The sequence below is a fragment of the Paenibacillus sp. 32O-W genome, assembly GCF_007679495.1.
In the GTDB taxonomy this organism is placed as follows: Bacteria; Bacillota; Bacilli; order Paenibacillales; family NBRC-103111; genus Paenibacillus_L; species Paenibacillus_L residui.
The window spans coordinates 1-57,671 of the sequence record NZ_VEGP01000006.1; the positions used below are offsets into that span (position 1 = coordinate 1).

At 50.4% G+C, this 57,671-nt stretch carries 54 protein-coding genes (1 of these 54 running past the window's edge); 10 read left to right on the forward strand and 44 right to left on the reverse strand.

Translation table 11 applies throughout. The annotated features are described in order from the left end of the window. Nucleotides 1–1,199 precede the first annotated feature (1,199 nt). Nucleotides 1,200–2,099 (forward strand): LysR family transcriptional regulator, encoded by a 900-nt coding sequence (locus FS806_RS03640; RefSeq protein ID WP_144933261.1) that lies wholly within the window; start codon nt 1,200–1,202, stop codon nt 2,097–2,099. A gap of 22 nt (nt 2,100–2,121) precedes the next feature. On the opposite strand, the gene FS806_RS03645 is transcribed toward FS806_RS03640, so the two are convergent. The 15 genes from FS806_RS03645 to FS806_RS03705 form a co-directional block, all read right to left on the reverse strand. Then, complete coding sequence (locus FS806_RS03645; protein WP_144933262.1) at nt 2,122–3,081, reverse strand: carbohydrate ABC transporter permease; 960 nt, start codon at nt 3,079–3,081, stop codon at nt 2,122–2,124. Between the two features lie 13 nt (nt 3,082–3,094). Next, complete coding sequence (locus tag FS806_RS03650) at nt 3,095–3,964, reverse strand: carbohydrate ABC transporter permease (RefSeq protein WP_144933263.1); 870 nt, start codon at nt 3,962–3,964, stop codon at nt 3,095–3,097. 1 nt (nt 3,965) lies between these two features. Further along, complete coding sequence (locus FS806_RS03655; RefSeq protein WP_225312665.1) at nt 3,966–6,362, reverse strand: DUF5696 domain-containing protein; 2,397 nt, start codon at nt 6,360–6,362, stop codon at nt 3,966–3,968. Continuing rightward, nucleotides 6,359–8,470: a YIP1 family protein gene (locus FS806_RS03660; RefSeq protein ID WP_144933264.1), complete on the reverse strand. Its 2,112-nt coding sequence runs from the start codon at nt 8,468–8,470 to the stop codon at nt 6,359–6,361. The genes FS806_RS03655 and FS806_RS03660 overlap by 4 nt, the downstream gene beginning before the upstream one ends. Before the next feature lie 13 nt (nt 8,471–8,483). Further along, complete coding sequence (locus tag FS806_RS03665; RefSeq protein WP_144933265.1) at nt 8,484–9,362, reverse strand: carbohydrate ABC transporter permease; 879 nt, start codon at nt 9,360–9,362, stop codon at nt 8,484–8,486. Next, nucleotides 9,359–10,255, reverse strand: coding sequence for a carbohydrate ABC transporter permease (locus FS806_RS03670; protein WP_144933388.1), 897 nt, complete (start codon nt 10,253–10,255; stop codon nt 9,359–9,361). Before FS806_RS03670 ends, FS806_RS03665 begins: the two co-directional genes overlap by 4 nt. Nucleotides 10,256–10,349: 94 nt before the next feature. Then, complete coding sequence (locus FS806_RS03675; protein WP_144933266.1) at nt 10,350–13,325, reverse strand: extracellular solute-binding protein; 2,976 nt, start codon at nt 13,323–13,325, stop codon at nt 10,350–10,352. A 75-nt stretch (nt 13,326–13,400) separates the two neighbouring features. Beyond that, nucleotides 13,401–14,519 (reverse strand): ABC transporter ATP-binding protein, encoded by a 1,119-nt coding sequence (locus tag FS806_RS03680; RefSeq protein ID WP_144933267.1) that lies wholly within the window; start codon nt 14,517–14,519, stop codon nt 13,401–13,403. A gap of 73 nt (nt 14,520–14,592) precedes the next feature. Continuing rightward, complete coding sequence (locus FS806_RS26535) at nt 14,593–14,913, reverse strand: hypothetical protein (RefSeq protein WP_260981965.1); 321 nt, start codon at nt 14,911–14,913, stop codon at nt 14,593–14,595. Nucleotides 14,914–14,947: 34 nt separating this feature from the next. Further along, on the reverse strand, nt 14,948–15,337 hold the full coding sequence (locus FS806_RS26540) for a hypothetical protein (RefSeq protein WP_260981966.1): 390 nt from the start codon (nt 15,335–15,337) through the stop codon (nt 14,948–14,950). Beyond that, nucleotides 15,334–15,912, reverse strand: a complete 579-nt coding sequence (locus FS806_RS26545; protein ID WP_260981967.1) for a type 2 periplasmic-binding domain-containing protein — start codon at nt 15,910–15,912, stop codon at nt 15,334–15,336. The genes FS806_RS26540 and FS806_RS26545 overlap by 4 nt, the downstream gene beginning before the upstream one ends. A 977-nt stretch (nt 15,913–16,889) precedes the next feature. Next, nucleotides 16,890–17,663 (reverse strand): hypothetical protein, encoded by a 774-nt coding sequence (locus FS806_RS03690; RefSeq protein ID WP_144933268.1) that lies wholly within the window; start codon nt 17,661–17,663, stop codon nt 16,890–16,892. A 39-nt stretch (nt 17,664–17,702) separates the two neighbouring features. Continuing rightward, nucleotides 17,703–19,079 carry a sensor histidine kinase gene (locus tag FS806_RS03695; RefSeq protein ID WP_144933269.1) on the reverse strand — a complete coding sequence of 459 codons (1,377 nt, stop codon included), beginning with the start codon at nt 19,077–19,079 and terminating at the stop codon, nt 17,703–17,705. Next, the gene (locus tag FS806_RS03700) at nt 19,076–19,780 is read right to left on the reverse strand and encodes a response regulator transcription factor (RefSeq protein WP_144933270.1); all 705 of its coding nucleotides are present in this window, start codon (nt 19,778–19,780) and stop codon (nt 19,076–19,078) included. The genes FS806_RS03695 and FS806_RS03700 overlap by 4 nt, the downstream gene beginning before the upstream one ends. A gap of 437 nt (nt 19,781–20,217) precedes the next feature. Further along, complete coding sequence (locus FS806_RS03705) at nt 20,218–21,009, reverse strand: carbon-nitrogen family hydrolase (protein ID WP_144933271.1); 792 nt, start codon at nt 21,007–21,009, stop codon at nt 20,218–20,220. 205 nt (nt 21,010–21,214) lie between these two features. On the opposite strand from FS806_RS03705, the gene FS806_RS03710 reads away from it, so the two are divergent. The 7 genes from FS806_RS03710 to mtnB all read left to right on the forward strand — a co-directional run bounded on the left by FS806_RS03710 (nt 21,215) and on the right by mtnB (nt 29,055). Beyond that, a complete protein-coding gene (locus tag FS806_RS03710; protein ID WP_144933389.1) occupies nt 21,215–22,360 on the forward strand; it encodes a pyridoxal phosphate-dependent aminotransferase in 1,146 nt (381 codons plus the stop codon). 762 nt (nt 22,361–23,122) lie between these two features. Beyond that, nucleotides 23,123–24,223: a glutamate 5-kinase gene (gene proB / locus FS806_RS03715; protein WP_144933272.1), complete on the forward strand. Its 1,101-nt coding sequence runs from the start codon at nt 23,123–23,125 to the stop codon at nt 24,221–24,223. A 61-nt stretch (nt 24,224–24,284) separates the two neighbouring features. After that, on the forward strand, nt 24,285–25,532 hold the full coding sequence (locus tag FS806_RS03720) for a glutamate-5-semialdehyde dehydrogenase (RefSeq protein ID WP_144933273.1): 1,248 nt from the start codon (nt 24,285–24,287) through the stop codon (nt 25,530–25,532). Nucleotides 25,533–25,577: 45 nt separating this feature from the next. Then, on the forward strand, nt 25,578–26,438 hold the full coding sequence (proC, locus tag FS806_RS03725) for a pyrroline-5-carboxylate reductase (protein ID WP_144933274.1): 861 nt from the start codon (nt 25,578–25,580) through the stop codon (nt 26,436–26,438). Nucleotides 26,439–26,457: 19 nt separating this feature from the next. Next, entirely contained in the window at nt 26,458–27,726 is a 1,269-nt protein-coding gene (locus FS806_RS03730) for a 2,3-diketo-5-methylthiopentyl-1-phosphate enolase (protein WP_144933275.1), read from the forward strand. Then, a complete protein-coding gene (locus tag FS806_RS03735) occupies nt 27,723–28,400 on the forward strand; it encodes a 2-hydroxy-3-keto-5-methylthiopentenyl-1-phosphate phosphatase (protein ID WP_144933276.1) in 678 nt (225 codons plus the stop codon). Before FS806_RS03730 ends, FS806_RS03735 begins: the two co-directional genes overlap by 4 nt. A 1-nt stretch (nt 28,401) precedes the next feature. Continuing rightward, a complete protein-coding gene (mtnB, locus tag FS806_RS03740; protein ID WP_144933277.1) occupies nt 28,402–29,055 on the forward strand; it encodes a methylthioribulose 1-phosphate dehydratase in 654 nt (217 codons plus the stop codon). A gap of 206 nt (nt 29,056–29,261) precedes the next feature. Here the strand turns inward: mtnB and FS806_RS03745 are convergent, their stop codons facing one another. The 5 genes from FS806_RS03745 to FS806_RS03765 form a co-directional block, all read right to left on the reverse strand. Continuing rightward, nucleotides 29,262–29,930 (reverse strand): DnaD domain protein, encoded by a 669-nt coding sequence (locus FS806_RS03745; protein ID WP_144933278.1) that lies wholly within the window; start codon nt 29,928–29,930, stop codon nt 29,262–29,264. A gap of 121 nt (nt 29,931–30,051) precedes the next feature. Next, entirely contained in the window at nt 30,052–31,551 is a 1,500-nt protein-coding gene (locus tag FS806_RS03750; RefSeq protein ID WP_144933279.1) for an AAA family ATPase, read from the reverse strand. After that, on the reverse strand, nt 31,535–32,077 hold the full coding sequence (locus FS806_RS03755) for a hypothetical protein (protein ID WP_144933280.1): 543 nt from the start codon (nt 32,075–32,077) through the stop codon (nt 31,535–31,537). Before FS806_RS03755 ends, FS806_RS03750 begins: the two co-directional genes overlap by 17 nt. A 188-nt stretch (nt 32,078–32,265) precedes the next feature. Beyond that, nucleotides 32,266–32,757: a cell wall elongation regulator TseB-like domain-containing protein gene (locus FS806_RS03760; protein WP_144933281.1), complete on the reverse strand. Its 492-nt coding sequence runs from the start codon at nt 32,755–32,757 to the stop codon at nt 32,266–32,268. Nucleotides 32,758–32,799: 42 nt separating this feature from the next. Continuing rightward, nucleotides 32,800–34,095, reverse strand: a complete 1,296-nt coding sequence (locus FS806_RS03765; RefSeq protein ID WP_144933390.1) for an amidohydrolase — start codon at nt 34,093–34,095, stop codon at nt 32,800–32,802. 279 nt (nt 34,096–34,374) lie between these two features. Between FS806_RS03765 and FS806_RS03770 the strand changes: the two genes are divergently transcribed. Continuing rightward, nucleotides 34,375–34,995, forward strand: coding sequence for a DUF47 domain-containing protein (locus FS806_RS03770; protein ID WP_144933282.1), 621 nt, complete (start codon nt 34,375–34,377; stop codon nt 34,993–34,995). A gap of 120 nt (nt 34,996–35,115) precedes the next feature. Here the strand turns inward: FS806_RS03770 and FS806_RS03775 are convergent, their stop codons facing one another. The 14 genes from FS806_RS03775 to FS806_RS03840 all read right to left on the reverse strand — a co-directional run bounded on the left by FS806_RS03775 (nt 35,116) and on the right by FS806_RS03840 (nt 48,736). Then, the gene (locus tag FS806_RS03775; protein WP_144933283.1) at nt 35,116–35,751 is read right to left on the reverse strand and encodes a redox-sensing transcriptional repressor Rex; all 636 of its coding nucleotides are present in this window, start codon (nt 35,749–35,751) and stop codon (nt 35,116–35,118) included. Next, nucleotides 35,748–38,603 (reverse strand): ATP-dependent DNA helicase DinG, encoded by a 2,856-nt coding sequence (dinG, locus tag FS806_RS03780; RefSeq protein WP_144933284.1) that lies wholly within the window; start codon nt 38,601–38,603, stop codon nt 35,748–35,750. Before dinG ends, FS806_RS03775 begins: the two co-directional genes overlap by 4 nt. Before the next feature lie 102 nt (nt 38,604–38,705). Further along, on the reverse strand, nt 38,706–39,329 hold the full coding sequence (locus FS806_RS03785) for a tetratricopeptide repeat protein (RefSeq protein WP_144933285.1): 624 nt from the start codon (nt 39,327–39,329) through the stop codon (nt 38,706–38,708). A gap of 275 nt (nt 39,330–39,604) precedes the next feature. Next, entirely contained in the window at nt 39,605–39,988 is a 384-nt protein-coding gene (gene panD, locus FS806_RS03790) for an aspartate 1-decarboxylase (protein WP_144933286.1), read from the reverse strand. Further along, nucleotides 39,981–40,904, reverse strand: coding sequence for a pantoate--beta-alanine ligase (gene panC, locus FS806_RS03795; RefSeq protein WP_144933287.1), 924 nt, complete (start codon nt 40,902–40,904; stop codon nt 39,981–39,983). Before panC ends, panD begins: the two co-directional genes overlap by 8 nt. Nucleotides 40,905–40,943: 39 nt before the next feature. Further along, nucleotides 40,944–41,798: a 3-methyl-2-oxobutanoate hydroxymethyltransferase gene (gene panB / locus FS806_RS03800; RefSeq protein WP_144933288.1), complete on the reverse strand. Its 855-nt coding sequence runs from the start codon at nt 41,796–41,798 to the stop codon at nt 40,944–40,946. 498 nt (nt 41,799–42,296) lie between these two features. After that, nucleotides 42,297–43,262, reverse strand: coding sequence for a biotin--[acetyl-CoA-carboxylase] ligase (locus FS806_RS03805; protein WP_144933289.1), 966 nt, complete (start codon nt 43,260–43,262; stop codon nt 42,297–42,299). Nucleotides 43,263–43,268: 6 nt separating this feature from the next. Further along, the gene (locus tag FS806_RS03810; RefSeq protein ID WP_186328186.1) at nt 43,269–44,558 is read right to left on the reverse strand and encodes a CCA tRNA nucleotidyltransferase; all 1,290 of its coding nucleotides are present in this window, start codon (nt 44,556–44,558) and stop codon (nt 43,269–43,271) included. A 5-nt stretch (nt 44,559–44,563) separates the two neighbouring features. Beyond that, on the reverse strand, nt 44,564–45,742 hold the full coding sequence (gene bshA / locus FS806_RS03815; protein ID WP_144933291.1) for an N-acetyl-alpha-D-glucosaminyl L-malate synthase BshA: 1,179 nt from the start codon (nt 45,740–45,742) through the stop codon (nt 44,564–44,566). Nucleotides 45,743–45,798: 56 nt separating this feature from the next. After that, nucleotides 45,799–46,497, reverse strand: coding sequence for a bacillithiol biosynthesis deacetylase BshB1 (bshB1, locus tag FS806_RS03820; protein ID WP_144933292.1), 699 nt, complete (start codon nt 46,495–46,497; stop codon nt 45,799–45,801). After that, nucleotides 46,494–46,919, reverse strand: coding sequence for a methylglyoxal synthase (mgsA, locus tag FS806_RS03825; protein ID WP_144933293.1), 426 nt, complete (start codon nt 46,917–46,919; stop codon nt 46,494–46,496). Before mgsA ends, bshB1 begins: the two co-directional genes overlap by 4 nt. A gap of 70 nt (nt 46,920–46,989) precedes the next feature. Beyond that, complete coding sequence (dapB, locus tag FS806_RS03830) at nt 46,990–47,793, reverse strand: 4-hydroxy-tetrahydrodipicolinate reductase (RefSeq protein ID WP_144933294.1); 804 nt, start codon at nt 47,791–47,793, stop codon at nt 46,990–46,992. A 1-nt stretch (nt 47,794) separates the two neighbouring features. Further along, the gene (locus tag FS806_RS03835) at nt 47,795–48,340 is read right to left on the reverse strand and encodes a tetratricopeptide repeat protein (protein ID WP_144933295.1); all 546 of its coding nucleotides are present in this window, start codon (nt 48,338–48,340) and stop codon (nt 47,795–47,797) included. Nucleotides 48,341–48,397: 57 nt separating this feature from the next. Beyond that, nucleotides 48,398–48,736, reverse strand: coding sequence for a nucleotide pyrophosphohydrolase (locus tag FS806_RS03840; protein ID WP_144933296.1), 339 nt, complete (start codon nt 48,734–48,736; stop codon nt 48,398–48,400). A 489-nt stretch (nt 48,737–49,225) separates the two neighbouring features. On the opposite strand from FS806_RS03840, the gene FS806_RS03845 reads away from it, so the two are divergent. Beyond that, nucleotides 49,226–50,089: a YitT family protein gene (locus FS806_RS03845; protein ID WP_144933297.1), complete on the forward strand. Its 864-nt coding sequence runs from the start codon at nt 49,226–49,228 to the stop codon at nt 50,087–50,089. Between the two features lie 57 nt (nt 50,090–50,146). Here FS806_RS03845 and FS806_RS03850 read toward each other — a convergent pair whose 3' ends face one another. The 10 genes from FS806_RS03850 to FS806_RS03895 form a co-directional block, all read right to left on the reverse strand. Next, on the reverse strand, nt 50,147–51,004 hold the full coding sequence (locus tag FS806_RS03850) for a sporulation protein YpjB (protein ID WP_186328187.1): 858 nt from the start codon (nt 51,002–51,004) through the stop codon (nt 50,147–50,149). Nucleotides 51,005–51,049: 45 nt separating this feature from the next. Then, nucleotides 51,050–51,703 carry a DUF1405 domain-containing protein gene (locus FS806_RS03855; RefSeq protein WP_186328188.1) on the reverse strand — a complete coding sequence of 218 codons (654 nt, stop codon included), beginning with the start codon at nt 51,701–51,703 and terminating at the stop codon, nt 51,050–51,052. Between the two features lie 211 nt (nt 51,704–51,914). Then, on the reverse strand, nt 51,915–52,793 hold the full coding sequence (locus FS806_RS03860) for a menaquinol-cytochrome c reductase cytochrome b/c subunit (protein ID WP_144933299.1): 879 nt from the start codon (nt 52,791–52,793) through the stop codon (nt 51,915–51,917). A gap of 75 nt (nt 52,794–52,868) precedes the next feature. Further along, nucleotides 52,869–53,540: a menaquinol-cytochrome c reductase cytochrome b subunit gene (gene qcrB / locus FS806_RS03865; RefSeq protein WP_144933300.1), complete on the reverse strand. Its 672-nt coding sequence runs from the start codon at nt 53,538–53,540 to the stop codon at nt 52,869–52,871. A gap of 16 nt (nt 53,541–53,556) precedes the next feature. Then, nucleotides 53,557–54,102 (reverse strand): Rieske (2Fe-2S) protein, encoded by a 546-nt coding sequence (locus FS806_RS03870; protein WP_144933301.1) that lies wholly within the window; start codon nt 54,100–54,102, stop codon nt 53,557–53,559. A gap of 416 nt (nt 54,103–54,518) precedes the next feature. After that, nucleotides 54,519–54,947, reverse strand: coding sequence for a DUF2487 family protein (locus tag FS806_RS03875; protein WP_144933302.1), 429 nt, complete (start codon nt 54,945–54,947; stop codon nt 54,519–54,521). After that, complete coding sequence (locus tag FS806_RS03880; protein ID WP_144933303.1) at nt 54,937–55,461, reverse strand: gamma carbonic anhydrase family protein; 525 nt, start codon at nt 55,459–55,461, stop codon at nt 54,937–54,939. Before FS806_RS03880 ends, FS806_RS03875 begins: the two co-directional genes overlap by 11 nt. A 64-nt stretch (nt 55,462–55,525) precedes the next feature. After that, nucleotides 55,526–56,653: a hypothetical protein gene (locus FS806_RS03885; RefSeq protein WP_144933304.1), complete on the reverse strand. Its 1,128-nt coding sequence runs from the start codon at nt 56,651–56,653 to the stop codon at nt 55,526–55,528. 285 nt (nt 56,654–56,938) lie between these two features. Next, on the reverse strand, nt 56,939–57,565 hold the full coding sequence (locus FS806_RS03890) for an anti-sigma factor family protein (RefSeq protein ID WP_144933305.1): 627 nt from the start codon (nt 57,563–57,565) through the stop codon (nt 56,939–56,941). After that, nucleotides 57,565–57,671 carry the end of an RNA polymerase sigma factor gene (locus FS806_RS03895; RefSeq protein WP_144933392.1) on the reverse strand. Its footprint extends 484 nt past the window's final position, so 107 of the gene's 591 nt are visible here — the last part of the coding sequence; its start codon lies off the right edge, out of view; the stop codon is at nt 57,565–57,567. The genes FS806_RS03890 and FS806_RS03895 overlap by 1 nt, the downstream gene beginning before the upstream one ends.

Consider the following 57,671-nt stretch of genomic DNA (forward strand, 5'->3'; position numbering starts at 1 on the left):
CCCGCATTGAACGGGGATTCTGGGGACAAAGACGGGTTATCCACAGATTTGAGTTATCCACATTCCGATTTCATGTTCACACTATTGAAGCAAGGTGCCGCGGTCAGAGGCATGGGGGTCTAAATGGTATGTCTTCCTTGCTATCGTACAATACTAGCGGACCTGCAGCCTCTTAGGCGCGATTCATGTCACTTCTCCGACTCTTTGACCGTTATCCCTTTCACTCAGTACCTTTACCGGCCAACTCCACCTTTTTTCGGTCTCTTTGACCATTATCCCTTTCGCTCAGTAGCATGGCTCCATTGAACAATTATCCCGTAAGCTCAGGCTCTCCAAGGACATGATGCACCTGTTCGGCTCCCAGGGCTTGGATCCGGACCCGGAAGGGATTGAACATAATGCAGAAGCATAGAAAAGGACGAACAGGCAATTTAAGCAGCCTTTCTGATATAAGGGGATAACAGTCAAAAGCCCGGATCAACGATCTTCGTGAGGACGTTTCCTTTCTGTCCAGTCTCCTTAATCCGTTTTTTTCTATCGTACAATACTAGCGGACCTGCAACCTCTTAGGCGCGATTCATGTCACTTCTCCGCCCCATTTGACCAGTATCCCTTTCTCTCAGTACCTTTACCGGCCAACTCCACCTTTTTGCGCCCTTTTGACCGTTATCCCTTCCGCTCAGTACATTTAAAAATTTCCCATACACATCATTCTGTCATAATCCCGAAAGCAATTCTGCCACTTCTTGTCCTCTAATTTTCCAGAAGCTCCCCCAGTCTATAGAACATCGCTGTCCTTTGAAAATACTTTCCTGAACGAAGGGGATAGCAGTCAAAAGCACGGAACATAGAAGCAAAATACAAAATTCTGGCAGACTTTCCGCTCCAAAGCACGACCACGCTTATAACTCGAACAGGATGCCTATGTCTCCCACTTGACGACGCAACTTTGTCCTTATAACGCTGCGGATGTATAATATCATGAGAAGAGCAAAGATAAATAAAGCCAAAATTGTATACGGCAATAAAAGCGTTCAGATCTGCGGTTCTCCACATCACCCGAAGCTGCAATCCTTGTTTCGTATTCCCTTACCATTTGAGGAAAAAGCTTACGGAGGGGTTGGAGGGAAGGTTTATTGCCGACGAGATAGAAAAGAGCTTTAATGAGGCGGGAAAACCCCGCAAAGGAGAGTCTTTCTATGGAATTAAGACAATTGCAGTATGCAGTCCAGATAGCAGCCGAAAAAAACTTCTCAAGGGCAGCGGAAAAGCTTCACATTGCCCAACCCTCCTTGAGCCAACAGCTTTCCAAATTGGAGAAGGAGATCGGGGTTCTCCTGTTCCAACGCAACACCAACTCCGTGGAAATGACCTACGCCGGCACAGTCTTTGTCGAGAAGGCGCAGATTATTCTGGATAAGGTTTCCCAGCTCAAAAAAGAAATGGAGGACATTTCGCAAATGCGAAAAGGCAAGCTGATTGTCGGCAGCTTGCCCATTACCGGGTCCCATATTTTACCGCTCGTCCTCCCCGTCTTCCAGCAGCAGTATCCGGAAATTGAAATTCAACTTGTTGAAGAGACCTCGGCGAACCTGGAGCGGCTGGCGGCAAGCGGCCAGACAGATATCAGTCTGCTCTCCCTGCCTCTGGCGGAGCGCTCCCTTTCTTACCTACCGCTGATCGAGGAGGAAATTCGCCTCTGCGTCCCTCCCCATCACCCGCTTGCCCAGTCAGCGTCCGGGGATGATGCCGTGCGGATCGATACCCTTCGGGAGGAGCCCTTTATTATTTTGAAAAAAGGCCAGGGCTTCCGCCAAATCACAATGGATTTGTGCGGAGCGGCCGGATTCGAGCCGCGGATCGTATTCGAAAGCACTAATATCGATACCGTCCAGTCACTGGTCGCCGCCGGTATGGGGGTCGCCTTCGTTCCCAAGATGGTAGCGAGGGTACAGGGGGAGCCGCATGCCCCCGTCTATCTCCCTCTAGACGGCCGGCCAACAAGAACGTTGGTTATCGCCTATCGGCACGGGCGCTACTTATCCAAGGCAGCGGAAGCATTTATCCAGGTACTGCAGGAGGTCGTTCAGAACCGTTAAATTGGAAAACTTAGGGCCGGGCTTACTCCACCAGCCCCGTTCTTTCCACACTCTCCACGAAATAGCGCTGAGCCAAGAAGTAGATAAGAAGCGGCGGCAGAATGGTCAGGAAGCTGGCCGCCATCTTGATCGCCTCCGACATGTACAACGGCATATCCGCCGCCTGCATGAACTGGTTTATACCTACATCCAGACGGGACATCTGCACAGCGAGCGGCACATTCTTCGCTTCGCTCAGGAACATTCTCGGCATGTAGGTGTCGTTCCATGTCCATACGAAGGAGAACAGAAACACGACCAGAATGGCCGGTTTCGCCAGCGGAAACATGACCCGGACATAAAATTTGAACGCGCTCGCCCCGTCAATCTTGGCCGCTTCCTCCAGCTCCTTGGGCTGCGTCATAAAAAACTGCCGGTAAATGATGACGAACAGAGCGCCTTTGACGCCAAAGCCGAACAGCGCCGGGATGACCAGCGCCGCCAGCGAGCCGTCCAACCCCAGATGCGAGTAAGCAATAATCGTAGGCAGCACTACGACTTGAGGAGGAATGATGAAAGCGAGCAGCAGCAGGAAGAACACTAATTTTTTGAACGGAAATTCAAGCCTTGCCAAGGCATAGCCGGCAAAGCCGCATGAAATGCAGTGAAACACCGAGGCCACAAGTGCCACGACGAGGCTGATTGTGAAGGAATTACCGTATTTGAGCACCTTCCACGCCGTCTGCAGATGTCCCCAATAGAGCGATGACGGAATCCATGTCACCGTCGGATCGATCAAGTCCTTGGCGTCCATGACCATTTTGACAATCATTTTCATAATAGGATGTAAGTAAATATAAGATGTGCAGATGAAAATGGTATATAGAAACAGCTTGAAAACAAGCCCTTCGTTAATTTCCCGTCCGAGCGTCATATACTTCAACTGACGGACCGGGTCCTTGAAGGTGATCCTCCTCTTCAGCTTCATCAGGATCGTATTCATTTCGCATCCCTCCTTATGCCCGCGACGCTCTTTGGTTCCGGTTTAGCCTGCTGTAAATCCACAACACCAGCGAGAGAAAGACGATGATCACAAGAAAATAAATCCAGGCCAGACTGCTGTTGTATCCGTAATTTCCCTTGCCGATTAACGAGATAATCGGATTGAACGGAAAGGTAAACATATCGACGACGGTGTAGATCAGATTGAGCAGAATGAACGGTGACATCGCCGGGAGTGTAATTTTCCAGAACACTTCCCACGGGGAAGCCCCATCTATTCTCGCGGATTCGTAGGCAGATACCGAGATGGTCTGACGACCGGCCAGGAAGATTAGAATCTGCACTCCGGAATACCAGAGGACGAGCACAAAACGGTTCAGTACTTCCTTAACCGGTTTAGCCCAGGAACTGTCTCCCAGGAAAGCATCGAGATAACTTCCGAGAGCGAACCGCTCCAGAAAACCGAGGCTTCCTTCCCCCTGGTTGACGAACTCCGTCAGCACATAACCGGTCGTAAAGATCACCGGCAGGAAAAATATGCCCCGGAACAGGAAGCGGCCTCTCAGCTTCTGATTTAACAAGATGGCGATGAGAAGCGAGAAGATTAGAATAACCGGGATCATGATGACCACTTCCTGGAAGAACGGAATCAATTCGTCGTAGAAGGCCGAGCTGCCGAATAAAATTTCCCGGTAGTACTTTAATCCGACGAACTCGTAGCTCATCCGGGTCGGCAAAATTTTGACGCTGTGAAAACTCATATATAAAGAAAATACAAGCGGAAACCCCAAGAACACGATGAATCCGATCAGCCATGGGGCGATAAACAAGGTGCCTTCCAGATTCCGCATGAAACGGGCGTTCAATCTCTTCTTTTTCCCCATATTACTGCCCTCCCCGAATCACGGCAAAATCATTCGCCTGAACGACCAGGCCTTCGTTTGAGTAAGGATAAGCATTGTAATTGACGACCACCCGATGTCCGTTCGCGTACGTCGTTTCCATCACCCCTTTGGCCAAGGCCCGATGATCCGTAATGAACTCGGTTCTAACCTCGCTCAAAGCATCATTGTATAGCTGATATTGGGTAACTATCTGCTCCAGCCAATCTTTGTAGTAGGTGCTGTAATACCGGTTTAGCGACTTCGATTTCAACAGCTCCTGGGAAGGGGAGGAAGTGACGACGAAGGACGGCTCCGCCCCATACTCGATTCCGCGAAGATAGTTTTCCGTATAGTTGCCGCTCAGATTGGCATATTCGAATGAATAGCTGACCAGTCCATGCAGGGCGATCTGTGCGAAAGGCACCGTCCGGTCGACGAACAAATCATAAGAATAGTCATTGGACAGACCGTCCCAATGCTCTGCAAATTTGCCTGCGTATACGTTGCCTTCCGCTAGCTGGATACGTCCCAGCTCCTCTTGCGCTGTCTGCAGCAGACGCCTCTGCAATTCCAGCGACTCGGTCCGGGTCAGGGAATATCTTTCGTTGTAATCGGTATTAAGGATATCACCGATGCCGTCTCCGAATAGTAGGCCATCCACACCCAGTTCTTTCACCTTCTGCATATCCCGGAGGACCACCTCCTCCATGAAGCGGGGGCTGACGAAGGTCGTCTCGTCCTCCCGGTTCCACGAACGGAAGCGGATAACGGACGATCCCTGATCGCGCAGACCGTCCCGGCTGCCGCGGAAGCCATCCCTGCCCGTATTATTGAAGGTGTAGGAACGGGCATCCAGAAAGAGGGAGAAGCCTTTGGAGCGGACAAAATCAGCCAGCCGCTTCATCCCGCCGTTTCCGCCCAATCTCCGGTCGACCGGGAAATGCCCTCCGGCTTTGCTGTATCCTCCCTTTTGCCACCCGAGATAGACGACGGACATATCCTCCACTCCCAAATAATGAAGCTGCCGTACGATCTCCTCCGCTTCGTCCGTTGTTGTCAAAGGGAGATAGGAATCCCAGAGGAATCCTTTGGCTGTATCGCCTCCAAGCAGGTGAAGCTGCAGCCGGACACCTTCCTCCGACGCAGGGAGCCGCTCATAGCCGACCTCTTCCATCAGGTATTGACGATACCGGCCGGCCATTCGCGCATAATCCGGCTGCTCCTCGAGAAGATAGTAGCGGACCGAGCGGTCTCCTGCCGTCAATTCCTTGCTATAGGTATAGAAGCCGGCGGTTCTTCTTGTATTGGACGGTTGAAAATGTTTAAACCGATAAATTTGCTCTACCGTCGTCCAATTGTACTGGCTGAAGGATTTGGATGGAGCCGCCAGCACGCTTGCATACTCCGCTCCCTGATGGGCCACGGCGACAAATCCTTTGTCCCCGTCTTTGATCCCGAATACGGGCATTCGCACGGGAAGCCGGTTGGAGAAGGTGGTTCCGCTGCTATAAGCCCAATCCTCGCCATAAATTCTTTCGTTATAAAAGCTGGTTGTATTCGCGCGGTCCTTCTTGAAATCAATCAGCGCTCCGGAGCCATCTGGAATTAACAGGAAACCGTTCTCCCCATCCGATGCTTGAGCGCCGAAAAATGGAAACAGGCGCAGCGAAACCAATCTCGCTTCGGGGTCTTTCTTGGCGTTCGACTTGGCATTTGCCTTAGTATTGGGCTTAGCCTCCTCCTTCTGTGCCTCCTTCACATCCTTAAGCCCTTCCTCCAGGACGGTTGTTTCCACATAATCGTCTTTAAGCCGGACCTGTACCGGGATGACGAAGCCGAGATTCGGCATCTCATAGGTGATTTTAAATCCATCGTTTATTCGTTCGAAGGAGGAAATTTTACCGGATTGCTCGTAATAGTTGGATTCCTTCAACAAATCCCTCCGTACCTTAAACTCGACGAAGCGGAACATGAAGGGGGATTTCAGATGCACTCTCCAGGCTTTGGAGTTTTCCTGACTGCTCCAGTATTGCGGATCGGGATATGATCTCCAGACCTGTTCCGATTGTTTGCTGACGACGATGAAATGGCCCGATTTAGGATCTGCCTTCAATTGATACCGCCCATTGTCCGCCACGATTTGCATAGCCGATTCCTTAGGGAAATCCGGCTCCTTCACGTTAGGATTAGCTGCGGCCGGCTTGGCTTCCTCCTCCTTGCCGGGAGCCGGCTTCTGACCCTCATTGGACGCCTCCTGGCTCCCATTCTCCGCTGCTTTGTCTTCCTTGGCCTGAACCGGTGCTTGACCGGCAAAGACCATAAGGACGGGCATACAGGAGAGGACGATGGCCACGGCCAGGGCAGTCAGATTTCGTTTCGCTTTCATAAACCGGATCACATCGACACCTCCTGGTACAGCGTATAGATGAAGTCCACAAATTCCGAGGATAGACCGAGAATGATGAAAATAAGAACCCAGAGAGCGATCATCGCCACAATGGTTAACAGAATATTTACGATCGTCTCGCCCACGCTGTAATTTTGCAGAGACTGGATCTTCCAGAAGAAAAGCAGCCCGCTCCAGCCAATCATCAGCCATTCGAAAAAGCTGTATATGGAATTTTCGCTCAGCGTCATGATATTGGATATGAGCGCCAGCGGCACCCCCAGCAGCACGATGGGGAACAGGGCATAAGCGCTCCCTACGAACACGTCTTTAAAGCGGGCCTCCCCCTGGGAGATCGAGCCTATCAAGTAGTGGCAGATCATCCAGGTCAGCAGCAGGACGGCAAACGTAACAATGATGGGCGCTCCCCTGAGCTCATTGGCCGGAACCGGATTAAAGCTGAAGCTCGTCAAATTTACTTTGGCCAGCAGCATCATAATGACCAGTGCCAGCAGTGCAATAGCGCTTATATAGCCGCCCCTGTTCAAATATCGGAGATCGCTGAAGCCGTCCAGCGGATGCCGCAAAATATAGAAGGCGTGACCTAACTGCTTCAGCCAGATGTGCTCCATCCATCTCGGCCTGGTCCTTGGCAGTAAACGCCAGCCGAATTTCTTCTTCAGCCGGCCCCCGGCGACGCCGGCAACGCCGACAGCCAGCACTGAATTGGCGAGAATAGAAAAGTTATGCTGAAACCACTGCAGCCTAAGCTGCCAGAAAGCATCGGAATAACCCTCCGCATTACCGGCCAAACGATACATCTCCAATGCGGTCTTGTAATCCTCCTTGTGGAAGGCTGAAAGAGCCAGCCCTTCATAAGCGGGAGTGAACAAAGCGTTAAGGCGCACCACTTGATTCCAGTAGGCTTCGCTTTCCGCATATTTGCCTTCCTGGGTCAGCTTGTAAGCGGTATGGACGGCCGCTCCGAATTCCGTCGGTTTGAACACCTGAATCAAGTTGAGGGAATCGTCCAGAATGAACATCTCATTGCTCGAGTTGGTATCGACCGCCACGGGGCTCTGATTGATACCGACCAGCGGAATTCCCGCCGCTACCGGTCCCGACCAGTAAAACAGCAGCTTGCCGCTCGGATCGTACTGGGCGACGATATTCATGGCCTTATCGATCACCGTCAGATTTCCGTTGGCATCCACGGCGACGTCGGCAAGCTGTGCCTCGGGGTAGCTATCCCCTTTGCGGAAATAGCGGGAGCGCTCGGTGAAGCTCAGCTCCTTCCACAGGTTATCTCCCCGTATATTCAGTTTTTTGACCTGCTCGGTTTTCGAGCCGGATACGGAATAGATGAATCCCTGCTCATCAATGTCAATATTGCGGATCGTCGTAGGGAGAAGTCTGACCTGGCGGCTGAGCTGCTCCTTCGTGTAGAACATTCTGCGGATCCGGTCCATAACGGATACTTCCGTTGAATTCGTCCCGAAGAAGCCGAAGAATTCTCCCTCCGGGTCGAACTGCACAATCCCCTGATAGCTTCCCTGCGAGATGACATAGACGAATCCCCGTTTATCGACCACCATGTTGATCGGCTCATAGACGAACGAATCATTGATAAACCGCGACTTGGGGCGTTTGAATTCCTGAACGAATTCCCCTTCCCGATTCAGCCTGGCCACACGCTGGTTTCCGCTATCTGCTACATAAATATCTCCGGCCTCGTTAATGAACAAGCCTTGGGGTTTGTTCAAAGGACTCTCGGGAACCGTCAGGACACGGACCACCTCACCATGTTCGTCGAAATGAACGATCCGGTTGTTATCGGTGTCCGCCACATAGATATGGTCATTCCGGTCCACGAACAAATCCTTTGGCGCTTTGAGCGGAGAGTACACCTTATTGCCGTTGTCATCCTCAATATAAATATCCTGTCCGATAGTCCCTATCGGGGCGTACGCAGGCTGAGTGTAGACGACCCTCCCGAAGCTGTCTCTTGTGAAGGTGGAGAAGGGAACTTCCGCATGGGCGGCAATCGGCCATATCACTGCAAGCAGGAGCACCAAGATCAATATCCCTGCCAGCCGTTTACGCGGTTTGGATGCCTCCATCTTACCCCCTCCTTTACTTGATCCCCGAGTGAGCCATCGTAGTGATGACCTTGCGTTGGGCAATTAGAAAGATGATCAGGGACGGCAGGAACATGATCAGCACTCCGGCAGCGGCCGCCCCTTGCCTGGCCACTGTATTCGCCAGGTTTGCCGTTAGGGTGGACATATAGAACGGCAAGGTCTTCATGGACTCCTCCTGCATGAAGAAGATGGAGGTTTCGGCATTCCCCCACGCCGATTGGAATGCCAGAATCGTAATCGTCGCGATGGCCGGACTGACGACCGGGAGGACGATACGGGTGAAGATTCCCCATTCGGACGCTCCATCGATTTTGGCCGCATCCAGCAATTCATCCGGCAGCTGCTCCATAAACTGCTTGAGCAGGAAGACCCCTACGGGCAGCGCAAGCATCGGCAGAACGTGACCCCAGTACGTGTTCATGATGCCCAGGCTCTGAACGACGACATAACGGGGAATCGCGATCGTGTCCGTAACGAACAGCAGTGAGACAATGATCGTGCCGAAGACGAGCTTGGAGCCCGGGAATTTATGCTTTGCCAAGGGATAAGCACACAGTGCGCCGACCACTACCATGCCGATCGTTGCCAAGATCGTTACGACCACGCTGTTGAAGATATAGCGGGAAACCGGAACGAACGTGCTCTGCGTCAAATTGAGCAGCTCGATGAAATTCTGTGTCGTCGGCTCCCTGACGATGAATGTCGGCGGAAACAGAAACAGCTCGTGAAGCGGCTTGAAGGCATGATTAAAAATATAGACCAACGGCAGCAGCATGAACGCGGATAGCAGAGTCAACAGGACGAACAGAAAATATTGCGTACGGTCAATCCGCCGCAGCACGCGGATTACGGCCTTCCATTTTTGCCTCATTCCTTCTCTCCTCCTTCCTCCGTGCCGAACAAGTACCAGAAGAACCGGCTCAGAATAAACATCATCAACAGAAGAATGATCGATATAGCGCTTGCATAACCCAGCTCGAAACGGATAAATCCGTAGTCCTGAATATGATTCGCCATCAATTGTCCCGCATAATTCGGGGTTGGGTTGCTGCCGGACAGATCGGTTCCTATTCCGCCGGAATTTAACGTATGGACAATGGCCATAACCGCGGCGAAGAGCATCTGCGGCTTCATCATCGGAATCGTGATATACCAGATTTCCTGCAGGCGGCTGGATATGCCGTCAATGCGTCCGGCCTCGTACAGGGTGCGGTCTACGTTGAGAATTCCGGCCAGTTGGGCCAGGAAACCGATCCCCATACTGGACCAAATGGAGACGATAATCATAATATTCAGCAGGTAATCCGCATCCAGAACGAAATAAATCGGTTCGTCAATGAAACCCCAGCGCAGCAAAAAACTGTTGATATATCCGGTCCGGTCACCAGTAAACATCACCTGCCAGACGACCGCCATGGCTACCCCGGCCGTTAGCGACGGCGCATACATAGCCAGGGCGTACCAGATGCGGACGGCGTTCGGGAGCTGCGAGATGAGCCAGGCCAGAATGAAGGACAAAACATAGCCTATGGGCCCTACGAACAATGCGAATTTGAACGAATTGGGCAATACATGCTGCAGAAAAACGATATCTTGGGAGAAAATGTTTTGATAGTTGTTCCACCCAACCCAGCTTGGAAACTCAATCGCGTTGAAATAGGTAAAGCTTAACAGCACTCCTGCAATAACCGGAATAAGAATGAATATGGTAAAAGCCAGAACGAATGGCGCAATGAACAAATAGGACAGCCTGTATTTGTACATTTCCGAGAGAAGATGCTTAAATTTGCCGGACAAGGTTTGCTGGCTCCTCTTCTGTCCAGCCTGAAGCCTGTGCTGCCGGACCGGGGCATGAAGGTTACTCGACAAACGGATCCACCCCTTTCCACGGTTCCGTCACTTGCGGAAGCTCCAGCGTTCTGAGCACATTCTCCTGCTCATCAACCAAGCGGAATTCCTGCTGCTTGCGGATCAATTCCCTCTTGATCTGCTTGACGGCCTTCTCCAGCGATATCCGCGGGTTCTCATCGTCTATTGTGGCCCGATTCCAGGCGAAGCTCAGCTCTCTTGTCGTCATGTAACCCCCGGGTACATTCGGAATATCCTTCAGCCATCGCCACTGCTCCAGAATGACCTGCAAATCCTCCGGCCGCCAAGGCATATGAACGAACGCGTTAATGTTGGCCGAATTCCAGCGGAACGCCTCCCCGCGATACTGCTCGAGATTCAGGCCGTATTCCGTCTGTATGTCATCCGACATATACCACTGCAGGAATTTCCAAGCGAGTTCCTGCTTTTCCTTGGGCGTATCCCGGAACAGCATGGCACTTGTCGTCTGCAGGCTAGTGCCCCCGGACCAGCGTACGATGGACCCGTCCGGCTGCTTCGTGCCGGGCACCGGAGCGATTCCCCATACATTGAGAAGCTCGGGAGCGGCGACAAGAAGCTGCATGTATTGATTGAAATCAGCTATCCCGATCGGCATGAAGCCTTTCCGGAACTGGTTATAGAAGCTCTGCACCTGACGTTCCATTCCATGGACGTTAAATAAATCGGTCCACTGCTTGAAGGAATCGAACGCCTCCGGCGTATCCAGCCCGGTATTCAAACCATCCGGGGTATACATCTCGACCCCGTTCTGATAGAAAATATAGGAAAAATCATTCGGATCGACGTAGAAATTCGCTTGATTCTGCAGCAAGGTAGGCACCATATCATATACTTCCTCCCACGTATCCGGCACCTTCAGCTTCAAGCGCTCCAAAATATCCTTCCGGTAGAACATCACCTTGAAATTAATCGTTTCCGGGACACCGTAATATCCGCCGTTGTAGTAATACGGAAGCATCGCACCCGGATGGAACTTGTCGAGAAACGACCCGGCGCCGGGCAATTCCGACAGATCGAGCGCAGCGTTGCGCAGCGCCATCTCGAAGGGCATATCTCCGGGAATACCGAGGGCAATGTCCGGCAGAATCCCTCCCGCCTTGGCCAAAATGAGCAGATCCTTCGACTGGATCAGATTGACGTTGACCTTGATCCCATGCTCAGGCGTAAATCGCTCGTCCGCCAACTGCTGAAGCTCGTCAACATAATCCCGACCCCACAGCATCCAGACGTTCAGCTCCTCGTCCTTCTGCTCATTCAGCTTGTTGCTGTCGGTAAAGGAAGCGAACAAGGAGACTATAGCCCCCCACAGCTTCTGGAAGAAGCCGGCCGTCAATTTCGGGAATTCCGCCTGCACGGAGGCGGCATAAATTCTATCCACCTGCAGCGGAGCCTCTAATAAAGCCGTGCGCTGCGTTTCCAGCTTCTCCTGCATCGTTCCGATATTAATCTGGCGATATGGAATTTCATTCGGATTCTTCAATAAATCTTCGATGTCCTTGGCGCTCGATTCGAAGGACTGGGAGACGGTATCGGTCATCCCGTTAATTGCGATCATTTGTTCCGCAAGCCAATTGTACTGCTCATGCAGCTTCTTCAAACGGTCCACCAAGCCGGGAAGCTCCTTCTCCACGTCCCAAACCCGGAATTCGTCCACCCGGTTGCCGGTAGCGGTTCTCAGATCGAGCGAAATGTCTCTCCATTCGCTCGCCATGCCGTCAATAACGACCAACAGAGGGATGAACGGCTCGTAATTGACTTCCATTGAAAGTGTGTGAGTCCCTTTCGTCAAATAAAATTCGTAAGGCTCCCCTTCCTTATCCGCCAGCGTAACGCCCTGCCAGGAGGTCGCATAGGGAAACCCGTAATGCTTCATTTCCTGAAATGGAATTTCCCCGTCAATAGAAATGCTGCGGAATACGGACAGATTTTTATGGAAATTTTGCTTAACGCGCATGGCGAGCTTGTATCTTCCGTCCTCCGGCACGTCCAGCTCCCAGGTAACGGCCTGTCTGCTGCGATACCAGCTCCCCCCGCCGATTGTATTGAACCTTACTTTATAGATGGAATATGGGGTCGTGAGCGGATCGCGATCATACTGGACCTGAATGGACGTAGAATTTTTAGAATAAAAATGCTCCGCTTCGACCTCGATCAGCCGGGCTTCCTCAGAAGACTCCTCCGGATATTCCGATCTGACCTCGGCATAATCCCGAATCGATTGTGGCGGGTTTACGTGCAGCGCCTTAATGGCCAGCGGCTGTCTGACGGCTTCCAGACGAATTCGGTTTGTTCCTTTCTTCAGCGGCCACAGAAGAGGCTGTGAATAAGCGCCTTCCGAATCGCGGAACGGCTGGTTCCTCCATTCCCCCAGCTCTTCGACCAGTGATCGGAGCTGGTTGTCTTCTTTATCAAATTTCGGCTCCAGATCGCGGAATTGTCTCTCGAACTGAATCGACCTTGCTTCCCTGAAAGGGTGCTCCCCGTTAATCCGCACGGACAAGATAACGGCTTGCCGGTTGCCCCCGTCCTCCTCCGGCAGCGGATAATAATCCAAAGCGAGCTCATACAGCCCGTCCTGCTCTGCCTCGACCTCATATTCGATCCAGCCCTTGACATTCTTCCATACAAGAACATCGTTCTCGCCCTTATAAGCCCCTATCCGCACCTCTGCTTGCTCGGAGCTTGCCGCAAGCCGGTTCGCCGGAACATAAGCCCCCTCCTTCCCTTCCGCCCAGCCCTGCTCCTGCCATTCCTGGCGAATCTCGTAATAGAAGGGGCCGGATTCCAAGGAGGATTCGTCACCGGAAATGACAGCTGTCTTGGCGGCGGACGGCGCCAATGCCGCCAGACCGCTGTGCGGCGCAGCGAATAAACCGGTCAGCATGGCGCCGATCAGCATCACAGCGGTAAACCGGGATCTGTTCCCTTTATTTGTGTAAGCCATCGGTATCCTCCTTCCGCGCTATAATGGGGTGATAAAATGATTCGCTTCGTACCTTCTTTCACCAGACCTCCAAGGTCAATCTGTTAACAGCACCCCGGTCGTTTTATGAAAAAACAAAGCTTTATTCATGTCCAGCGCCACGGTCACCTTAGTTCCGTCATCGTAATGATGTCTCGGATGCGCCCGTACGACCAGCGTTTGCTCAGTACCAATATCCATATGGTAGTAGCGGTCGGAGCCCAAAAATTCGTTGAACTGCAGAATACCCGTAAGTACGGAATCAGGGAAGGCTTCCATGACGATCTCGTCAAAGCTTATGTTCTCCGCACGAATTCCAAGGACAACGGTCATATCCACCAAATTTTCCTTGCGGAGGTGATACGCCTGCTTTTCTGTAAGCCGCAGCTTGAACCGGTTCGTATGGAAATCAAGCTTTCCCGCTTCCTCCCTGATCCGCCCGTCTATAAAATTCATGGGAGGATTGCCGATAAAATTGGCCACAAACATATTGACCGGCTTGTTATAGACCTGCTCGGGGGTATCGACCTGCTGAATGACCCCCCGGTTCATCACCACCACCCGGTCCCCCATCGTCATCGCTTCTACCTGATCGTGAGTGACATAAATCATCGTGACTCCGATTTTGCGGTGCAGACTTATGATTTCCGAACGCATCTGCACCCGGAGCCGTGCGTCGAGATTGGACAGCGGCTCATCCATCAGGAAAGCCTGAGGGGTCCGGACGATGGCACGGCCCAGGGCGACCCGCTGCCTTTGTCCCCCCGATAGCTCCCGGGGTTTGCGATCCAGATAGTTTTCGATCTCCAGCACACGGGCCGCCCGTTTGACCGCCAGATCGATTTCGTGCTTCGGCTGTTTGCGCAGCCTGAGACCGAAAGCGATATTTTCATAGACACTCATATTCGGATAGAGGGCGTAATTTTGGAAAACCATGGAGATGTCGCGGTCTTTGGGCGGATAGTTATTGACGATGGTGTCCCCGATATAGATCTCCCCTTCGGAGATATCCTCCAGACCGGCAAGCATTCTCAGCGTCGTCGATTTCCCGCAGCCGGAAGGGCCGACGAACACAAGAAATTCCTGATCCTCCACTTCCAGATTAAAGTCCTTAACAGCGACTTCTTTGTATTTTCCATACCGTTTGTAAACGTGGTTAAACAAAATTCTGGCCAATGGTAAACCTCCCTGTACCTCGGTTTCGTTTCTCACCTTGCCGATTTCATATGTCTTTCTGCTTCGTGCAGGGTCATTCTCTTCTGGACTTTTCTTCGGCTATCCTCATTTCGGCCTTCTCCTGGACTACCCGCAGGAATTCGGGGATGTTCATGTCGGATTCGGCAAACTCCGCCAGATGGCCGACGATATCGACGTATTTATCCCACGGACTGACTCTGGATGGGGGAAGCGCTGGTGTACGGGCCACGAAGGCGCTTAAATTTTTGCCGTCGAAGATTTCATAATTGACCCCATAACGCTCATTGATTTCCGGCTGATTAAGCACCGTCAACCCATCCGCGATTTCAGCCAGCACCGTCTGATGATCCGCAGATACGACTTCCATCAGCACCTGGAAGGCAGCCTCCTTGTTTTCGCTATATTTATTAAGGATAAGGGGGTGGGAAAAATGAGTCGGCGCAATGTCCGGGAGCTCCGGCCATACCGGGAGCGGAGCAATATCGATCGACCGGGCTTTGTCCGGATCTCCTGTTCTTGGTGAATTCATAATCCTTGCGGGCTTCCGGATCACTGTTATACAGGCCCGGAATATTATAAAACGCTTTCATTAATTCCATATATTTATGAACGACAGGCTCTTGCGATATGAGCACTTCTCCCGTCTCGGGATCCGTCAAGTTTACCGTCAACTGCTTAAGCGGGACAAGCGCTTCCGTGCCTGTAAAGCCCGGTCCCATTTCCAGCCCCCGGTATTGGATTCCGTCCTTCACCGCTGTCAGCCGTTTGGCCAGATCGAGTACATCGTTCCATGTCATATCATCTGTCGGATAGGAAACCCCGAATAGGTCGAATACTTCCTTGTTGTAAATAAAGCATAATTATCCGCCGACGTCGGCATTCCGATCAGCCTTCCTTCCTTATCCCAGGCCCGGTACAACGCAATAATCGACGGATCAAGCCTATCCAGATCGAATTCGTATTGTTCCGCCAGAGCGTCCAACGGCTCAATCATTTCGAGCTCCATGAGCGGCTCGATGCCCCAATTGGCAAAAATGAGATCCGGTACTATTTTTTTGGCGTTCAGTTCCTGCAGCGGCTCCAGCTCGGCCCGGGAATCAATGAGCTCCAGTCTAATATCGGGCAGTTTCTCGTCAATGTCCTTAAATCGTTCATCGAAAGCCCCTTGGCCCCAAGGGTACAGAACCCGGATCGTAACTTCCTCCTGGGGACCTTCATCGGATGTCCCCATGTTTGCGGGAGGGGTTGAGATATCCGATTCATCGGCAGATCCCTCCATCCCAGTATTGGCAGTGCAGCCAGAAACGATAACCGACAACAAACCAACGGCCAGCAAAGCAGGAAATCCGCCTGATTTTCGAACTCTGTTCATTGACGTCCTCCTTAAATTCATCATTCCATGATGGTTAATAAGGATGATCAAGCCCACTCCATTAGCTAAAGCAATCAAGTTTAGCTTTCTTTCCGTTCCACGGTCTTAATGCTCGATTATCTACAAAATAGCAGGGCAAAAAGGATGTAAATAGATTTTATCCAAAATGGTGTGAAGACGGTGTGAATTTCCATCGGCTTGACCCCCCTCGTTTCTTGGGAAGAGAGGTCCGAATGGACAGAGAAAACTCCTTAAACAGTGCATGATTTTGGAATGACACCGGCATCCTTTCTGAAGCTGTCGATTCATTGTGGAAAAGGCGCTCAACAGGATGTTGCACTAGTGAAGTCCAACAGCAAAAACGTAACGGACCTGGGTGACCCTATTTCGTAGTTTCTCACATGATCTTGGTTGTACCTCATTAATATACAGCCTCTTTCTGACTGATATCCCTTCTGCTCAGTTCCTTCATACCTGGCCGTTCCTTCATAATGATGCCGATATCTCCTTCTCCGTCCCTTCTGACTGTTATCCCTTCCGCTCAGTACCTAGAAAAGCTTGATCCGCATCATTCACTATTTTTTTCCCGAAGGCTTTGCCCGGTCTGCGGCCGGTTGGCGGAGGACTCCCGGAAGAGTTTCAGGAGACCCGGTTTATGTCGACCTGACTGCTGCGATGTTGGTGGGGTCCTACCGAGGGGAAACCGGGTCATAGGACTCGTCTGAGTCAAGGGGATAATAGTCCAAAGCCGCGTGACGAAGGGATAAATGTTTGAGTAGGAACACCACTGGAGGAAGTAATATCAAGGGGCTGGCTAGCATACGTTTGAGGGAGTTTGATTTATTATCTATTGGCGCCAAAAAAACCTCACCCCCCATAATCCATGGGCAGCGAGGTTCCAAAAGTCATACCGCTTCGAAAGGGAAGCCAAAAAAGGATGCGAAGTGTCAAACGTGACCTACAACCGGCGACTTCCTTCACTCATCCTCCCGGACGCGGTGAATAATCAGCATGAAGGATAATTGAACAGCCGTCATAACGAAAGCATATAGCCAAACACCTGCCCATAAAACAAGGGGGTGCCAAAAAGCATGCAGCAGTAAGCTGAACAGTGCAGATACAGCATAATAAATGCCGACGACCGCAGCCGTAGCCGCAGGCGCTTCCTTCCAATAGAAACGGCTTCTTCTCATGCCTGTATCGATATTCAAATGATCAACCACCATTGCCAGCTCCAAATAAATGTACCGGATGCGCAGGGCGAGAAATAAAACGAGGGACGCAAACAAACCGACCGCTCCGAAAATAAGAACGAGCAAAGTCGTTGCAGCGGTCTTCGCCAGAGCTACGATGATATAAAACAAAATAAAGCGGACCCAGGCCCTTCTCCCGTCTTTGAGAAATTGCCGGAAACTCCTCCGCTCACCCCGCAGCGCTTTATCAAGAGATGCAATGTAGCCTCCCTGCATCAGTGCCGTCAATAAGAGAAACAACAGAGTGACGAGTCCTATAACCGGCCCCCCGCCATGACGACTAAGAAAATCAGGCGAGTTCATAATTATAGGAACATTGATCAGATGGCCAAGCGAAGGAAGACCCATATCGAGAATGAGCTTGACCGATATTTGGGAGGTGCCGATAAATCCAACGGCGAGCCAGCCGGCGGCAAGCCCGGCCGAATCCATTAACGCAGGATAAAGCAGCAACGACGGATTACGGCGCAATGTGTCGAAAGCCCTTACAAAAATCATGTATACCCTCCGTTCGGATGCCGTTATTCGGTAAAATGATTATGGCATTCGCTGTATGACATGGGGGATACGGACCAGAAACGTCGATCCTCTGCCTACTTGACTTTTGACCTCAATGGTTCCCCCATGAGCTTCCACCAATGCCTTAACGATGCTGAGGCCTACTCCCAAGCCCCCGATATCCCGGGAGCGGGACGGATCCGCGCGGAAAAACCTTTTGAAAATATGCGGCAAATCCTCTTCGGAAATTCCAATTCCATTGTCGGAGCAATAAATCAGCGTTTCCGATTCGTTGGAGGACAGGCCAACCTCAACGGTGCCTCCGTCAGGAGTGTATTTGATGGCGTTAGAGATAATATTGGACAGGATTTGAATGATCCGGTCTGGGTCCACCTCCGCGATACAAGGCGTATTGGGATGATGAAACAAAAATTTCATATTTTTTTCCTTGGCGAGGAATAAGTAAGCATCATGAATTCCTTTTACGATCTTCGTCATTTGCACCCGTTGAATGTTCAGCTTGAACCTGGCGGTTTCCGCTTCGGACAATTTTTCCATATCGTCAACCAGCCGGGACAGCCTGTCAATTTCGTCGTACATGCTCTGCAGGTGTTCCTCCGTCTTCGGATATACCCCGTCCAGAATGGCTTCAAGCCGCGATAAAACCGAAGTCAGCGGCGTCCTCAGCTCATGTGTCAAATCAACCAGCATCCGCTTGCGCCAAATTTCCTGTTGATTGACATCCTCCATAAGAACATTGATCGTCCGATACAGTTCCCTGAGCTCGCTTGTTCCTTCCGGAATCAACCTCTTGTCCCGATCCCCTTTGAGAATCGGCTGTACCTGCCTGCTTCCATTGCGTAACGGAGCAGACAGTCTGCCGGAAATCACGACGCTCAACAGTAGTGAGGCAAGCAGGGCAACGGCGAAGGCAAGCTGCATCTTCCTCTCGGAATCCTGCTTCCAATTGGCAAGTGAGGCGATCTGATATTCATCGGCCTTATCGAAATAAGCATTTATATATCCCTGCACCCCGCCATTAACTATCACTGGAATCTGTACCTCATACAGCCTTTCGGACGGAATGGAGAAATCCGAGAGATTCCCGCTGTATTCGTATAGAATCGTTTCCTGATCGGGCCCGTAGCAGCGAACTGCGGTTGAAAACAACTTGGAGGTGCTCTCCAGCTTCTCCCGGATTGAAGCCGGTGTTGGGGCCTCGGTTAAGTAGGTCCGGACGACGGAAGCCATTCTGTAGGCTTGTTCAGAGTAATACTGCTCCTTATATCGTTCCAAGAGGGATTTCCCTTGTTGGGACAGAACAGCATACAATCCTGCAAGAACGAATGCCGAGGTCAGCCATACTGCAGCGAATGCCGCCCATCGGGTTCGAATAAACCGGCCCCTCCCCTTCATCCAACATCTTCATCCGGTTGATAATTGAACTTATAGCCCGATCCGATCTTCGTAACTATGTATTGGGGATTTTTGGGATCCGGCTCTATTTTGCGGCGAATGTTCTTGATATGGGCGTCCATGGTCCTGCCGTCCCCGATAAACCGGTAGCCGTGCACTTCATAAGACAAATCATGGCGGCTGTATATTTTCCCCGGATTCTTAACCAACAGATTAAAAATTTTAAATTCCGTACATGTCAAATTGGCTGGCCTGCCTTCCACATAGACATCCTTGGCTTCAAAATTTACGATCAGACGGCGGTTATTAAATTTCATAAAGCGGTTTGGTGTTGGGGAAAGAGAATTGATTCTGCGTTGAAGCGCATTAATCCGGGCGATTACTTCCTTCATCCGGAACGGCTTCGTAATGTAATCATCAGCCCCCAGGTTCAACCCGTTTATGGTATCGCTTTCATGAGCCTTGGAAGTCAGCATAATCAGAGGGACATTAGAAATAGAACGGATCTGCCTGCACAGTTCTTCCCCGGACATGCCCGGAATCATCAAATCCAGAACGATTAAATCCAGCTTGAAGGTTTGAACCTTCTGCAGGGCTTCCCTTCCATCACCGGAAGTATGCACATTCCAACCTTCTTTGATAAAATAAGATTTAAGCACGTCGCGAATCGTTACCTCATCTTCAACAATCATGATATCCATCTTATATATCCCCCTTGTGAAGAAAATGAGAAATTGTGCGGGCATAACTAGGACGGGCAGCCTTGGGAAGGTGTCGCCGCCAAATGGCTATCCTGTCTCCCGTATAATGAAGGCAAGGCTCTGAACCAGATTCGTGCGACCTAATAACCGCCTGCCAGGACTCTCTGATTGATTTATCTTGATCATCTGCCGATGCCATTTCAACGCCGAACCTCCCTCCCTAGAAATATTGTCTCAGAACGCAGAGAAATTCCGCAGCAGCTGCCGGGAATCTCTCCATTTAAACATAGAAACCTGCGGCACGTCCCGGTAAACAGCACTTTTATAACCAGTGTTTTCTATTATATACGGAACATATATAAAGATTCTGCAAGGTTCCTTTTCTTTCCTTTTTTTTCTGAAAAATACTCCCCCCCATAATTAAGGGAACGTTCAGACTAATATAAGTGGGGTCTGCGATCCTGGAAAACCGGAATTTTACTTCTTACACGATCCACTTCACCAAGGTCTATCTGTGCAGTGAGAATCGTTTCTTCCTCTCCGCCCTCCACGATGATCTCTCCCCAGGGGTCGATAACCATTGAGTGCCCGAAGAAGGAGGTATCTCCGCTTTGACCGACCCTGTTGCATGAAATCACCACCATCTGGTTCTCTATAGCTCTCGCGGTCAACAGCGTACGCCAATGATTCAATCGCGGATGCGGCCACTGAGCCGGCACGAACATCATCTTGGCCCCATCCAGAGCCAACCTCCGGGACAATTCCGGAAATCGGATATCATAACAAATTACCGCTCCAGCCGGCAGCCCATCGATCTCGAAGCGTCCGATCTTCTCTCCTCCGGTCAGATACTTCTCCTCGTCCATTAACCGGAATAGATGGATTTTGTCATACTCCGCCGCAAGCTTGCCGTTCCGATCAAATACGTACAATGTATTCCTTACTTCTCCGTTTACGTTATTCGCTATCGAGCCGGCCACCACATTGACCGAATGCTCGGCGCAGAATCCGGAGATCAGCTCACGGGTCCGTTTCCCTTCCGGGTCCGCCTGCTGTTGAATCTCTTCCAGGTCAAACCCGGTATTCCACATTTCCGGACAAATCAGGACGTCCGGCTTCGGATCGGCCTGCACCGCTTGGAGCAGCATTTGCTCGAGCTTGGCAAAATTAGCTTCGGGCTCTCCGGCTTTGACATCCATTTGAAGAAGAGCGATATGTAATGAAGACATCGTTTTCTATTCACTTCTTTCTGCTTTTTCTCTATCATAAGGGATACCGGGCGGTTCATCAATCCGGCCAACAGCAAAATCTCCTATAAGAATACTATACAGATAGGAAAAATCGTGTTAAAATCGGTTCAATTTTACGTTAATACTGGAGTGTGAATGGATTTTGAATAAACAAGCCCAATTCCCCATAATTCCCGCCGCGCGAATGCAGAGCCTCCCTAAGCAATTTTTCGCAAATCTTGTACAGAAAGCAAATGGGCGGATTGCTGAAGGATATGATGTCATCAATCTTGGCCAAGGAAATCCCGATCGCCCTACCCCGGATCATATCGTGCGAAAGATGCAGGAAGCGGCCGCCGACCCGGCTTTTCACCGCTACCCGCCGTTTGACGGTTATTTGTTTCTGAAGGAAGCCGCCTCTCAGAGATACCGCGAGGATTATGGGGTCGAGCTGGACCCGCATACGGAGGTTGCGGTTCTCTTCGGAGGGAAAACCGGCCTGGTCGAAATCAGTCAATGCCTGCTTAATCCGGGGGATGTCTGCCTTGTCCCTGATCCGGGATATCCAGATTATTGGTCGGGGGTTGCACTGGCCGGGGGGGAAATGGTATTCATGCCGCTGCTGGAGCAAAATCGTTTCCTTCCGGATTATTCGGCTCTAGCGGAAGCCGACTTGAAGCGCGCCAAGCTGATGTTTATTAATTATCCCAACAATCCGACCGCCATTTGCGCGCCTCCGGCTTTCTATGAAGAAACGGTTCGCTTCGCCGAACGCCATGGGATTGTAGTCGCCAGCGATTTCGCTTACGGAGCCATCGGCTTTGACGGAGAGAAGCCGGTCAGCTTCCTTCAGACCCCAGGGGCCAAGGAAGTCGGTGTCGAGTTTTATACTTTATCGAAAACTTATAACATGGCCGGCTGGAGAGTGGCCTTCGCCGTCGGCAATCCGGAGGTTATCCGCCTCATTAACCTGATTCAGGACCATTATTACGTCAGCCTCTTCGGAGCCGTTCAGGCGGCAGCGGCCGAAGCGCTGACCGGCCCCCAGCAGTGCGTCGCCGAGCTGTCGTCAGTCTATGAAAGCCGCAGGAACGCTTTATTCTCAGCTCTAGAGCGAATCGGCTGGCAGGCCCAGCCTTCGCAAGGCTCCTTCTTCGCGTGGCTGCCGGTTCCCAAGGGGTACCGTTCAAGCGAATTCGCCGATAAACTGCTGCAGGAGGCCAATGTCGTAGTCGCACCTGGCATCGGCTTCGGGCAGAGCGGAGAAGGTTACGTTCGCCTAGGGCTGCTGACTTCCGAGGAACGTCTTCAGGAAGCTGTAGAGCGAATCGGCAGGCTGAACATTTTCTAGGGTGGATCTAGTCACAAACGTTCGGTTTAGCAACATGCAAAGGGCTATTTCTTTACAAACGACAGGGTGAATGATATCCTTAGGAAATAAGGAAGCAGCATCCATTATGCAAGAATCGGCGTCTGCGGAACCATTCGGAAACGCTTATGTACTTTGACTGGGATGGACCGCTAAACAATGCCGACACAACCTACTAACTGCCATACTTTCGTCCAGTGCGGACGAAAGTTTTTTCCTTACCACGTAGGAATTTTAGGAATCATTAATATCTTTACAGCGTTAACATGACGCAATTCAAAGATTCCTATTGGCATAATAAGCTACCTCTTATACCGGGTTATTCAATTTGAGTTTCGGGACTCCCCGCAATATACTTGGAATAAGAGCGAAGGCTTACGTCATTTTGTGGGGTATTTATCGGGCTCCGTTAGGAGCTTTTTTTAAAATATAAGAAAAATATAAGTTCAACATGCTTATTCAGTTCTTATATTTATCGAGAAATTGTATGTCCCTGGACAAGAACGGCGACAGCCGTTTCTTAATTGTATGGGAAAGTAAGGAATTATCCTCTTGTTATATCCTGAGTGCTCGACAGACTTTTGCGGTGTCTTCTCACCGTCCCTCATAGATTCAAATATCATTTCCCTCGGGAAATCCGAGACAGATTTACCTGTACCTCGTCAATCCCGAGCTGTCATTCGGCTATCCAATCTGTATCCTGGTGCCGGGTAAATCATCAGCTATATAGAAAGAAGTGATTATATGCAATCACGCATTGTCGTCAAAATCGGGAGCAGCTCCCTTACTTCCGACGAAGGCGGCCTTAACCGCGATAAAGTCCATTTCTATGCAAATGAATTGTCAGCCCTGCGTCAGAATGGCTATCAGGTGCTTCTGGTTACCTCCGGAGCTGTTGCCGCCGGCTTCACTACGATCGGGTACCGGAAACGCCCTCGTGTGCTCAAGGAAAAGCAAGCCGCCGCAGCGGTAGGACAGGCTCTGCTCATGCAGTGCTATCAAGAGGCCTTCGCACACAATGATATCCCCGTCGCGCAGATTCTGCTCACCCGAGCCGACTTCTCCAACCGGCAAAGAATATTAAACGCGTTGATGACGGTCGAAGAGCTGCTGGCCAGAGGGGTAATTCCGATCATTAACGAGAATGATACCGTCGCTGTCGAGGAACTTAAATTTGGCGATAACGACAACCTGTCCGCCTTGGTCGCCAATCTGGTGAAAGCAAGCAGCCTTTTAATCATTACCGATACGGACGGATTGTATACCGATGATCCACGTAAGAATGCAGATGCCGTCAGAATTGATCGGGTAGAGCAAATCAGTGATGAGCTGTACCGGATCGCCGGCGGCAGCGGCTCCTCCGTCGGTACCGGAGGAATGCGCTCCAAAGTGGAAGCCGCCCGGATCGCGATGCGGGGAGGCGTACCCGTCTTTGTCGGCAAGGTGGCCGAACCCGGCGATTTGCTAGCCGCTGCTCAGAACAAAGGCAAAGGTACCTACTTTGACACCCATCTGCATACACTGCCTGCCAAGAAGCAGTGGGTCGGCTTTCACTCCTTCCCGCAGGGCAAGGTATATGTTGACCGGGGCGCCGAAGCAGCGCTGCTGGAGGGGGGCAAGAGTCTGCTGCCTGCCGGCATTCGCAAAATATCCGGTGATTTTCACCCCGGGGATGTCGTTGAAGTTATTAATCCGGATCAGCAGCTGATCGGCAGAGGGGTCGTAAACTATGCGGCCTGGCAGCTTCAGGCGGTAGCCGGACTGTCCACGGATGAAGTGAAAAAACGGGTGGAAGTGCCGAGAATTGAAGTGATTCACCGCGATGAATGGATGGCCGTTGACTGAATGAGGATACTAGTGACTTTATTTTCAATAGATAATAAACGATGCATGGGAGGCAAATGCTATGAGCGAGATTAAACGACAAGCAGAGCTGGCGAAACGGACAGAGCCTGTGCTGGGAAGCCTGACAACGGAACAGAAGAACGAGGCGCTGCTGGCGATGGCAGATGCACTGGTCAAGAGATCGGAAGACATTATTTCCGCGAACAAGGAAGATCTGGAGCGCGGAGCCGCTAGCGGACTTAGCAGTTCCTTGCTCGACAGGCTCGCGCTCAATGAGCAAAGAATTCAGGCAATGGCCGAAGGACTTAGACAGATTGTTGAATTACCCGATCCGATTGGAGACGTTATGGAAGAATTCGAACGGCCTAACGGACTGCTGATCCGCAAGAAGCGGGTTCCTATCGGACTGGTAGGCATCATCTATGAAGCCCGGCCGAATGTAACGGTCGATGCCGCCGGCTTATGCCTGAAGTCCGGCAATGCCGTCTTGCTGCGCGGAGGCTCCAGTGCCCTGTCCTCCAACAGCAAAATTGTCGAGGTGCTGCACGAGGCGTTGGCTGCGACTTCGGTTCCTGCAGACGCTATACAGCTGGTCGCTAGCCCCGACCGTTCATCGGTCGACGAAATGCTTAAGCTGAACGGCTGGCTCGACGTGATCATTCCGCGGGGAGGCCGGTCGCTGATTCAGAACGTCGTTCAGAATGCTTCTGTTCCCGTCATCGAAACGGGTGCCGGAGTCTGCCACACTTATCTGGATGAAACGGCCGATCCCGAGAAAGCACTGCGTATTACCATGAATGCGAAAATCCAGCGTCCTTCCGTCTGCAATGCTATGGAGACGATGATTGTACACCGCTCTTATGCCGAGAAGCATCTGGCCGATCTGGCCGATAAATTTATTACGGCGGGAGTGGAGCTGCGCGGCTGCGCGGCCGCGGTCGAGCTCGCCCCCGTGATCCATCCGGCTGCAGAGCAGGATTGGGCTACGGAATATAACGACTATATTCTTAATATAAAAATTGTCGGGTCGTTGGAGGAAGCTATTGACCATATTCGCCAATATGGAACGATGCATTCCGAATGTATTGTTACGGAAACGAAGGAGCACGCAGACCGCTTCTTGCAGGAAGTGGATGCCGCCGCCGTTTATGTGAACGCGTCGACGCGGTTTACCGATGGCTTTGAATTCGGCTTCGGCGCAGAGATCGGCATCAGCACACAGAAGCTGCATGCCCGTGGACCTATGGGCCTCCCTGCTCTGACTTCTACTAAATACTACATCTATGGAAACGGGCAAATTAGAGAATAAGCGCAAGCCCGTCACTCCAGTTCGTGTGCACGGAGGTTTTAAACCATGAATCAAACCCTTGCGGGCAAAACTATACTATTCATCGGAGCGGGAGCCATGGCCGAAGCTATCATCCGCGGTCTTGTTTCCCTTCCCGGCTCTAATCCAGAACGAATTATTGCGACAAACTCGAGCAACCGGGACCGACTGACCATCCTCTGCCAGAAGTACGGCATCCGTACCGGCAGCGGACCAGAGGCGGTTCGCAGATATACAGCGGAAGCGGATATCATCGTGCTTGCCATGAAGCCCAAGGACGCCGGGGCGGCACTGGAGGATCTGGCACCATTAGTGCATCCCGGGCAGCTCGTCATCTCCGTGATAGCCGGACTTTCCATCGATACGATGGAAAATCGGCTGGGCCGGCTAATTCCCATTGCCCGCTGCATGCCGAATACATCATGTACGATCGGTATGGGGGCGACGGGACTCTGCTTCTCCGCTAACGCCTCCGGAGTCTATCAGGAAATGGCCATAAATCTTTTCTCAGCTACCGGGGAAACCATCGTAGTCGAGGAGCCGCTGATCGACATTGTTACCGGCGTCTCAGGCAGCGGGCCGGCTTATATCTATACCTTCATGGAAGCTCTTATGGAAGCAGGGATCCAGGGAGGGTTGAATCAGGAACAAGCCCGGAAGCTGACGGTTCAGACCGTCCTGGGTGCCGCCTCAATGGTTAAAGCAACGGGAGAAGAACCGGCCTCCTTACGGCAGAAGGTTACCTCTCCTAACGGCACCACTCAAGCCGCACTGGAAGTATTGGATCAATATCATTTTCAAGAGGCTATCCGAAGCGCTGTCCGGCGGGCTTCGGATAGAGCCGGCGAGATCGGCCGCACGATATCCGAAGAAATGATGAAATATTGAACGAAAAGCAGGTGGAACGATGAACTCCTATTGTACGGCAACCTATCGCTGCTATGATGAAAATGCCGATTTCGGCAAGAAGGCTGCCGGCATTGCCGTCGGCCTGACTGTCGGAAGCTGGACGGATCTGCCCGAGGCGAAAAAAGCAAGCATGCAGCCCTATCTCGGCCAAGTGGTCGATGTCGCCGAAAGCCGTAATGAGCTTGGTGAACGTTACGCGGACATCCGGATAGCTTATCCGGACGTCAATTTCAGCCGGGACATTCCGGCTCTCCTTGTGACTGTATTCGGAAAGCTCTCTATGGACGGCCGCATCAAACTGATGGATTTGCATTTTTCCGACCCCTTCCTGAGTGCCTTTTCCGGTCCCAAATTCGGCATGGAAGGTGTGCGCTCCCTGCTGGGCGTCCATGATCGTCCTCTGCTGATGAGCATCTTCAAGTCCGTCATCGGCCACGATTTGCCTGCCTTGCGCGAGCAATTCTACAAACAAGCTCTCGGCGGTGTGGATTTGATTAAGGATGATGAAATTTTATTCGAGAATCCGCTCACCCCACTGGAGAAACGGGTCAAGGTATGTATGGAGGCGGCCAAGCAGGCAGAGGAAACGACCGGGCAGAAGCTGCTCTATGCCGTTAACCTGACGGGGCCGACATCCAAGCTCGCAGAGCAAGCCGTTAAGGCGGTTTCTCTTGGAGCTAATGCTCTCTTATTCAACGTGCTCTCCTATGGGTTCGATACGCTTCGCGAACTGAGCGCGCATCCAGACATTACCGTCCCGATCGCGGCACACCCTGCGTTGGCGGGCGCCTATTATCCATCACCCTATCACGGCATTTCCGCTTCCGTACTGCTCGGCAAGCTGATGCGGCTGGCCGGTGCGGATCTGGTGCTGTTCCCTTCGCCTTATGGTTCGGTCGTGATGCCCAAGGAAGAAAACATGGCTATTCGTCACGCTTTATTAACGGACCAGCCCCGGGACTATCTGCATTCGTCCGGAAATGACGGGGAACCGCACGCCGGAAGACTGACTCTAGCCAAGAGCTTCCCGGTGCCTTCAGCAGGTATTCACCCCGGGCTGGTTCCGTTGATCCTCCGCGATTTCGGACAAGAGGTCGTTGTCAATGCGGGCGGAGGCGTTCACGGCCATCCGATGGGAACCGAAGCGGGAGGCCGCGCATTCAGGCAAGCGATTCAGGCGGCGTTAAGCGGCGTACCCCTGAGAGACTATGCGTCTGAACATGAGGAGCTGCACGCGGCCATCGAGGCATGGGGGGTTAGAGAATGAAGCTTGATGCAAACAAGCAAAATATCATATTCTGCGATTTCGACGGGACCATTACCGTTACAGATAACATCATGGACATCATGAAGCATTTTCAGCCTTCCGGCTGGGAAGACATTCTTCGCCGGATCGTTGATAAAGAGATCCCCCTGCAGGAGGGAGTCGGAGCGATGTTCGCCCTCCTCCCCTCCTCGCGGAAAGATGAGATTATTCAATTTACCCGCCAATCGATCCGTATCCGGGAGGGCTTCCCGGAGCTTCTGGAGTATGTCAGGGAGAATGACTTCGATTTTCTGGTGACCAGCGGGGGAATTGATTTTTTCCTGCTCCCGACACTGGCCCCCTTCGAACTAAGACCGGAACAGATTTACTGTAACGGCAGTGATTTCTCCGGAGAACAAATTCGGATTACCTGGCCTCATCCGTGCGATGAGCAATGCGATAAGGGCTGCGGGATGTGCAAGACTACTATTATCCGCTCCTATTCACCGGAGAAGTATAACCGCATACTGATTGGCGACAGCCTGTCGGATTTTGAAGGTTCCAAGCAAGCTGATTTCGTCTTTGCCCGATCCCATCTTGCAGAGGAATGTGAGAAGCTTGGAATTGCCTATAGAAAATTTGAAACCTTCCATGACGTCATCAATGGATTGAATGCTTTAAGAGAGGGGAACTGAAATGGAACATAGCATGACGTTGGAACAGAAGCAGCGAGCGTTCTCTGAGCTGAGGGAGGTCAAGGAAACGTTCGCCGCACGAGGCTGGTTCCCCGCCACCAGCGGCAATTTGTCGGTACGGATAGGCGACATGAGCGAGGATCGCCAGACCTTCGCATTTGCTGTCACGGCAAGCGGCAAGGACAAGTCGGTCTCTTCCCCGGAAGATTTCCTGATCGTGGATCAGCATGGGCGTCCGCTGGAGACGACCGGGCTTAAGCCTTCGGCTGAAACTCTTATCCATTGCGAGATTTATCGGGCTACCGGATGCGGGGCGATTTTCCATGTTCATACGGTCTTTAACAACCTGGTTTCGGAACTGTACCGGGAGGAACAAGCCATTCCCGTAGAAGGAGTGGAGCTGATTAAAGCGTTCAATATATGGGAGGAGGACGCCGCGATCCGCATTCCTATCCTTCCTAATTATGCGGATATCCCCCGCATTGCCGAGCTGGTCAGCGAGGCGATTGTCCCCCGGGTTCCCGGCATTGTCCTGCGCAAGCACGGCATCTATGCCTGGGGAGCCAACGTTTTCGAAGCGAAGCGTCATTTGGAAGCCTTCGAGTTTCTCTTCGAATATGTTTATCGGTGGAAGCTGTTGAACAAGCAAGGATAAACGGCAATGGCCGTCCTTTGGACAGGCGTGTATACCGCGATGAAATATAGGAACAGGATTACGGTGAAACTTATTCTTTCTTATGTTCTGAGAAAAAGACCTATCGGGAATTATTTCATTAATAAGCAACTGGATTTAAAGGATGTTTTACTTTGTACTGTATCTAAAAAACCTTCGAAGTCGGCCTTCGAAGGTTTTTTCTTGGTTTAACGGGCGCCACGAAAGCGCTGTGCATGCTCCTTCGCCTGCTCCGGGGTAAAAATCCGATTGCGGCTCCATTCCAGCAGAATCCGGTCAATGTAACGAAAATGAACCTTGCCCGCAAAAACTGCCTCCTTCAATGCGGCCAGGATAAGGTCTTTGTTGTATTTATCCTGATCCAGCCAGCCGGAGATCGTCTCCAGCTCCATCGGAGTCAATGGCCTGGCAAATTCATTCTCGAAAATAGTGAAGATGTCATTGCCTTCCTTGGAAACCGCAAGCCTCTTCTGGCGTTCTTCCTCCTTGTGGAAATCCGCCCAGGCCGCAGCCAGCTTGTGGTACATTCCGGATAAGTTATAACGCTCATATTGAATGCCTGATAAAGAATCGACCTCTTCATCGATCGTAATCCAGCCTTCTTTCAGAAGCTTCTGCAGTGCCTTGATGACTTGTTCCGGAGGGGCTGCCATTCGGGATTGTATTTCTTCAATCGTCGGAAAATCCTTCTTCTCTCTATCGATAAAAGACATCAGGTGAAGGAGCAGCATGGCCTCCGTTTCATTCAGGTTTAAGCCGGGATACAGTTTAAAAAACAAGTGAGGAACCTGCAGGGTTCCTTCCTGTAAAGCGGCAAGTACCCCCTCTTCCAGTCGCTTAAACTCCTTGTTGTTCACACCATCACCTCATTAAGGATACAAACGCTTGTCTCTATTGTACTATGTTTGCGCCCTAATAAAAAGAAGACGGCGTCCTTTAAGCAAAGTTTGCTGAAAGGACGCCGTCTTCCATAATAATTTAGGCTGTGCTCTTCTGCTTGAGTACGGCAAGCAGATTGCGGAATTGTTCTCCGGAGAGAACTTCTTCCTTGATAAGAATTTCTAAGGCTTGGACGAATACGGAACGGTAGGATTCCAATATTTCACGTGTTCTGGACGTTAACGAATCCAATATGGAGGCGTTCGCCTTCATTAATTCTTCTTTCGTCACCATTTCCCTATCCACGATACCCAGACTCGTCAACCCGGAGTCCATCATCATTTTGACGAGATTAAGAGCCTGTTCGAAATCGTTGCGAGAGCCTGTGCTCCGGTTCCCGTAGAACATCTCTTCCGCTACCGCGCCGCCGAGCGCGATCATAATCCGTTCTTCCAAATACTCTTTGGTATATAAGTATTGATCCTCTTGCGGATTATGCCGGACAAACCCGAGAGCTTGACCCCTGGGGCTCAAGGATACCTGGGATACCGTACCCGGCTTGACGACCTCCGCCACGATGGCATGCCCCAATTCATGATAGGCTACGCGCTCTCGCTCTTCGTTGCTCGTCTCCCGGTCGGTCTTCTCTCCCATCATTACCTTATCAATTGCCAGGGTCAAATGCTTCTGCTCAATCTTCTCCGAGCCATCCCTCATCGCGTAGATGGCCGCTTCATTCATGACGCTTTCCAGCTGGGCTCCCGAGAAATTAAAGGATTCCTCAGCAATTTTCTCCAAATCGACGGTATCTGCAAGCGGCTTGTTCGCCGCATGAATGTTCAGAATATGAAGCCGCCCCTTCTTATCCGGAAGGTCAACCTCTATATGCCGGTCGAATCTTCCCGGACGCAGCAAGGCCGAATCGAGCATTTCTTTGCGGTTGGTCGCAGCGATAATAAGAATACGTGGAGATTCTTCCGTATGGATTCCATCCATCTCCGTCAGAAGCTGGTTAAGCGTCTGATCATACTCCCGATGCTGCCCGCCATCCCGCTTGCCGCCGATCACATCGATCTCATCGATAAAGATTACGGCGCTCTCCTTATTTTCCTTCTGCGCGAGCGTTTTGGCCTTCTTGAACATCTCGCGAATCCGGCTGGCTCCGACACCTACATACATTTCAACAAATTCGCTGCCGGAAGCACCGACGAATACGGAATTTGTGTAATGGGCGGCCGCCTTAGCCATCAAAGTTTTTCCCGTTCCGGGAGGACCGGTCAGCAGAATTCCTTTGAGAGGGCGAATTCCGAACTTCTTGATATCATCGTACTTTATTATAAACTCGAGGGCTTCCTTCAATTCATTCTTCGCGTTCTCCTGACCGCCAATTTCTTCGAAGGTTAGAGCGGACGGTTTTCGAATCTTCCCCGGCCTCTCTCCCTTGGCTTCAAGATTCATCTTCGGTTTGACGATATACAGCAAGGCAATAACGAGAACGGCCATCATGACAAGAGGAATAATATTCAGTCCGATAAAAGCGAGAAACAGCAGCACGACGGGAATGACGCCAATTAGGATTTCCTTACTGTATTTGCTCATTCGGCCACACTCCTAACTTAGCCGGAACTCTCGGCAAAATAATGTATTTGCTCTTCTCCCCATAGGTAAGTCGAACATATACATTATTATCGTCCATTTCGGTTACGGCTTGCAAGCCCGGAAGGGCGGCCGCCTTCTCTTCCAGTGTCACGGGAATCCGGGAATACTGGCGGGTATCCATCGCTTGAGCGATGTCAAACAGAACGATAGACCACCACTTGTCCAATTCCGGAGATGAATCATTCACTACTTGAATGTTTAATTGACGCTTGCCGATAATGTCCGCGCCTTCGGTCGCTACCTTCTGGTAGATTTCGCGCATATTGGCCTCGTTATTGAGCTTTACCTTTATATTAACCGATTGGTTGGATAATTCCATCTGAACTTCTTCCACGCCCTGGGCTTGAGAAACGAGTTCATTAAGCGGCGTCTCCATCGCATAACTGCGATACATAAACCATCCGCCAAATAATATCAAGCTGGAGCAAGCAACCGCAAGTAAGATTGGCAATATTCTCAGTTTCATCTACGCCCACCTTTCTAATCATTAGATCGTGATATATATACGAGTATATCATATTATCTATAACGAATGTTAGAAAAAAGTGTGAAGGTAAGGATAACCATTCCAATCATTCCTTTATCAGGTAATTGCCTTTGAACCCACTTTTGCTTGTTGTCCCTTTGCCAGGCTCCATTTTTTTAACGATGCACTTAACGCGCCGCCATTCGATAGGTATCCAGATGGCTTCCATCCGAAAATCGGTAATAATCATAATAATACCGCTCGCCGGCCTCTTCCTTTTGTTTATAGAAGACTTCCCAAACGAATACATCCTGCATTTTTCCGGCGTTAATATGCACAATATCCATTTCCGGGTTTTTGGCCAGCATTTTCTCCCTTATCGTCTCCGAGCTGACACCTTCCCGCGCCAGTTTTACATCCACCCCGTCCTCATGGACCCAAGCAATCATTTCCTCGTCACGATCCGATTTCCCATAGACGACCATATAGGGCTTATCTCCGACAAATGGCCGCACGGCATCGACCTGCTCTATCCTCGTCTCCTGCAATACCGTCTTAACGGCCTGTTCCTTCTCCAGGCGCAAGTCAGCTCTGACCGCATCATAAAACCGAAAAGCAATGAAAACCAGCAGGGCCACCGCAGCGATACTGCCCCAAACGATTCGTTTCTTATAGCGCAACTTCGATCGGCCTCCCGGTATTTTTTATTCGAGGATTGCTCATTATCCAAGCAACGCGCTGAATCGTTGGCGGAAATCAGCTTTTATCTTTTCCTCATCCAGAGTCAGACATTGTCTGTCCCGCACAATTTGTTTACCATTTACATAAACATCGGTTACATCATTCGCAGATGCGGAGTAAACGACATGAGATAAATAATTTGATTTAGGCAGCAAATGAGGCTGATCTGCATCCAAAGCGATGAAATCGGCCTTCATCCCCTGCTTCAAGCTTCCTACGTCCTCAAGCCATATCGATTGTGCGCCTTCTAACGTTCCCATTCTCAACGCCTGCTCTGCAGGAATGGAAACCGGATCTCCGGATACTCCCTTGTGGATTAACGCGGCCAGTCTCATCTCCTCGAACATATCCAAATTGTTATTGCTTGCCGCTCCGTCCGTCCCGAGCGACACCTTGATTCCGGCCTTAAGGAGATCAGGCACACGGGCTATACCGCTGGCCAGCTTCAGGTTGCTTCCGGGATTATGGGAAATCCGGACATCATGCTTCTGAAGCAATGCGATTTCCTCGTCGGTGAGGTGCACTCCATGGGCCACCAGACAAGGCCGCGAGAATACTCCGAGCTTGGCCAGATGCTCCGGCGGTCTGCTGCCATACTGCTTCACGTTCTGCTCGACTTCGGCGGCCGTTTCGGACATATGGGTATGAAGAGGAAGATTGAGCTCATGGGCGGCTTCCACTATTCTCTCGATGTAATCCGGAGGGCAGGTGTAGGCGGCATGAGGGGCCATCATCGTCGTAATCCGGCCATCGGCCTTGCCATGCCAATCGCGGGCAAATTGCTTCGCTTCAGCCAGCTTGGCATCCTGGACATCCGGCGGACATAATCCGATGACGCCGCGGGTCAAGCAGCCGCGCATGCCGGACTGCTCTACCGCCAGCGCGACCTCATTCATATGGTCGTACATGTCGACGAAGCAGGTGGTCCCGCCCTTCATCATCTCCAGTATGGCTAGCAGAGTGCCCCATTTGACGTCTTCGGACGTAAACTTGGCTTCATTCGGCCACATTTTTTCTTCCAGCCACACCTGAAGAGCCAAATCATCACCCACTCCTCTAAGCAGGGTCATAGCCGCATGTCCGTGGGTATTCACCAATCCCGGCATGTACAGCTTATGGCGGCCGTCAATGATACGCGCATCCTTGCTTATGGAATCCGGCTTCTCAGGTCCGACATAATCTATCCGGTCACCTTTAATAACCATAACCCCTTCCACGTAAGGCTGAGCGGGGTCCATCGTTATAAAGCTTCCATTAATAATCACTGTATCCGTCAATGTATTCAACCCTTTCACGAAATATCATTCTTTTCCAATGTACCGCTTAGTAAGGTTAAAATCAAGAAAGACGGGTACATTTTAAAATAGCAGGACTTATTGCTTTAGCACCAATTTCAATGACAAAAAATGCCCGGCAAATAGCCTATATAACCGGTCCATTGCTTTTAGGCTGGAGAATGTGCTATTTTTAATTTTATGAAACGACATTAAACGGTTTAAGAATCTAAGGCCGATAGGTCCATGTTAGATTCAACAGAGGAAAGGGGTCTTATCACAATGTTTAGCGGCAAGAAGAAAGATACCGATTTTTTAGCACTATTGATTGAAGCGGCCGAGAATACTCTGGAAGCGGCCAAAGTCTTTCGGGAGGCCATGTCCGGCTCAAGCGCGTTAGCCCCTTATTTCGATAAGCTCAAAGAATTGGAGAACAAAGGGGATCAACTGACACATTCCATATTTAAAGGATTAAGCAAAGTATTCCTTACTCCGATTGACCGCGAGGATATTATGGAGCTGGCCATGTCTGTGGATGATGTAGTGGACGGTATCGAAGCGACCATCGCCCGTTTCGATTATTTAAATATTGATAAAACCGATGATTTCATGAAAGAATTCGCTGAAGTCATTGTATCGAGCTGTGAGCATATTCTGGAGGCCTTCAAGCTGCTTTCCAAGAAGAAATATTCTGAAATTACCGAGCATGCCGTACATATCAACAGTCTGGAGAATGAAGCCGACCGCTTAATGAGAGAAGGCATTCGCGCGATCTTCGTTTCTCCCAAGGACCCTTACCACGACTTTAAAATCAAGGAGCTGTATGAGCGTCTGGAGCAGACGACGGACTCCTGTGAAGATGTGGCAAACATTCTGGACAGCGTTGTACTGCGCTACGCTTAATCGGCTAAACCCCGCTTGGAGGGGACTTTCATAATAATAAGGCTTGTACGGCTCGAGACCGGACAAGCCTTTATTATTATGTAACGGTGAACCGGCAATGTTCAATGTGCGGCGCCTTGATCACGCCTCTTCCTCTTTGTTCAGATAGTAAGCCAGGCTCTGCAGATCCGTTGTAAAATCTGCATGATGAACCCTTATATGGGGCGGAACTTTAATAATGACCGGGGCAAAATTTAATATAGCCTCGATCCCGGCCTCGACAAACCGATCGGCTACATTCTGAGCCTCCGAAGCGGGAACCGTAATAATCCCGATCCTTATTTGCAGCTCCCGGATCGTATCGGTCAGCTCCGACATCGGAAGCACGGTTAAATTGTTCATGTTCTGCCCGATCTTGGACTTCTCCGCATCAAACACAGCGACAATCTTCATGTTATCCTGCAAATAAGCATTATAATTACACAAAGCTCTGCCTAAGTTACCCGCTCCGACCAGCGCCACTTGAATTCTTTGGTCCAGCTTCAAAATTTGTCGAATCTTCTCTATGAGATACTTAACGTCGTAGCCGATTCCCTTCTTGCCGAACTCGCCGAAATAAGCCAAATCTTTGCGGATTTGGGCCGGATTGAGATCCAGCTTGCTTCCTAAATCCTGAGAGGATACGGTAGTTACGTTCATCCGGTTTAATTCGTTCAGGAAGCGCAAATAAATGGGGAGCCGCCTAACGACGGCTTCGGATATTTTCATCGATTTCAAGCGTGTTCCTCCTCCATCCATTGTTTAATCCGCGGAACCATCTGCCCGGTCGGCATGTGCTCGATTTTCGGCCCGGGCAAGGAGTAAAGAAAGTATTTGCCGTACTGGGTATCGATGACCCTGGTATCATATAAGATAACAATTCCTTTATCGCTGGCCCTGCGAACAAGACGGCCGAAGCCCTGCTTGAAGCGGATGACCGCCTGAGGCACAGACAGCTTCATGAAAGGATTGAGATTACTTTTCTTCAGCTGTTCGCTCTTGGCTTCCGTTACAGGATGGTTGGGAGGCTGGAAAGGAAGACGAACGATCGCCAGGCAGGTCAAAGCTTCTCCCGGAATATCGACCCCTTCCCAGAAGCTGCTCGTCCCCAGCAATACGGCGGATTCGCTCTCCTGGAACAAGCGTGTCAGCTTGCTGCGGTTAAAGCTGTCTATCCCCTGCCCCAGCACCTGAATACCTGCCGAGGCAAGCCTTTCCTTCAATTCCGGATAAGCATTCTTGAGCATACGGTACGAAGTGAAGAGAACCAGCATGCGGCCCCTTGTTTCTACAGCTACCTCATGAAGCGATTCTACCAGCTTGTGTACGAAATAATCTTCTCCGTCTCTTCCTTTAATCCCGGGAAAATCCCGAGGGATGCAAACCAGCGCCTGCTTGCGGTAATTGAACGGAGAAGGAAGCAAAACGGTGTTCAGCTTATCCGACCTTCCCAGCCCCAACTGATCGCGGCTGTAATCAAAGGTCTTGTCGACGGAAAGAGTGGCGGATGTCAGAATAACGCTGTCTTTTTCATCGAACAGGGATTGCTGCAAAATTTTGCTTACGTCAGTGGGCACGCTGAACAGATGAAGCGACCTCATCTTGAATTGAGGGCTTGCTTCGAGCCAATATACATAATCCGGATCGCTTCTCTTCATGAAGAAGCGCAGAGCATCTCTCTGGCGGTTTAGTTCTTTCACGGAACCGGCAAGGTCGGTCAAGCTGCCTTTAAGATCATGTTCCTCCTGCCAATCCTTCAACTCTTGCGCGAGACGGTCCAGCTTGCGGCTGATCTCGCCCAGGCCGATATAGATGTTATCCTCGATGGTCAGCAGTTTATCCCACTGCTTCGGCATTTGATCGTCCTTAATCCTAAATACAAGCTGGCCGGTTTCTCCCGACTCGCCCATCTTACCGTTCACTAGCTCGTAAAGCAGCTCGGCCAAATGATCCCAATGCTCTTTAACCTCGACCAGTTTAGGGTAGATTCCCTCAATGAGAGCGTCCCATTCCGCAGAATGCTCCGGAAGCTCCCCGCCCAATCCTTGTAACCGTATGCGCAAGGACGGAAGCTGTCCGTTCTTACTGTCTCTAAACAATCGGGTAAGAGTATTCACGAAGGACATGTATTTCAGTTCGATTCCCATATGCTTGCTGGCGACCTCTTCCAGATGATGCGCTTCATCGATAACCAGATGTTTGTAGGAAGGAAGCAGGCGATGATCCGCCTTGATATCGGTGAACAGCAAGGAATGGTTAGTAATGACCACATCCGCTTTATTGGCGTCATTCCTGGCCCGGTGATAGAAGCATTTTTTAAACCATGGGCAAGCCCGGTTTAAACAGGAGTCCGCATCGCTCTCAACCGTCCGCCAAAATTCGGCGCCTCTGCCCGTAAGATGAAGCTCCTCTTCATCCCCTCTTTCGCTTTCACTGAGCCAGACGATCATTTGTGCCGCGGTGAGACGTTCCTCTTTAGCAAAATTAAAGTCCTGTAGTTGGATCTTATTCTCAAACTTTCGCAAACAAAGGTAATGACTCCGCCCTTTAAGCACTGCCGCTTGAAAAGGAACCGGAAAAATTTCCTGCAGTACCGGAATGTCCCTTGTTCGCAACTGTTCCTGTAAATTGATTGTATGAGTGCTAATAAGTACCTTCTTGTCCTCACGGATTCCATGATATAAGGAAGGGATCAGATAGCCTAACGATTTGCCTGTGCCTGTACCCGCCTCGATCATCAGATGCCGGTCCGTATCGAAGGAGGAGGCCACCTCCTTAAGCATCCGGCTCTGGGCCTCCCTCTCCTCGTAAAAGTCGAACTTCTCCTTCATTCTTTGCTTCAGCCCGTCGTAGAACTCGTCGAAGGATACCTGCAGGGCTGCCCGATCCTCTTCTGAACGGACAGGCTCATCGTCTCCCCAATCATCCACATTCATGGCAAATTGTCTGTAATATTTGTAGGAATCTTCGTCCAGGCTCACAGAAGCTTCCTTGCGCTCCAGCATTTCCTGCAAAAACCAGGCCAGATCGTTATTGGAATAATCATTCTCGAACAGCGCGGTGATTCTCTGAAGGACAAGCAGCGGCAGACGGTTGAGCTTCTGCAGGCATTTTAACCAAATCAGAGCGGTCGCCTCCGCGTCCGAATCCGCTTGATGAGGACGGGCATGCTCAACCTCCAACTCGTGACAGACGTTGCCAAGCTGAAGACTGGACAGCGACGGGAACAGAATCGTCAGCATATCCATCGTATCCAGAACAGGCCCTGAGAAGGGCATGTACCCGCAAGCATCCAGTGCCCGCTGCAAAAAGGCAAAGTCAAATCCCGCGTTATGGGCTACCAATGCGGTGTCATAAAGCAAAGGCTGCATCTCCATCATTACCTCTTCCAGAGACGGGGCACCCTGAACCGCGGCGTCGTCAATTCCGGTCAAAGAAGTAATGAACGGAGGTATCGACTGATTCGGTTTGACCAGACTTGAATAACGCTTAACGATATTATCTTCATCTATCAGTACGAGGCCAACCTGAATAATTTCGTCCGTTGTCTGGCCCCCGGTCGTTTCAAAATCCAATACGGCATATTTCATGTAAACCGTTCATCCCTTCGTTAAACAACTGCTCTTTAAGCATACCAGACTACAAAAAAAACGTCTATCGATGCAACGAACGGATGAACGATGCAGCTTTCTTCACCAGCGTAATTCCGAACCGTAAGCAAGGGAAAGCTCTATGCATTCCGGGTCTTCCTCGAAGGCCATGCGGAAATATTCCATCGCTTTTTCCAAATTGTTATGTTCATAATGAACGCAGCCCATTCCTGTATACGAAATGGCCTTTAATTTCCGATTTTCCGTCAATGCAAGCAATATTTTGAACTCGCGGTAGGCTTCCGCCAAATCCCCTAGGTGAAAATGGCAAAGTGCCAGATAAAATCGCCCCAACACAAAATCCGGCTGCTTGCGCACCATTTCGTCCAGCTTGGGCGCAGCTACTTCAAACATAGATAATTTATAATACCCTTGGGCTTCTTCGAAACCGGATTGGTTGGATGGATCTACCGGGAATCCCTCTTCTTTAGCCGCTTTGCCCTTAATTTTTGCTTTAACCGGTATTTTCCCTTGATTCGCCAGCGGAAGCAGTCTTCCCAGCTTCTCCTCGAAGCGGAGCCATTCCTCTATACAGGAATCACTCATCGCCTTTAACGCAAGGAGCTGCTCATCCAGTAATTGCTTGCGCGCGCCCGACGCTGTAGAATATTCGGACATAATTTCCGTAAGAACTTCATGCATGGTTGCAAACAAAGGCTTAAACATATCGATCCCACCCTGCAAGCGGAGTCCACGAACCTTCAGTAAGTTATCCGTGTAAATTCATTGTGTGTCAAGGGGGAGGGTTTCATTCAACCGTTCCATTAGTTACATCTCTGGATATTAGAACACATTTTTGTTAAAAGGTTTTATAAGCCAATAACTTTACTTTCCATCGTTTCAGGTAACAAATATGACTCCAACCGAGCCGCATATAATGAAAAGAAGGGCGCAACCTTTCCGTTGGCCCTTCAGCATATTTATATCAATGATTGCCGTATTCAAACTACCGTTGAATGGGGTTCATGCTTCATCATGGAAATAACTTTATTATTTTCACCCAGTATAGCAACGGTAGGCACGAACGTTCTGGCTTCTTCCTCCGTCATCATAGCATAAGAAATAATAATGACATTGTCTCCCGGCTGCACAAGACGGGCGGCCGCGCCATTCAGACAAATCACTCCGGAGCCTCTGGGGCCAGGAATAATATAGGTCTCCAGCCTGGCTCCATTATTGTTATTGACAATCTGCACCTTCTCGTTAGGCAGCATATCGACCAGCTCCATCAGATCTTCGTCTATCGTAATGCTGCCGACGTAATTCAAATTGGCTTCCGTCACTGTCGCCCGGTGCAGCTTCGATTTCATCATCGTCCTAAACACGGTTTGCTTCCTCCTTTGTGTCCTGATCGCCTAACGAATACAGCCGATTATCGATCAGCCGGGTTTGCCCAAACCTTACCGCCAACGCGATTAGTAACTGACCGTCATTCACCGCAGCGGTTACCGGTTCTTCGTCCTCCAGCGGCAGGAATGATGGATACGAAACGATTTCCACATAATCGATTTCCGCCAAAGGAGCGGTGGCTATTCTCGATATTATATTCTGGCGAAGCTCCCGCGATCGGATGCCCGGCTGCCGGACCCATTCTTCCGCTTCGTTAAGAGATAGCTGCAGGACCAGCGCCTGGGTCCTCTCCTCGGCAGATAAATAAACATTGCGCGAGCTCAAAGCCAGACCGTCCTCTTCTCTAAGGGTCGGACAAGGAATGATTTCCACATTCATGTTCAAATCGCGGACCATCTGCTGAATGACGGCAACCTGCTGGACGTCTTTCATACCGAAATATGCACGGTCCGGCTGAACGATATTAAACAATTTGGTTACTACCGTGGCTACCCCGTCGAAATGGCCGGGCCTGGAAGCTCCACACAATCCTTCCGTAATTCCGGAAACCGAGACGGTCGTCAAGATCTTCTGCGGATACATCTCCGTAACGTCCGGCATGAAGATGAAATCGACCCCTTCCTGTTCGGCAATAGCCGAATCCCGCTCCGGATCCCGCGGATACCGTTCGAAGTCTTCATTCGGACCGAACTGCAGAGGATTGACAAAAATGCTCAGAACGACCGTCCCGCATTCTTCTCTGGCCCGTTTCAACAGACTCGCATGGCCTTTATGCAAATATCCGAGGGTAGGTACAAAGCCTATACGGCTTTCCTTCTCATCCTTCCCTGCCTGCCTCCGGCGCTCGGCCACCTTGCTCCGCATCTCTTCAATCGTTTTGATTATCATCATTGTGTGACACTCTCCTATCGGTGCTGTCCAGAGTTCTTATTATTCTTTACCACCGTACAAGAAAGTCAACACATCGTCATCGCCTTGAAAAGCGTGGCTTGAGTCAGGATACTTCCGTTCCTTGACTTCCTGCACGTATTGGGAAATACCGCTGCGGATCTGATCGCCAATATTGGCATACGCTTTAACGAATTTCTTCGGGATAATCGGTGAACCGTATTGCAGCACGTCATGGAATACGAGCACTTGACCGTCACACGAGGCGCCCGAACCTATTCCAATCGTTGGAATGGATAATTCCTTCGTGATAAGCTCCGTGAGCTCTTCCGTGACCAGCTCCAGGACGATGGCGAATGCCCCGGATTGCTCCAAAGCTTTGGCATCCTGCAGCAGCTTGGCCGCTTGGCGGGAAGTTTTGCCCTGCACTTTATACCCGCCAATCTGGTACAACGATTGCGGGGTTAAGCCCAGATGGCCCATAACGGGCACTCCGGCTTTGACACAAGCTTCCACAGTGGCGGCTATTTCCTCTCCGCCTTCCATCTTGACCGCCTTACCCATTCCTTCCTGCATAATGCGGGCCACGTTCTTCATCGTCTCATCCAGGCTGCCATGGTAAGTCATAAAGGGCATGTCGGTCACGACAAAAGGGACCTGGACCGCACGGGTAACGGCTCTTGTATGGTAAATCATATCATCGAGAGTGACCGGCAGCGTCGATTCGTAACCGAGAACTACGTTGCCAAGTGAATCCCCCACAAGAATGGCGTCAATCCCCGCTTCTTCCGCCAATTTGGCAGACGGATAATCGTAGGCCGTAATCATCGTGATCGGCGTTCCATCTTTCTTCATCTTTTTCATTCTCGAGGTGGTGACCGGTTTTCTCGTTTCCAACTATCCTCAACTCCTTGCCCTAAATTTGGGATACTAATTCCGCTACTGACCCATTCAGTTCCTGTGCAGCCGCCAGAATCCGTTATTCAGCACTTCTCCCGGATAGTATAGCCGACTTCAGCTGCTTACATCTTCTTTAATCCCTGTTCCGTCCAACATCCTTTTAACAAACAATGCAAAAAACCCTTCTTAGCCGAACTAAAAGGGTTCATAAATACACAAAGAAGCTGTGCTCCATGATCCTTCTGTCTCGGTCCGTATGGCTCAGAGCAGAATCCGATATGGGAAAGCGGGTCTATTCCATTGTTTCAAAAAAAATAAAATCTGATCCGCAGAGTGCGATTCGTCAAGACGATACCGCCTCCTCGAAATCATTATAACAAAATGTTCACAATTTCAACATCATTTTTTTGCTGTTTTTTAGAGTTTAATACGCGCGGACTCTACGGGACAACGTTTGGACTTCCAATCACCGTTATCCTCAGACGTCTTTGAACGCTATAACTGTATATCCCCCGAGTACAGCTTCATAGTTTCGCCATCACGCGTTTTTACCGTCAAAGCCCCGTTATCATCAATACTTTCCGCCGTGCCTTCCACCCAACCGTTATAAGTTTTTACTCTCAACGGACGGTTAAGAGAAATCGTCAGCGCCTCCCATAATGTACGAATGGGCGAAAACCCCTGCTGCAAGTACAGCAGATAAAGCTCCTCGAATTTCTCCAGAAACCGGCGAATAATCTGAATCCGGTCAAGAGGCCTGCCGCATACGATTCGTAATGAAGTCGCCTTGCCGTCAAGCTCTTCCGGGAAATCATCCGCCTCCATATTCACGCTTATGCCGATTCCGGCCACCACATAATTCAAGCGGTCGTCTTCCCCGCTCGATTCCAGCAAAATGCCGCTCACCTTAAGCCCGTCAACAAGCAGATCGTTAGGCCATTTGATTCCGACGGCAACACCCAATTCCTGCCGCAACGTACGGCAAAGGGCCACCGCAGTCAACAGCGTCAACTGGGAGGTTTGCTTCAGCGGTATATGAGGCTTCAACACGATGCTCATCCAGATTCCTTTACCTTTGGGAGACAGCCATTTCTTGCCCATACGGCCCCTTCCGGAAGTCTGTTCCTCAGCGAGCACGACCGTTCCTTCGGGGCAGCCTTGGCGCACTAGCTCATGGGCTACGTTCTGGGTGGAATCTACCTGATCGTAAATACGGAAGGAGCTGCCGATCATTTCCGTTTGCAGCGAATCCGCCAGCTTCAACGGGTCAAGCTTGGCCGGCTGATAGACCAACCGATAGCCTTTTCTAGGCACGGCCTCGAATTCGTATCCTAACTTCCGCAGATTCTGAATCTGCTTCCATACAGCCGTACGGGAGCAGTTTAATTTCCGGCTAATTTCTTCACCGGAGAGAAAAGCCTCCGGATCATTTTGGAATAGCTCTAGCAAGCTTTGGTTCATACTCCATCACTCATTTGCCAAATAATATTTAGCCTTGTCCAACAGGTCTTCTTTACGGTTAGCACAACGGCCGAGAGCTACCTCAAGCATTAGCCGGTCCATAACCCGGCCGAGCCAAGGTCCCCCTTGCCGACTGGTTAGAGTCAACAGATCTGACCCGGAAACCGCCAGCTCTCTAATCCCGGTCACCGGCATCTCCTTCAGCCAACGGCGCCCTTCATCCGCCGGGACCGAGCTCCATGCAGGACCGATTGCCAATGGAGGATTCCGTAAACGTCCCGCTGCTGCCGCATCCGCCAGAGCAAGCCACTCCGCCGCAGCATCCGCACCATATCGCAGAACCGCTTCTTTCCATACCTGTTCCAACTCTTCCTGGCCTGGGTCTGCAGACTTGGCTATTAAATGCCCGTCCATTTCGATAAGCTTGATCACCTTGTCGATGGCCAGCCTGGAGAAGGTCAGCATAGACAACCCATGGCGGGCCGCCTCTGCGGACAGCTCCATACTTCTCAACAGCCAGGCCCAGCGCAATAACGGGCGATCCAATAGATTGAGAAGGGAAAGCTCTGCGGGCAGTTCCTCTTCCGCAGTCCAGCGGATAACGGGCCAGTCCGGCTTTCTTTTCAAAAAATGCAGCAGCCCGCTGTTCACCAACAGAACAAGCCCCCGGTAAGGGTCCGAACCCTCCATCATCTTGTCCCATTCCGCCCTGATTCTCTCCATAGCGATATGCTGCAGCAGATCCCGGTTCGCTATTAACGACTCCCAGGTAGAGCTCTCTATCCGAAAGCGATAATTGGCGGCAAAACGAACGCAGCGGACCATCCTTAACGCGTCCTCGCGAAACCGCTCCCGGGCATCTCCTACACAGCGAATGAGCCCGTTCTGCAAATCTTCCAATCCGCCGAAAGGATCGATGACCGAGCCTGTCCCATCCATCGCCATTGCGTTAATGGTAAAATCCCGGCGCTGCAAATCCTGTTCGAGGTTTTGCACGAAGGTGACTTCCTGGGGACGCCGGTAGTTCTCATAATCCGACTCCGTCCTGAACGTCGTGACTTCATAGGATTTACCGCCATACAATACCATGACGGTCCCATGCTGAAGCCCTGTCGGAACAGTACGCTCGAATAGAGCCATAGTTTGTTCCGGCAGGGCGGATGTCGCTATATCAATGTCATTCGTCGGCTGGCCTCTTAGCTGATCCCGCACGTAGCCTCCGACAACATATGCTTCGTACCCGTTCTCTTTAAGACGGTTCAATACATAAACCGCTTCCGGTTCCAACGGAATCATTCTTATTACCCCATGCACAGGCTGTTGACATCCGCATTCCATTCCGGCGCCGGACGCCCCAATACCCGGTAATAAATTTGCTCATACTGATAAGTGATTAGATCATTGCAGAAGACGGTTCTGGCGCGATGGAGGCAGGCCTCCTTGAATTCACGGAACAAGGCTTCATCCTGGAGCAGCCTCACGACCGCAGAAGCCATTTGCTCCGTATCCCCGATGGGCGCCAAGTAACCGGTCACGCCGTCCGCTACCAGCTCGGGAATTCCCCCCGCATGCGAGCCGACGGTAGGCACCCCACAGGCCATCGCTTCGAGAGCCACCAGACCGAAGCTTTCTTTTTCCGAAGGAAGAAGCATAACGTCAGCTAATGAGATTACCTGCGCAACGTCATCCTGCTTTCCCCAAAAAAGAACTTTATCGGACAAATCCAGCTCTCTCACCTTGCATATGGCTTTGTTCAGGTCCGGTCCTTCCCCTACGAATAACAGCTTAGCCGGGATGCGGCTTTGCACACGGGCGAAGATGTCCACGACGTCAAGCACTCTTTTAACCGGGCGAAAATTGGAGATATGAATCAGAATCTTTTCCTCCGGCTTCGCGATCTCGCTTCTGAGACCGGAAGCGTCTCTCGGATAATACACCCGTTTATCGACGAAATTGTAAGTCAAATCGATCGGCCGGTCGATGAGCAGCGTCTCTCTCGTCTCGGCGATCAGATCCTCGGATACCGCGGTCACCGCATCGCTCTCGTTGATCGCATGACAAATCAGGTCGCTTAACGACTCGTCATGGCCAAGAACGGTAATATCGGTCCCGTGCAAAGTAGTGACGACTTTAAGATGCTCTCCGACCATCTGTTTAGCCAACAAAGCACATACGGCATGAGGAATAGCGTAATGAACATGCAGCAGGTCCAGCTTCTCCCTCTTGGCAACCTGGGCCAGCTTGCTGGCCAGCGACAGGTCATAAGGCGGGTAGCGGAAGACATAATAATCGCTCACTTCCACCTCATGATAGAAAATATTTTTATCAAATTTGCCGCCCAAGCGAAAAGGAATGCTGTGGGTAATAAAATGAACCTCATGCCCCTTCTCCGCCAACAGCTTGCCGAGCTCGGTAGCGACAACGCCGGACCCGCCCAGCGTCGGATAACAGGTAATTCCGATTTTTAATCTGTCACTCATGGCTCAGCCCCTCTTCCAGTATCATCCATTCCCAAATAAGTTTATTCCTAACGGCGTCAAAATAGATTAACAATTAGAGGAAGCTTGCTCACAAATCCTTCAGCATATGGGACAAGACGCTTCTGCCCGAGAAGCCTGTCCCTTGCCTCAACATTGTCCAGATACCCTTGATTCAGAGGGGTCTTCACCTGCCCCCGGGATGCTTCCGCAGGCTCAAATTGGGAGCGGTAGGCCATCAGCGCCTCTCTCTTCTTGGAATACTGGCTGCTTATATCTATCATAACATCCGGGTCTATCGCATCGTTGATAAAGTAAAAATAAACCTGCTCGACCGAATGTGCCTCGGTATCGGGCAAATAATTGCGCAGCTTGGCACTGAAAACCGCCTCTTGAACCATGCGGCTGCAGAGCACATGATCCGGATGCCTGTCCTCCCAATAGGGGCAGAAAACCATTCGCGGTTTATACCTGCGGATCGCCAGAGTAATCTCGTCCAACTGCTCCTTAATAAGCTGCAGCCCCCGATCGGGCAGGCCCAAGTTGGCTCTGAGGGTCACCCCCAGCGCCTTCGCTGCATGCGCAGCCTCCCGCTTGCGCGTTTCCACCGTTCCGTTGGAGGACATCTCGGCAAAGGTCAAATCGCATATTCCGACGCTGCGGCCTGCTTCCACATGCTTGGCTATCGTTCCGCCCATGCCTATCTCGGCATCGTCAGGATGGGCCCCGAACACCAGCATATCCAACGACTTGGTCATTGCTCTCCCTCCGGCTTATATTTATGAACCAGCTCCCGCCAGGCGAAATCACCGCGATCCAGGGCTCTGACCAGAAGCTCTGCGGTCGCTACGTTCGTGGCCACCGGGATGCCCTGTACATCGCACAGTCGGAGCAGAGCGATAATATCGGGCTCATGCGGCTGGGCCATAAGAGGATCACGCAAGAAAATGAGCAAATCCAATATATTTTGCGCGACAAGCGCTCCGATTTGTTGATCCCCGCCCAGCGGTCCCGACATATATCGGTGAACCTTAAGCTGGGTGCTGTCCATAATTTTTTGGCCGGTGGTTCCGGTAGCATATAGCTGATGGTTTGCAAAAACGGATTCATAGGCGATGACAAAATTGACCATTTCTTCTTTCTTCCGGTCATGTGCAATTAATGCGATTTGCAAGCTCATGGTTTACACTCCCTCCGTTGCTGCCGTTGTTGAATTCAATCTTTATGAATATAAATTACCCTGAATAGCTTTAATCGATAAAATGATCAAAGCCGTATACGATGCCGTCCAATCCCATTGCTTTCTTGACAGCGAGATTCACACCCGGCATATAGCCCGCTCTTTCGTAGGAGTCGTGGCGGATCTTTAATGTTTGACCATAGCCGCCGAAGATGACTTCCTGCTGGGCGAATACCCCGGGAAGCCGGACACTGTGAATTCTGAAGCCGTCGTAGTAACCTCCCCGGCTTCCCTCGATCGTCTCTTCCTCATTGGGATTTCCCTGACGCAGCTCTTGACGGTTCTGCGATATTAATTCCGCCGTCTTGACGGCTGTGCCTGAAGGAGCGTCCAGCTTCTGGTCGCCGTGATATTCGATAATTTCCACATGAGGCATATATTTGGCCGCCTGGGCGGCAAATTTCATCATCAGAATAGCTCCGATCGAGAAATTGGGTGCAATGATACCGCCAATGCCCTGGGCCTTGCAAAGCCTGTCCAACTCCTCAATATCTTCCGGTCGGAAGCCGGTTGTTCCTATAACAGGACGTACTTTATGCTTAATGGCTGTACGTGCATTCCCCATAACTGCTTGGGGAATTGTAAAATCAACCATGACATCGGGCTGCCCTTCAACTAATGCCAGCTCCAAATCGGATGTAAGCTTGATTCCGCAGGCTCCCAACCCGACCATCTCCCCTGCGTCCCGGCCGTCTCCGGAGTGATCAATCGCCGCTACCAGCCGCAGCTCGGGATCCTCCAGTACCATCTTGACCACTTCCCGGCCCATTCGGCCTCCTGCACCTGTCACTGCTACTTTAATTGGATTATTCATTCTATTTACCCTCGCTTTTCTCAAACTTCGTTGATGATGTCGTATATTGATGAAGCTGCTGCTCGTATTCCTGTTTGAGCCTAATTGCTAATGAATGATCCGGTTCCAACCGGAGCACTTCGGATATAGCCCTCAGTGCGGAGCGATAATCGTCGACATCCGCGTAAGCCATTCCTAACAGCAAATAAGCGTCAGTCGATAACGGGTCCAGCTCTACTGCCTGCTTCAACAGCAGAATCGAGAAGTAAGCCCTGTCCCGTCCTTCCTCCAAATAATTTTGCGCTTGCGCCACATGCTCCCTGGCCCGCACCCTTTCGTAATGGGACCGGTATGTGTCGTCGTCCGGCTCCAGCTCAGCGGCCCTCCGGGCATGAATAGAAGCCTCCGTCAAACGGCTGCTGCGCATGCAGGATATCGACAACCGGTAATGATATTCCGCATTGTCCGGGCAAGCTTTAACAGCCTGCTTAAACCACGCAATCGCCTGGTCGAAATCGTGAGCAAGAATCGATTGATAAGCCTCCTGCATAGCTTCATATCCGTCCATGCGTCGCCATCCCTTCCTAATGCCTTATGGATGAAAGGTGATGGTATAGCATATGTATTATTGATTTTCATTGTTAACCGGAGTCCACCGATTGGCATCCCGGGTTTGAAATTTTTCAAGTACGTCATCATGGGCTTTAGTTAAATCAATGCCCAAGGAATTGGCAAAGCAGATCAGGATAAACAACAGATCGCCAAGCTCATTTTCGATAGAATTTTCTTCTTCCGTCGGCTTCTTCGGCTTTTCACCGTATCGATGATTAACCTCCCTCGCCAGTTCGCCCACTTCTTCCGAAAGCCGGGCCAACAAGGAAAGAGGGCTGAAATATCCTTCTTTAAATTGAGAAATATAACGGTCGACCTCATTCTGCATTTCCTTTAAGCTTTTATCCGCCAATGGGATCCCTTCCTTTACTTTCTGTCTTGCAGGGGTTATTCCCTTCACTGTTATTCACTGCAATAAAGCAGTGCAGCTAAAATACATGTTAACGCAAAGACGTCTTGAAGACAAATTATTTTTCGAAGAATCGCTCATTACAAACGGTGGAGATAAGTACATACACGAAAAAAGCCTCTTAATTAAGAAGCTTTAACACGAACAAATCGACGAACTGATCGTTCGTGATCATGCAGCATTTCTAATTAGTGGCTAGAATGCTTTCTAGTCAGATAAATTTGTATAATAATTCCAAACTCTAAGAAGGTTTAACCCGTCTAGATGGAAAATTAATATCCATAACATCTGCAATCGCTTCACACGCAGGATGGATAAATCCCGGCGATAAGAAAGGGCATACTAAAAAAGCTATGAATCCTATTCCGGTGCTTTTCCGAAATCCCGGATGTCAGCGTTTCTCATGATTAATGGAGGAGGCGAACATAGAAAATGACGAATAAGTATCTCACGCTTTACCGCAACATTATTCCCATTGTGCTCGGTACAGCCGTCTATGCCTTTGGCCTTCATTATTTTGTCATTCCTAACGAGCTTATGGAAGGGGGCATGACCGGCGTTTCCCTCTTGATTAACTATGCGTTGGGAATACCTCCTTCCTTAACAACCCTTGTACTCAATGTTCCCCTATTTTTGATAGGCTGGAGAGTATTTGGTAATCAAGCTATGGCTTTGACCGTGCTCGGAACCTTGTTCCTCTCCTTCTTCCTCTGGACTATGGAAATGCTGATCGGCTACGGCTGGGTCATTCCTCTAGCCGGTGAGGACTACTTCCTCGTGACCCTCTATGCCGGTGTTACCTTGGGTTCCGGATTAGGCGTAGTCTTCCGATTCGGCGGTACAACAGGAGGCTCCGATATTCTGGCCCGGATCATCAACAAAAGAAAAGGATGGAGCATGGGACAGATCATTCTGGCGATTGACGTTCTGGTTATCGGCTCCTCTCTGCTGTATATCCCCAAGGAAAAAGTTTTATACACAATCGTGGTCGTATTCATCGCCTCTAAAATGATTGATTTCGTTACGGAAGGGGCTTATGCCGCCAAAGCCTTCACCATCGTAACCGAAAATGGAGAGCTGTTGGCCCACCGGGTAACTTCGGAATTGGAACGCGGTGTCACCATTTTTCCGGCGAAGGGCGCCTATTCCCGAAAGGATAAGGAGGTATTGTATTGTGTAGTTGCCCGTCAAGAGGCCCGGAGGTTAAAAATGATTATCCGATCGGTTGATCCCACTGCTTTTATCATTATAGCGGATGTACAGGATGTACTGGGCGAAGGCTTCAAGGAAGAATAACGCTTAAATCCGCTTTGTCCATAATTGCCCATGGCGGCGTAGGCAGGGTTACTTGAGTTATCGATCTCTTGGAACGCGCGCGAACCGTTTATCGGAATGAAACATTTTCCATGCGACGAAGCCGAGAACCGTTAATATAATGGCGCCCATTGCTGCAGACCATATTATCGGATCTTTGCCTTCTACTATAGGCAGATAGGCCGTCCGTTCGTCAGCCGAATAAAACACCTCGCGAAGGGCATTGTCCAACTCTTTGGCCGCTGAGCGGATTTCTGTATACGGAATCGGGGTGGACTGCATTTGGTGTTTGATAAAAACGAACAACGAGTCCAATTTTTCCACAATCTCCGGATTTCGGCTAACCATTATGGACGCACGAATGGTTTCGTATCGATCCTCCAGTCTCTGGAATGTACCGGACAATTCCTGATCTTGCTGGCGGCTCGCGGCCAGCTCCATTCTTCTCAGTTCGGACCGAATCGCTTTATCGAATTCCAACCACATGGGTGAATATTGATGAGTCATTGCATCAGCTATCAAGCGGATTTTAACAGCCTCCTGCAGAGCTTCCTCTGGAGAAGTTTGAACAGAATTGAATTTCCTTTTTGCCTGCTCAATAGTGTCGAATAAAGCATTCATCCCTTCCAGCGAGGTAATTCCGGAAAATTGGATTTTCGTTAACTGCTCTGAAATATCGTCCAGCTTTTCCTTACCTCCAACAACATTGCCGGAAGCTGTCTGCTGATACATTTCATTCGCCCATTGGTTGATTCGCTCCAGTTTAACCATTTCCCGCGAATTTCCCTCTTGTGCCTGCGGATCGGTTGGCGTATTTACCTCTCCGCAGCCTCCAAGGATCAAGGTAACAAGTACAAAGCCTGCACTTAACGCACGAAATCTTCTATTTAACAACATAGGACATCCCCTCCTCAACATCATGATATGGGGGGATGTCCTTATTTAGACCCTGTCTGAACGTGATTTTTTAGCAAGTCCTATCCAGCCGAACAACAAGACGGAGAACAAGCTGAGCCCCCACGTAAAGGCCTTTACCTGATCTATATTTTCCGTAAGGGCATCAGGCAGCCAAGGGTAAATTTCGTAGGAGTAGTCGATAAAATCGTTGCCTAGTACCCATAATGCAGCAATCAGCCAGGAGATGGGACGAATCTGAAAGAAGCGGACGAACAGCAGCGCTTCCGCAGCCATGCCCAAATGCGATCCGATAAGCATCCAATCCTGCCATGCCATGGGCTCACCCTGATAGGCTCCGCCGACAATCATAGCTACGGCCCAAATCCCGTATTTGAAGGAAGCGACTACTGCCACCGTCTCAATGATGCGGCGAACAGGCGTGCTTACCGGCCCTTTGAACCGGTCACGCAGAAGAAAGATGAGCGCCAGTGTAAAAAACAAGCTTGCCGTCGGACTATCCGGAACAAGCAAAACCATCCACAATGGTCTGTTAGAAACGGTATAGACGAGTTGATCCCAGTACCAATAGTAACCATATACCGTTCCTAAGCTATTTATCCAGAACAAAGACCACAGCATAAACGGTGACGTCAGAAAAGAGCGGCTCATTACTGTCTTCCACACAATTTCATTCGGCATACGGCTACCTCCTTTCGAGCTTTTATCCTGCCAGGCAAGCCCCTGTAACAACCCGGAACTAAGATGTCAAGGATAAACGGCCCATCGCCGTCCTTTGGACGGGCGCGTTTACCATGAAAAATAAGAACAGGTATAAAGTAAAACTTATCCTTTCTTATATTTCAAGAAAAAACCTGACCACATCTTGCGAAGGGTCAGGTTATCGTACGGATTATTGGGCTTTCTGCTTCGACAGCCATTCAGCCAATGTATCGATATCGGCATCGGTCAGCCCATTGGCAATATTGGTGTCATATTGGGCCAGCATTCCGCCCTTACCGTTCTTGATAATATCAAGAATTCCCGCTTTGTCATACTTATCACCAATTCCGAGCAAAGCAGGCATCGCGCCTCCGCTCAAGTCCGCCTGGTGACAGCTGAGACAAGTCGATTTGGCATAAATTTGCGCCCCTTCGCTGTCCGGATCCACGATAGGAATAGCTGCGGATTCCGGTTTCTTGCGAATATCGGGCTCGCGGCCTTCTTCTTTAGCCGCCTTCCGCTCCTCTTCCGCTTTAATATGATCCGGAACGAGGCCTTGACGCTCCAGCTCCTTCGTATAGTGGTCCCAGGAGTATACCGTCAGGTATGTGACGGCAGCCAACGAAACCAGCATTAGGGAAGAAGCGATCGGTCTTCTGTAGAAACGTCTTTCTTTACCGGTATCCAGGAAAGGCGCCAGCAACAAGCCGCCGAACATAATACCGGGCAGAACTATCGTTCCGAGCACAACATACTGATCCGAAGTGTACGGATACTTAAGCAATTGATACATGAACAAGAAATACCAGTCCGGCATCGGAATAATCGCCGTGTTCGTCGGATCGGCAGGATACCCGAGCGGTGCCGGCTCAGACATAACCAGAACCAGAATACCGACCAAAGCAACGACCGCAACCATCCATTCCTTCAACAAGAAGTTCGGGATGAACGCCTCGGACTTGCCGGGATAAGAGGTATAATCTTGTGGATGCGGCCGGAATTCTTTCTTGCGAATACGCGAATCGCCGACGTAGACTATCTTTTCATTCGATTTAGGACCATGGGCCACGCTTTACCCCTCCTCCTTCTTCGGCTTCCACAACTTTCTCAGATACTGTTAAAGCTCTGCCTTATGAACTTAACCTTATAGCGGACCTGCAATCCCCTGCCTGCGGATCATGAAGAAGTGGGCCGCCAACAAGCCTAACAGTACAGCAGGGAGAAAGAACACATGCAGTGCGAAGAATCTCGTTAAGGTCTGTGCCCCTACAATGTCGCCCCCTTGCAGGAACGTCTTCACATAATCTCCGATGAAAGGTGCATTTTCCGCAATTTTAATACCTACTTGAGTTGCAAAGTAAGCTTTGTTATCCCACGGAAGAAGATAACCTGTAAAACCAAGGCCAAGCATTACGAAGAAAATAAGCATTCCTACTACCCAGTTCATCTCGCGAGGATTCTTGTAGGATCCTGTGAAGAAAACCCGTAGCGTATGTAGGAACATCATGACGATAACCAAGCTGGCACCCCAGTGATGCATGCCGCGAACGATAACACCGAACGCCACTTGATGCTGAAGGTAATCAACGCTATTGTACGCATTTACGATATCTGGCACGTAGTACATCGTCAAGAACATGCCGGACAGAATTTGAATAACCGTAACAAAGAACGTCAATCCGCCAAAGCAATACACGAAAGCGGAAAAGTGATGCGCAGGGTTGACGTGTTCCGGAACCTCGTGGTCGGCCACGTCTCTCCACATTGGTGTTATGTCAAGGCGTTCGTCAATCCAGTTATAAACACTTTTCAGCATTTAATAGCACGCCTCCTTATTTGACTATCTCATTCGGATGCAGCTTGCCCAAATAAACGAAGCCGCCTTCAATCTTCACTTCATACTGATCCAATGGTGCAGGCGCTACCGCAAGGTTCTTGCCTTCCTTAGTGTAGTGAGCGTCATGACATGGACAGTAGTATTGGTTAGGAAACTTCGGATTGTTCCAGTTAACGGTGCAACCCAGATGCTTACAGGTCGGATTCAGAGCAAAAATATTGCCGGAATCATCCTTGGCAATCCAAGCCTCAAGCGTCGGCGTGCTCTCATACCAACCATCGACTTGCTGAACTTGAAACTTGAAAGATTGAGGCTCCGACTGAATCTTGCTCTCCTCAACGACCTTCACCCAATCGGCCTCGCCTTTCGTCTGCAGAATCGGATCCACTGCAAAACGAAGCATCGGGATCATGGGCCCCATAGCCATAAAAGCAGTTGTTCCTCCCAGAGCATAGCTCAGGAATTGGCGACGAGACATCTCGCGCTTGGGACTGGTTTCATCAACTGGATATTGGGTTCCTTGGTCTTTGTTCTCGCTCATGTGCTGGTTCTACCCCCTTTAGCCATATATCTCACGTCGCAATCGACAAGTCATTACATAATATACTAGGACATAAACTATAATAGCCTACGACCATGGGGGCGTCAAGAACATGGCTTGTCCACTTCCCAATGGTTTTGCAGCGAATAAAGCAATTATTAACCAAATTGTCACAATTGAAATTTTTATACGATGCAAGCGATTAGGCTTCGAAGAAGTCACACTCGCTAAATCGCCTAATAAGCTACCTTTAAGGAATCGACAACATCTTTGAAAAGGCATCGACGGAAGCTTCTTTTACCGCGACGGATAGTTTGTTTTCATATGATCCGGTAAAGATCTTAAACAATCTTGAACGTTCGCCATAAAAAGCTACCTTTGGAAGCTTTTTTTAGAGTTCTCCCAAATGAACATTCTCATTCATCCCCGGAAGGACTTTGTGACCAAATGGATTCGATTATCTGGCCGATTCCGCTTCTCCCGTTCCCGATACTCTTCGCCGAAACGAATACATCGGCCTCCGGCAGTACAAGATCGTTCAAGCGGGGGTCGTTAGAGATGGGAATAACATATCGGAACCCTACCTCTTTCAACTTTTTGCAAACTTCGTTTACATGAGTGGCGAATTGGGAAATTTCCGAAGTATAATGAAGGGCAGGATAAGTAACAATACGGCCTTTGTAAGGGATTTCTATCCAATCCATCGCATCTCTCAGCTTCTCCAGAGCCTCGGTAGCCTGCCATGGAGTTTCATCTCCTGTCAGCCCCGTAAGCGGGAGCAGGCATGTGTCCAAATAAGGACGCAGCTCCTCCCATTGATCCTTTTCGATTTCGCTAAATTTCATGAAAGCCTCTCCTCTCCCTGTATTCCCTTCCTTTATCCACATAGCTTGCGGTCGTCCTCTTCATTCGCTCCAAATCCGCTTCCGTCAACTCCCGTATGACTCTGGCCGGAGTCCCTAATGACAGAGTATAGGGCGGAATGACCTTATTCTCGGTCACAACAGAGCCGGCACCGATCATGGAATATTCCCCTATTTGAGCGCCATTCAACAGAATCGCTCCCATTCCGATCAAGCAGCCTTTGCCGATTTGGCAGCCATGAATGATGGCCCCGTGTCCAACCGACACTTCCTCATCCACAAGCAAAGGCTGTCCGGTATTCACATGGCCGATGCATCCGTCCTGAATATTCGTACGCCGGCCTATCCGAATCGGTGCAAGATCTCCCCGCAGAACCGCATTGTACCAAAGACTGCAATCTTCATCGAGATGGACGTCGCCGATAATCTGAACTCCTTCCGCAACGAAAACGCTCGGGTGCAATGTCGGGTATACCCCCCGGTAATCGTGCTTCATTCGCTTCACTCCGATCAGTTTGGATGTACGACTTACAGGTTCGGGTGTGATTGTAGCAAGCCCGTTAAGGCTTGTCAATCGGCAGTTCTATTTTATCCTCTTCCTTTACATAGGTGCCTTTAATGACGCCGCTGCCAAGCTTGGTCATCATCACGACCCTGCCGAGCCCTTCCTCTTCCCCGATTTTAATCAAGCCGATATGCATCATCATTTGGAGAATGCGATGATTCAATATAGACTCTGGAGCATCGTAGTAGAATGGCTTGATAAGGGGGACGAGAACCTGCTCCAGAGAAGCGACCGTTACCCACGAATGGGCCAGTCTGTCAATCCATTGCACCAGCGACTGCAGATTGGGGATAGCTCCTTTGTACAGTCTCAGCCAAAAATGATAAATATCCTGAACATCCTCCGTCCGGCCTTGTTCCAGCCTCTTTCGCCCCTCAAGTGTAAGCTCCAGGACCTGCTGCTCTTCCGTGATCAAGCCCTGATAATAGCAATAATCATATATAAGGGAAAAGCGGTTAGGATATTCCTTAAAACGTCTCCCGTAGCCAAAACGCCAAGCTGTCCGCCCGACCTGCTCTTCCTGAACGGCAAAGCTCTCCAGCAATTGCTGAAGATTCCGTTTATAAATATACCCGTCTGCCGACAATTGCACCTCCTGCTGCTGCAAATAACGCAGCAATGCCGACAAATCTTGAACAAGCAGCTCCTGCTCATCCCGGTAGACCGTCGGATCGGTACCAATGTATTGCAGCTTTGCCGCAAATTGCTTGGTTAAGGCTTCACCGATTTTACGTTTCAAATCTTGCGGGACTTGAAAAAGATATCTCGTCTGTTGGGAATGTCCATTAAATAACCAACCCCTATGTTTAAACTTCACTATCGTATCTCGCGGATTCCAGTCGGAAGCTTCTTCTTTAACGAATCGGGTCTGGTTCGCGCGCGCCAGTAATTCTTCCAAACTGAATAAATCCCGCCTCTCAAACAGCAGGGAGTTAAGAAAACGGATATCCTCCATGGATAGCCCTCCTACCTGCTGCTCAAACACTTCCTTGCGGCCAATGCTCGACAGAATCGATTGAATCAGCTCGTTCTTGGAGTTCGTGCTGCATTCGCAGGCATAAGTTCGAGCGATATGGCTTAACTCACGTATGTCGGCATAGCTTAACATATCTGCGAGATTCATTACCGGATGCCTCCGTTCATTCTTTTTGTTGTTAGTATGAACGGTTTTTGACAACATATTCCTTGTTTGGATAATGCATGGAACCACCCTTGGTAAAGAATCCGTATAAAATGACTTATGACCCTAGTAGCCGCCCGCCGTTATTGAAGACAAATTCCTGCGATGATGCATCAATTTAGAGCGATTCAGAGCACTCGGGGAGACGCCTGCAAATACATTAATTTCGGTATAAAATCACCCTATCCCGCAAGAGAAAAAAACCGCCCCCTAATGGGAGCGGCCGTCCTATGCTCTTATTCGGGAAAGCCAATTCATGATCAGCAATGCGGCAATTAAACCCAGGAAGGAAATGACTAGCAAGTAGTCAGGATAAGTCTGAATCGGCCCCAGCTTGAGCGGCTCGATTATGGCCGTCTTGGAAGAGGCGCTTTGCATCATAACCTGAGTGTGGAGCGAGGGCTCCGCATAATTGTCAGCCGCGCTGACCGCCTGATGGAAACCAAATATCCCGCTTTCCACCGGTTGGGATTCGGGTGCCGGGCGATAGACCAAGGAATACAGAAAGCTAAACATAAACAGCGCCAAGCAAAACGAAATGAATGCGGTCAGCCTGCGTCTTACCTTATAGGAAATGGAGTAGATTCGATCGGAAACCGGCGTTCTCCAGCTCTCCTGCTCGTAAATCCGGTTCATGACCCGACTGGAAAACTCAGGGCCTTCCATCGCTGCCGGACGAGACGAAGGCAAGGCCTCCTCCCTGGCGATCCATTCGGCACTCTCAATCCATATCTGGAGTTCATTCTTGCAATCCGTACAATGGTTAACGTGCTCATCCACACGCAAACGCCGTTCATCGTCCGGAGGAAGATCGGTATAAATCTCGATGAGATCCTGAACCTCGGCACAATTCATTAACGATTCATCCCTTCAATATCAGTCAAGATGGGATCAAGAACGTACGGCTCGAGCTGCATCCTGACACTGGCCCTTGCGCGAAACAACAACGACTTCACCGCAC

Coding starts and splice junctions, on each gene's coding strand:
- FS806_RS03640 (WP_144933261.1), top strand. CDS start 1,200: ATGGAATTAAGACAATTGCAGTATGCAGTCCAGATAGCAGCCGAAAAA.
- FS806_RS03645 (WP_144933262.1), bottom strand. CDS start 3,081: ATGAATACGATCCTGATGAAGCTGAAGAGGAGGATCACCTTCAAGGAC.
- FS806_RS03650 (WP_144933263.1), bottom strand. CDS start 3,964: ATGGGGAAAAAGAAGAGATTGAACGCCCGTTTCATGCGGAATCTGGAA.
- FS806_RS03660 (WP_144933264.1), bottom strand. CDS start 8,470: ATGGAGGCATCCAAACCGCGTAAACGGCTGGCAGGGATATTGATCTTG.
- FS806_RS03665 (WP_144933265.1), bottom strand. CDS start 9,362: ATGAGGCAAAAATGGAAGGCCGTAATCCGCGTGCTGCGGCGGATTGAC.
- FS806_RS03670 (WP_144933388.1), bottom strand. CDS start 10,255: ATGTACAAATACAGGCTGTCCTATTTGTTCATTGCGCCATTCGTTCTG.
- FS806_RS03675 (WP_144933266.1), bottom strand. CDS start 13,325: ATGGCTTACACAAATAAAGGGAACAGATCCCGGTTTACCGCTGTGATG.
- FS806_RS26540 (WP_260981966.1), bottom strand. CDS start 15,337: ATGACATGGAACGATGTACTCGATCTGGCCAAACGGCTGACAGCGGTG.
- FS806_RS26545 (WP_260981967.1), bottom strand. CDS start 15,912: ATGAACAGAGTTCGAAAATCAGGCGGATTTCCTGCTTTGCTGGCCGTT.
- FS806_RS03690 (WP_144933268.1), bottom strand. CDS start 17,663: ATGATTTTTGTAAGGGCTTTCGACACATTGCGCCGTAATCCGTCGTTG.
- FS806_RS03695 (WP_144933269.1), bottom strand. CDS start 19,079: ATGAAGGGGAGGGGCCGGTTTATTCGAACCCGATGGGCGGCATTCGCT.
- FS806_RS03700 (WP_144933270.1), bottom strand. CDS start 19,780: ATGGATATCATGATTGTTGAAGATGAGGTAACGATTCGCGACGTGCTT.
- FS806_RS03705 (WP_144933271.1), bottom strand. CDS start 21,009: ATGTCTTCATTACATATCGCTCTTCTTCAAATGGATGTCAAAGCCGGA.
- FS806_RS03710 (WP_144933389.1), top strand. CDS start 21,215: ATGCAGAGCCTCCCTAAGCAATTTTTCGCAAATCTTGTACAGAAAGCA.
- proB (WP_144933272.1), top strand. CDS start 23,123: ATGCAATCACGCATTGTCGTCAAAATCGGGAGCAGCTCCCTTACTTCC.
- FS806_RS03720 (WP_144933273.1), top strand. CDS start 24,285: ATGAGCGAGATTAAACGACAAGCAGAGCTGGCGAAACGGACAGAGCCT.
- proC (WP_144933274.1), top strand. CDS start 25,578: ATGAATCAAACCCTTGCGGGCAAAACTATACTATTCATCGGAGCGGGA.
- FS806_RS03730 (WP_144933275.1), top strand. CDS start 26,458: ATGAACTCCTATTGTACGGCAACCTATCGCTGCTATGATGAAAATGCC.
- FS806_RS03735 (WP_144933276.1), top strand. CDS start 27,723: ATGAAGCTTGATGCAAACAAGCAAAATATCATATTCTGCGATTTCGAC.
- mtnB (WP_144933277.1), top strand. CDS start 28,402: ATGGAACATAGCATGACGTTGGAACAGAAGCAGCGAGCGTTCTCTGAG.
- FS806_RS03750 (WP_144933279.1), bottom strand. CDS start 31,551: ATGAGCAAATACAGTAAGGAAATCCTAATTGGCGTCATTCCCGTCGTG.
- FS806_RS03755 (WP_144933280.1), bottom strand. CDS start 32,077: ATGAAACTGAGAATATTGCCAATCTTACTTGCGGTTGCTTGCTCCAGC.
- FS806_RS03770 (WP_144933282.1), top strand. CDS start 34,375: ATGTTTAGCGGCAAGAAGAAAGATACCGATTTTTTAGCACTATTGATT.
- dinG (WP_144933284.1), bottom strand. CDS start 38,603: ATGAAATATGCCGTATTGGATTTTGAAACGACCGGGGGCCAGACAACG.
- FS806_RS03785 (WP_144933285.1), bottom strand. CDS start 39,329: ATGTTTAAGCCTTTGTTTGCAACCATGCATGAAGTTCTTACGGAAATT.
- panC (WP_144933287.1), bottom strand. CDS start 40,904: ATGATGATAATCAAAACGATTGAAGAGATGCGGAGCAAGGTGGCCGAG.
- FS806_RS03805 (WP_144933289.1), bottom strand. CDS start 43,262: ATGAACCAAAGCTTGCTAGAGCTATTCCAAAATGATCCGGAGGCTTTT.
- FS806_RS03810 (WP_186328186.1), bottom strand. CDS start 44,558: ATGATTCCGTTGGAACCGGAAGCGGTTTATGTATTGAACCGTCTTAAA.
- bshA (WP_144933291.1), bottom strand. CDS start 45,742: ATGAGTGACAGATTAAAAATCGGAATTACCTGTTATCCGACGCTGGGC.
- bshB1 (WP_144933292.1), bottom strand. CDS start 46,497: ATGACCAAGTCGTTGGATATGCTGGTGTTCGGGGCCCATCCTGACGAT.
- mgsA (WP_144933293.1), bottom strand. CDS start 46,919: ATGAGCTTGCAAATCGCATTAATTGCACATGACCGGAAGAAAGAAGAA.
- dapB (WP_144933294.1), bottom strand. CDS start 47,793: ATGAATAATCCAATTAAAGTAGCAGTGACAGGTGCAGGAGGCCGAATG.
- FS806_RS03835 (WP_144933295.1), bottom strand. CDS start 48,340: ATGGACGGATATGAAGCTATGCAGGAGGCTTATCAATCGATTCTTGCT.
- FS806_RS03845 (WP_144933297.1), top strand. CDS start 49,226: ATGACGAATAAGTATCTCACGCTTTACCGCAACATTATTCCCATTGTG.
- FS806_RS03850 (WP_186328187.1), bottom strand. CDS start 51,004: ATGTTGTTAAATAGAAGATTTCGTGCGTTAAGTGCAGGCTTTGTACTT.
- FS806_RS03855 (WP_186328188.1), bottom strand. CDS start 51,703: ATGCCGAATGAAATTGTGTGGAAGACAGTAATGAGCCGCTCTTTTCTG.
- qcrB (WP_144933300.1), bottom strand. CDS start 53,540: ATGCTGAAAAGTGTTTATAACTGGATTGACGAACGCCTTGACATAACA.
- FS806_RS03870 (WP_144933301.1), bottom strand. CDS start 54,102: ATGAGCGAGAACAAAGACCAAGGAACCCAATATCCAGTTGATGAAACC.
- FS806_RS03875 (WP_144933302.1), bottom strand. CDS start 54,947: ATGAAATTTAGCGAAATCGAAAAGGATCAATGGGAGGAGCTGCGTCCT.
- FS806_RS03880 (WP_144933303.1), bottom strand. CDS start 55,461: ATGAAGCACGATTACCGGGGGGTATACCCGACATTGCACCCGAGCGTT.
- FS806_RS03885 (WP_144933304.1), bottom strand. CDS start 56,653: ATGAATCTCGCAGATATGTTAAGCTATGCCGACATACGTGAGTTAAGC.
- FS806_RS03890 (WP_144933305.1), bottom strand. CDS start 57,565: ATGAATTGTGCCGAGGTTCAGGATCTCATCGAGATTTATACCGATCTT.